Raw genomic sequence first — 57089 nt, 5'->3', positions numbered from 1 at the left:
TGTCGCATCTGCCGCCGATGCTGGCGACCGACCACGGAGACCTGGTCCCGCCGGCCGAGTACGCCGCGTTACGGGCCGAGGGCTGGACCTGCTGTGACCAGGTACTCCCGAGCGGCTTCAGGTTGTACGACGTCCGCCGGAGCACTCCCGCGTCGACCCTCCACCTGTCGTACTCCGACGGGCTCAGCACCGCCTCGGTCTTCCAGCAGCGCGGCAGCTTGGACGCCTCGTCGCTCGACGGGTTCAGCCGGCGCGCTGGCGGCGGCGAGGTGTACGTCCGGTACGGCTTGTCCTCGTACGCGGTCTGGGCGGACAACGGCATGATTTACACCGTTGTCTGCGATACGCCCCAAGGTCTGGATGCGGTGCTCGCGGCTTTTCCGCACAAAGATCCCGGGCGAGCTGGGACCGGTCTTGCACAACGGCTGGACCGCGGGATGTCTCGGATGGTGTCCTGGTTGAATCCCTTCGACTGACGGGTTGCGCAATGGGGCGGCGCCACTTCGGGTGTGACGAGGGAAAGGCTGGGCCGTATGACCGAGCGACGCGAGGGGCCGGAGGCCCGACGGGACGGCACACCAGCTCCGCCGGACGGCGCGGCGTCTCCCTCCGCGCGGCGCATGGTGCCAGGCGCCCCTCATGTACCCAATTCCCAGGTTCACGAACAACCTCCCCTCGGCGTGCGGCATCCACACCACCTTCCTCCGCAACGGATGGTTGGGCGGGGCTTCGGCTACCCGGCTGAGCGCCCCGATTTCGAACCACCGCCGACGTGGGCCCATCCCGCTCCCGGTGCCGGACAGCCGGGACCTCCGAACGTGCCCTTCGGGGTCACGCCGGGTAGCGGTGACCGCGACTCCTCCCGGCGGTTCCCGCGCCGGGGCGTCCTGGTCGCGCTGGGGATCACGCTGGCGCTCGTGGCGGGCGCCCTGGGTGCCAGCGCCGGAGTCCTCGCGACGTTGCGGTTCGGACCCGCACTGATCTCGACCACGCCGGCGCCCATCGATGACGACCTGGGCTCGACCGCGTCAGCGTTCCCCAAACCTCAGGACGTCTCCACGGTGGCGCGGGCCCTCCTCCCGAGCGTGGTCCAGATCAAGGTGACGGCGTCCCAGGGCAACACGGGCGGGTCGGGATTCGTGATCCGCAAGGACGGCTACATCCTCACCAACAACCACGTCGTCGCCCCCGCGGCCAGCGGTGGCTCGATCAAGGTGGGATTCCAGAACGGCCAGGAGGCTCCGGCCACCATCGTGGGACGCAGTCCGACGTACGACCTCGCCGTGATCCGGGTCAGGGGCGTCCTGAACCTCAAGCCGGTGGCGCTCGGCAACTCCGATCAGGTCAAGGTCGGCGAGCCGGTGGTGGCGCTCGGGTCTCCGCTGGGCCTTGCGGGCACCGTCACCACCGGCATCGTGAGTGCCCGCAACCGCCCCGTCACCGCGGGCGGTGGAGAGACCGAGATGTCGTTCATCAACGCCCTTCAGACCGATGCGGCCATCAACCCGGGCAACTCCGGTGGGCCCCTGGTCAACCTGCGCGCGGAGGTGGTCGGCGTCAACTCCGCGATCGCGACGATCGGTACGCAGGGGCCGTTCAGTGAGGACGAGCAGCAGGGGAGCATCGGCCTCGGCTTCTCCATCCCGATGAACCAAGCCAGACGGACCGCTGACCAGCTCATCAGCACGGGCCGCGCCGTCTATCCGGTGATCGGCGCGGTCGTGGATGTCCGCTACAAGGGTCCGGGCGCTCGGCTCGGCGAGATCCAGCCGGGCAGCGCCGCGTCGGGAGCTGGCCTGCGGATGGGCGACCTGGTGACCGTCATCAACGGCCACAAGGTCACTGGCGCCGACGACCTCATCGTGCAGATTCGCAGTCACCTCCCCGGGCAACGGGTCGAGCTTCTGTACCAGCGCGACGGCGAGCAACGTAAGGTCATCGTCACGCTCGGCAAGGAGACCGGCTGATCGACTGAGGAGTTCGCGGCCCGTTGGTTCTGCCGGTGAGTTCTGGCCTCACTCGCTGGTTCCGAAGATCGGACGATCCGGCGACACCTCCTCGTCGTCGAGCACGCCGGTGTTCTGGCAGGCAGTCAGAAGCCACTGCCCGTCCTCCTTGGCCATGACCCACAGCGGAGTGCCCACGTCCGGCCCGTCGGGTGTTTGGTACACCTGGCGCACCTTGACGGCGGCGACGTCGGGGCGAATGAACAGCACATGCTCCAGCTCGAAGGTGACCGTCAGGCCCCGCATCCCACCAGGAAGCACCTGACGGGTGAATGCCGCGATCGCATCGCGGCCGAAGAGGCGCTTGCCACCACCCGTCGTCCAGATGGCGTCGGCCCGAAACAGGCTGAGGAACTCGTCGGGAAGCTCGTTGTTCTGGGCGTGCTCGACGGTAGCGATCACCTGCTTGATCGTGTCGATCTCGGCCGCGCCGGTCGGTGTGTCGAGGTCTGCACTCATGGAGATCACCCTGGGACCTCAACCAAGCTTGAGGTCAAGCCGTTCCGGACCGGCACATCCCTTCGTGCCCCAACGGTGGCGGACGCGAAGCACGTCTTCTTGCACGCAAGCACACGATGAACGCGGAGCGTGACCAGTCGGGCTGGAACCCCACCATCTCGATTCGGCTGAAGCGACAACGCGACATGACCGGCGGAGGACCTGCGAAGGCCGGCCCTCCGCAGAGTGGCGCAAGGGGGGTTACTCTGGGCCCGTGTTCGACATCGGTGTCCCGGAGTTTCTCGTGCTGGCGATTGCCGCACTGTTCATCTTCGGGCCTGACCGGTTACCTGACATCGCGCGGCAGGCCGCCCGCGGACTGCGTCAGGTGCGGTCCATGGCCACCAACGCGCGGCGAGAGCTGACGCGCGAGCTGGGACCGGAGTTCGAGGACCTCGACATCCGCGACCTCAACCCCCGGTCCTTCATCCGCAAGCACGTGCTCGACGGCATCGATGAGGACGACCTGCGCATCGATCGCGACCTCGACCTGCGTGATGACCTCCGCGTCGACCTCGACGGCGACAAGGACTCCACGAAGGCGGTCAACGGCTCAGCCAACGGATCAGCGAACGGGTCCGCCAACGGCACGAGTCAGGTCAACGGTAAGGACGCGACCGCGGACGGCGATGCCGGCGATGCCGGCGAGACCGATCGCGCGCCCGACAAGGTCACATCACCTGAGGACGCCGAGGCGAAGTCCGGCGACGACGACTCGGACGCCGATTCCGCGACGGAGCGCCGCTCTGACCGGCCGCGCTTCGACCTCGAGGCGACCTGACACCGGCCGCTTGCCTATCCGATCGGGTTGTGCCAGGTCTCGCCGCCGGGCAGGAGGCTGTCCGCTTCCGAAGAGCCCCAGCTGCCCGGTTGGTACGCCGAGATCGGAACGACATCGCCGAGGATCGGGTCGATGATCCTCCAGGCGGCTTCCACAGACTCCTCACGGGCGAAGTAGATCTCATCACCCTCGAGGGCGGCACCGATCAGCCGGTCGTAAGGGCGCGGGTCCAGTCCTGGTTGCTGAGCGAAGTTGAGCTCCTCGGTCTGGGATTGGGCGGCAATGCCGGGTTTCTTGCCGGCCAGAGTGAGGGCCACCGCCGTTTCCGGGCGTACACGGAACCGTAGTTCGTTCACTCCGCGGAAGTTCTCGATGCCGCAGACGTTCCGGTCTGGTGGGCGGAATCTGATGGTGACCTCGGTCGCGGTCACCGGCAGGCACTTGCCGGCCCGAACGTAGATGGGTACGCCGGACCATCGCGGCGCGTCGGAGGTCAGTCGAACGCCGACGAACGTCTCCACCGTCGAGTCCGGCGCCACACCATCGACCTGGCGGTAGCCCGCATACTGGCCACGGACCACATCACCCGGTCCTAGTGGCCGTAGCTGCTGCATCGCGCGGGTCCGCTGGTGACGCCAGGTCCGCACGCCGTGGCTCGGCTCGTCGGCGATGACGCTGACCAGCAGTTGGAGCAGGTGGTTCTGTAACACGTCGCGGATCGCGCCGGTCTGATCGTAGAACCGTCCCCGGTCGGATACGCCGAAGTCCTCCGCCATCGTGATCTCGATGCTCTCGACGTACCGGTGGTTGAGTAATGGCTCGAGGATGGCGTTGGCGAAGCGTACGTACAGAATGTTCTCGAGCGATTCGAGCGCGAGCCAGTGGTCGACGCGGAAGATCGCGTCCTCGGGAAACACCTTGTGCATGGTGGCGCTGAGTTCCTGCGCGCTTGCGAGGTCGGTGCCAAACGGCTTCTCCACCATGATCCGCGCATCGCGCTCGCGCCCGACCGCCGCGATCCCGTGAGTGATGCGTTCGAACAGCTGGGCTGGCACCTCCAGGTAGAAAAGGGTGCGCCTGCGGGCGCCGAGCCGGTCCGAGATCGCCTGGTAGGTGCTGTCGTCGTTGAGGTCGCCGCTCACGTAGTCGAGCAGGCTCAGCATCCGCTCGGCCGGTCGGCTCCGCGGATCGATGCCGTTGCGGGTCAGCGACGCCGTGGCGTACTCGCGGAGCTGCTCTGCCTGCCACTCGCGGTGCCCGACCCCGATGATGGGAACGTCCAGGGCGCCCCGCTCGACCAGGCTGACCAGGGCCGGGTAGGTCTCCAGCTTGGCCAGATCTCCGGTCGCGCCGAAGATGACCATCGCGTCAACGCGTTCCTGTCCCATGAACTTCCCCGCCCTTCTGTTGCCCTGCGCCCTTCTCGGCATGGCCGCCGAACTCGCTCCGCATCGCGGACATCACCGCGTCGGCGAAGTGGCCGAGTCCGCGCGACTCGAAGCGTTCGTTGAGGGCAGCCGTGATGGCCGCGGCCGGCACGCTCTCCTCGATCGCGGCGATCACCGTCCACCGGCCTTCGCCGGAGTCGGAAACCTTGCCGCGGAAGCCTTCGAGCTGGGGTGAGCGGGCGAGCGCGTCGGAGACCAGGTCGACGAGCCACGAACCGATGACCGAGCCGCGCCGCCAGACCTCGGCAACCTCGGCGACGTCGATGTCGTACTGATAGGCCTCGGGGTCGCGCAGTGGCGCGGTTTCCGCGTCGACGGGGCGATCCTTCTTACCGATGTTGGCGTGCTGGAGGATGGACAGCCCTTCGGCGATCGACGCCATCATGCCGTACTCCACCCCGTTGTGGACCATCTTGACGAAGTGGCCGGCACCATTGGGGCCGCAGTGCAGGTAGCCCTCGGGGGCGGTTCCGTTCCGGGTGCGTCCGGGGGTGCGAACCGCGCTGCCCGCCCCGGGGGCGATGGTGGCGAAGACCGGATCCAGGCGTTGGACGGCCTGGGAGCTGCCACCGATCATCAGGCAGTAGCCACGCTCGAGGCCCCAGACACCGCCGGAGGTCCCGCAGTCGACGTAGTGGATCTGCTGCTCAGCAAGCTGTTTCGCCCGGGTGATGTCGTCGCGGTAGTAAGAGTTGCCGCCGTCGACCACGATGTCGCCGGGTTCGAGCAGCCCGACCAACTGGTCGAGCATGGACTGCACGACCCCGGCCGGCACCATCAGCCAGATCGCCCGCGGCTTGTCCAGCGCGGCCACGAACTCCTGGAGGGTGGCCGTCCCGACCGCGCCTTCGCTGGCGAGCTCCTGGACGGCGCGCTCGCTGCGGTCATACACGACGCACCGGTGGCCGTCCCGCAGCAGCCGCCGGACCAGGTTGCCGCCCATCCGGCCGAGCCCGATCATGCCGAGTTGCATGGGTGTGTCGGTGGCCATCGTCGTCCTCCCGAAATTCTGGTCCGCTCGGTCCTTTCGGTCAGCAGGAAAGCGCGGCGCGTTGCGCAGAGATCCGCGCCAGGAGGTCGTTCCACGATGCGACGAACCCCTGCGCGCCCTCTCGCTGAAGCCTTTCGGCGAGCGCGACAACATCGACGCCCGCATCGGCGAAGTGACTGAGCATCACGTCGCACGCCCCGCCATCGGCCGGCATCGGCTCGCCCACCTTGCCGTGGTCGTGGAACGCCTCGAGCGTGGTGTCCGGCATCGTGTCGATCGTGAACGGAGCGGCCAACCCATGCACGTAGAGCGTGTCCGACGCCGCCGGGTCCTTGGTACGGGTACTCGCCCACAACAGCCGTTGCGGCCGGGCGCCGTAGTTGTCCAGCCGCTGCATGGCGTCGGAGTCGAGGAACCGCCGGTACGCCCGATAGGTGTCCAGCCCGACCGCCAGGCCGAGCTGGTCTTTCAGGGATGGGGGCGGGGACAGGCGGGCGGAGCCCGCCTGGGGTTGGAGAGGACTCTGAGCGGACACCTGGTCGGCGACCGCCACGTCCCAGCGGGACATGAACACCGACGCCACCGAGCCGACCGCGGGATCGCGGCCCTGCTCGACCCGGCGCTCCACACCGTCGACGTAGGCGCTGGCGGCGGCGCGGTAGTGGTCGGCGGAGAAGAGCAAGGTGACGTTGACAGGGATGCCGGCCGCGACGCACTCGGTGACGGCCCGAAGGCCTTCCTTCGTGCCGGGGATCTTGATGAGCAGGTTGGGCCGGCCGGCCCTGGCGTGCAAGGTCTTCGCGGCCTGGATCGTCGCATCGGTGTCGTACGCGAGTAGTGGCGAGACCTCCAGCGACACCCAGCCGTCCACGCGATCGGTGCGTTCGTGGATGGGCAGGAAGAGATCCGCGGCCCGCCGCAGATCCTCGATCGCCAGCTCGAAGAAGAGATCCTCATGCGTGCGGGTCGGAGTTGCCGCGGCGCGGATCGCGTCGTCGTAGTAGCCGGACTCGATCGCCTTGTCGAAGATCGACGGATTGGACGTGAGTCCGGTGATGGAGTACTCGTTGATGTAGTGCTGGATCTGTCCGGTGTCGAGCATCTGGCGGGTGATGTTGTCCAGCCACAGGCTCTGGCCGCGCTCGTGGAGTTGTCGAGTGGCGGCTGTGGTCATCATGGTCAGCCCCTTCGATCCGCTTGGGCCATTTCCACCACGGCGCGGGCGGTTTCGGTCACCCGGTCGGGGGTGAAGCCGAACTTTCCGAGCAGCTGCTTCAGCGGTGCGGAGGCGCCGAAGGTGTGCATGCCGATGACGGCGCCACCGGGACCGACGTAGCGGTCCCAGCCGAGGTCCGACGCCTGCTCGATCGCGACGCGGGCGGTGACGTCCGGTGGAAGGACGGCATCGCGATACTCGGCCGGCTGCCGGTCGAAGAGCTCCCAGCACGGCATGCTCACCACCCGCGCGGCGATGCCGTCACGGGCGAGCTCCTCCCGTGCCGAGAGGGCGAGTGCCACCTCCGATCCGGTGGCGAGCAACAGTACGTCCGGTTGACCGCCATCCGGTGGATCTGCGAGGACGTACGCACCGCGCGCGAGGCCCTCGGCACTGTGAAACTGCGTACGGTCGAACGTCGGAACGGCCTGCCGAGTCAGCACGAGCGCCGCCGGCTCCCGGCGCAGGGAACCGATCACCCGCCAGGCCTCGACCACCTCGTTGGCGTCGGCCGGCCGGAATACCAGGAGTCCAGGCATCGCGCGCAGCGACGCGAGCTGCTCAACCGGCTGATGGGTCGGACCGTCCTCGCCGACACCGATCGAGTCGTGGGTGAAGATGTGGATGACGGGCACCTCCATCAACGCCGACATCCGGATCGCGGCACGCGCGTAGTCGGAAAAGATCAGGAATCCCGACCAGAACGGCCGGATCTTCGACACCGCCAGGCCGTTCGCGATCGCGGCCGTCGCGTGTTCGCGAACCCCGAAGTGGACGTTGCGCGCGCCACGGTTCTCGGGCGCGAACGCCGCCCCACCGTCGACCTGCAGCCAGGTCTTCGTCGACGGGGTGAGATCAGCCGACCCGCCGACGAGCCACGGCAGGTTCCGGGCGACGGCGTTCAGCACTTCACCGGACGAGGTGCGGGTCGCGACGCCTTTCGGATCAGGAGAGAACACCGGAAGGTCGGCGTCCCAACCCGGCGGCACCTCGCGGCGCTGCATTCGCTCGATCTCGTCGGCCAGCTCGGGGAAGGAGTTCGCGTACTCCTTGAACTTCGCCTCCCAGGCGGCCCGGGCTGTCGCGCCTCGAGCGCCGATGCCGCTCTCGAACCAGTCGTACAGGCCGTCAGGGATGCAGAATTCGACGTCTTCTGGTAGGCCGAGCGTTCGCTTGGTCGCGCGAACTGCCTCCGCGCCCAGGGGTGCGCCATGTGCCTTCGGTGAATCCTCCAACGGCGAGCCGTAGCCGATATGGCTGTGTACGAGAATCAGCGTCGGCCTGCTGTGCTCGGCCCTGAACGATTGCAAGGCACGCGCGACCATCTCGAGATCGTTCGCGTCCGCGACCGTCGTGACGTTCCAGCCGTACGCGAGAAATCGTTCGGCGACATCCTCGGTGAAGGTGATGTCGGTATGGCCCTCGATCGTCACCCGGTTGGAGTCGTAGATCCAACACAGGTTGGACAACCTCTGGTAACCCGCGAGCGATGCGGCTTCAGAGGAGATGCCCTCCATCATGCAGCCGTCGCCGGCGATTGCGTATACGTCGAAGTCGAACAACGAGAACTGCTTGTTGCCCGGGGGACGACCCCCTGACCCCTGAGAAGGGCCGTCTTGGTTGTAGCGGGCGGCGAGCCACTGGCTGGCCATCGCCATCCCGACTGACATGGCAACACCCTGGCCAAGTGGTCCCGTGGTGGCCTCCACGCCGCTGGTCAGCCGATATTCGGGATGGCCGGGGCAATGCGAATCAAGCGAGCGGAACGTCTTGAGATCATTCAGCGTGACGGCGGGAGTGCCGAGTATTTCGTAGTCGGGGTCGACGGCCCGCACTCCGGCCAGGTGCAGAAGTGACCAGAGCAGCGTCGAGGCATGCCCCTCGGAAAGAACGAAACGATCGCGATTCGGCCAGATCGGGTCCCGCGGATCAAATCGCAGGAACCTCTGCCAGAGCGTATAAGCGACAGGTGCGATTCCCATCGGCGTTCCAGGATGTCCGGACTCTGCCCTCTGCACCGCGTCCATACACAGCCCGCGGATGGTGCTGACCGACAGTGCGTCGAAGTCCGTCATCGTTGCCTGGCCCAGTGCCTTGGGTCTCGCTTCCACTTGTCGCCTTATCGCCTGCACAAAACAGCCTGTTACAAAGGGACCGACGAAGGCATGGGTCGCACGTCCCTGATCGGGGAGGGCCTACCTGCCCGGGTCCGGTGTACAACCGTCCGGCGCAACCGCCCAGGCGAGTAGCGTCGAAGTTGTGCTCGGATTAACGAAGGGTATTACCGCCTGCCTGTTCGATCTCGACGGGGTTCTGACAAATACCGCCAAGCTGCATATGGCGGCCTGGAAGGCGACCTTCGATGCTTTTCTCCAAGAGCGTGAAGGGCCGGGATTCGCGCCATTTACTGAGCAGGACTACCTCGACCATGTGGACGGGCGCCCGCGGGCCGACGGGGTTCGGGATTTTCTCGCCTCGCGGCAGATCACGTTGCCGGAAGGAGCCGCCGACGATCCTCCGACGGCGATGACGGTCAATGGCGTCGGCAACCGGAAGAACGCGGCATTGCGTTCCCTCATCGCCGAGCGTGGCGTGCAGCCTTATCCGGGCTCTGTGCGCTATCTGCGGGCGGCCCAGGAGGCCGGGCTGCGGATCGCGGTGGTCACCTCGTCCAACAACGGCGCCGCCGTGCTGGAGGCGACGCATCTCGACCAGTTCGTCCAGGCCAGGATCGACGGGCAGGTGATCACGAAGCGGCACCTGCGCGGCAAACCGGCGCCGGATTCGTACCTGGCCGGTGCCCAGGCACTCGGTGTCGAACCGTCCGCGGCGGCGGTCTTCGAGGACGCGGTCGCGGGAGTGGAGGCGGGCCACGCGGGCGGCTTCGGCCTGGTGGTCGGCGTCGACCGTACCGACCAGGAGCTCCGGGAAGGACCGCACGCCGACGCCCTGCGGGCCCACGGCGCCGACGTCGTGGTGTCCGATCTCGCGGAACTGGTGGCCCAGCCATGACAGCCCACGTGCCTGACCCCGGTGCACCCGGGTACGACGTGATGCCGTGGGGGCTGCGCTGGCATGGCTTGGACACCGACGCGCTCAAGCGCCACGAGTCGACGTTCGCGCTCGCCAACGGCCACATCGGTCTACGCGGTTCCTTGGACGAAGGTGAACCGGTCGGCCTGCCCGGCACGTATCTCAACGGCTTCTTCGAACGCCGGCCACTGCCGTACGCCGAGACCGGATACGGCGACCCGGAGGACGGTCAGACGATCGTCAACGTGACCGACGGCAAGATCATCCGGCTGCTGGTGGAGGACGAGCCGCTCGATATGCGCTATGGCTCCACACTGGCGCATGAACGCACAATCGACTTCCGCGCGGGCACACTACGGCGCCGCACGGACTGGGAGTCGCCGACCGGCAGTCGCGTGCGGATCGAGTCCGAACGGCTGGTGTCGTTCACCCAGCGCGCGATCGCCGCGATCCACTACCAGGTCGAAGCACTGGACGAGCCGTTGCAGCTCGTCGTCCAGTCCGAACTGCTGGCCAACGAACCGACCGAGACGTCCGCGGACCCCCGCGCAGCGGCCGCGCTCGAAGCCCCTCTGGTGCCGGACGCGGCGTCCTCGGTTCACTATCGCGCGGTTCTGGGACATCACACGCGTCGTTCCGGGCTCCGGATGGCCGCCGCGATGGACCACCACGTGCACGCACCGGACAAACTGCGGACCAGAATCGAAGCCGCCGGGGACAGCGCACGGCTCACCATCACCGCCATGGTCCCGGCGGGCCGACGCCTGCGGATCACGAAGTACCTGGCGTACGGCTGGTCGAGCCACCGTTCCACGCCAGCGTTACAGGCGCAGGTTCACGCCGCTCTGGACGGAGCGCTGCAGATCGGCTGGCAGGGGCTCCAGCACGACCAGCGCCACTACCTAGACGACTTCTGGGAAGCCGCCGACATCGAGGTGGCCGGCGACCCAGAACTCCAGCAGGCGTTGCGGTTCGCGCTTTTCCACGTCCTGCAGGCGGGCGCACGCGGGGAGTCCCGGGCGATTCCGGCCAAAGGGCTGACCGGCCCCGGATACGACGGGCACGCCTTCTGGGACACCGAGAGCTTCGTCCTGCCCGTCCTCACGTACACCACGCCGCAGGCCGCGCGCGACGTCCTGCGGTGGCGGCATTCGACGCTGCCGAAGGCACGCGTACGGGCGCGCGAACTCGGCCAGGCCGGCGCTGCTTTTCCGTGGCGGACGATTGACGGTGACGAGTGCTCTGGCTACTGGCCGGCCGGGACCGCGGCGTTCCACATCAACGCCGACGTCGCGGACGCCACCGCCCGCTACCTCGACGCGACCGGCGACACCGCGTTCGAGGTGGACTTCGGAGCAGAACTCCTGGTCGAGACCGCTCGGCTCTGGGCGTCGCTGGGACACCACGACCGGCAAACCGGCTTCCGGATCGACGGCGTCACCGGTCCCGATGAGTACACCGCGGTCAAGAACAACAACGTCTACACCAACCTGATGGCGCGCCGGAATCTGCGGGAGGCGGTCGCGGTGTGCGAGCGGCATCCGGAGGTGGCGAGCAGGCTCGGCGTTGAGGAGTCGGAGATTCGCCGGTGGCGCAAGGCCGCCGACAAGATGGCCATACCGTACGACGAGGCGCTGGGGGTTCATCCGCAGTGCGACGACTTCACCTGTTACGCGGACTGGGACTTCGAAGCTACGCCGGCGGACAGCTATCCCCTGCTGCTGCACTTCCCGTACGTCGATCTCTACCGCAAGCAGGTGGTCAAGCAGGCGGACCTGGTGCTCGCGATGCACCTCGCCGGTGATGCGTTCACGCCGGAGCAGAAGGCTCGCAACTTCGCGTACTACGAGGCGCGGACGGTCCGCGACTCCTCACTCTCGGCCGCGACGCAGGCGGTGCTCGCCGCCGAAGTCGGACACCTTGAACTCGCCTACGACTACCTCGGTGAAGCGGCCTTCGCCGACCTCCACGACGTCCAGCACAACGTCGCGAGCGGCGTCCACATCGCCTCACTCGCCGGCGCCTGGGCGGCCACCGTCGCCGGCCTCGGTGGGATGCGCGACCACCACGGACAACTCAGCTTCGCGCCGCGGCTCCCTCCGCAACTGGCCGGTCTGGCGTTTCGGATGCGCTTCGCGGGAAGGCAGATCAGGGTCAAGATCAGCGCGGACCACGCGACCTACCAGCTGTTCCGCGGCAAGCCGCTGGAGTTCGCCCATCACGGCCAGCCGGTCACCATCGGTCCGGGCGAAGAGATCAGCCTGCCGACTCCGCCGCTACCACGTCGCGAGCCGCCCTCCCAGCCGCCGGGTCGAGCACCCGCCCGCCGGCGCCCCGCCACCACGAGGTAACGCATGGGTGATCGCTGAGGTCGGGACGCCCGGCTCTTGCTGGGCACGGCAGCGGAGCCATTCCCTATGGGGAGACGGCTTCTGTAGTTGCCGGAGCGAAGTTGATCAACGGTCCCGAATTCGGACACCCACGGCAGGGAGTGCCCGTTTTGCGGACCGTTGATCAACTTCGCCGAAGCGCAGCCCCATCTATAAGGCAAATTTCGGCAAGAGTGTGAAGACTTCGGGGGGTTATTGCACCCCAAAGTCTTCACACTCCGAGATGGCCACCTGGGGCTTGGTCGGGTCCGAGGAGCGTCCTGATCGCCTCACAGTCCGAGAGCGGCGGCGGCCTCGTAGTAGGCCTCGTTGTAGGTGGGGAACTGCGCGATCCCGTCCAGCAGCACGTCGATGGGCAGCTGGGCGCGGACGGCGAGGGCGCCGGTGTGGATCCACTCCCCGGCCAGCGGCGAGACGGCCCAGGCGCCGACCAGGATCCTCCGCGACCGGTCGGCGATGAGCCCGAGCGTGCCGCTCGGTTCGGTTTCGTACGTCTCGGGCCGGCGAATCGACCTGGGCAGGTCGATCTGTGCGGTGGCGACGTCGATTCCCTGCCGGCGGGCGGCGTCGGTCGTGAGGCCGACCGCGGCGATCTCGGGTTCGGCGAACACGACGCGGGGTATTCCGGTGTAGTTCGCGACGTGTGGTGTGCCGAGAATGTTGTCCGCGACGACCCGGCCTTGGTACAACGCCATATGGGTGAACAGCGCGACGCCGGTGATGTCGCCGACCGCCCACAGCCCGTCCGCGACCCGACAGTGCTGGTCGATGGGAACCTCGCCGCGGGCTCCAGTACGTACCCCGACAGACTCCAGACCAAGGTCAGTCCTCAGGGCGCGGCCGGAAGCGAGTACGACCACATCGACGCGCACGCTGGTCCCATCGTCGAGCTCGACCACCGTGTCCTGGCCCTCGCGTCGGACCGCGCGCGCCTGACATCGGACACGGACGTCGATGCCGTCCTTGACCAGGCGGGCGGCGACGAGCTCACTGAGTTCGGGGACCTCGCGGCCGAGCAGCCGCGGCCCTCGCTGAACGATCGTGACCCGGCTGCCCATCCGGGACAGGAACGTGCCGAGTTCGACGCCAACCGCGCTGCCGCCGATGAGCAGCGCGCGTTCAGGTATCTCGGTCAGGCTGGTGGCTTCCCGGTTGGTCCACACGGGTACCTGATCCAGTCCCTCGACGGACGGCCAGGCCTGCCTCGACCCGGTGGCGAGAATGATGTTGTCGGCAGTGAGCCGCTCGCCGTTCACCGTGACCTGTCCGGGCCCGGCGAGCCGGCCCTCGCCCTTGATGACGGTCGCTCCGTCCGAGCGGTAGGCATCGACGCGGCTGCTGTCGTCGTGGTAGCCGACAATGATGTCGCGGTAGTTCCGGATCTTTGCCCAGTCAACTGCGGGAGTGCTGATCCCCGCCGCGTGCGAGGCCTCCGCCCGGGCCTCGACCGGCCGAAGCAGAGCCTTGGACGGCATACACGCCCAATAGGGGCATTCACCGCCGATGAGTTCCTTCTCCACCACGGCGACAGATTTCCCCGCCGCCATCAGCCTCTGGGCGACAGTCTCCCCGCCCGGCCCCATCCCGATCACGATCACATCGAAGCGCTTGCTCATGCGCGTCCTCGCTTCGCTGCGGGCGCGCATGAGGCACTTTTGGCGCTGTGTTGGATGGTTCGCTCGCTGCGCTTGCTCATGCGCGTCCTCGCTTCGCTGCGGGCGCGCATGAGGCACTTTTGGCGCTGTGTTGGATGGTTCGCTCGCTGCGCTTGCTCATGCGCGTCCTCGCTTCGCTGCGGGCGCGCATGAGGCATTTATGGCGCTGTGTTGGATGGTTCGCTCGCTACGCTCGCTCATGCCTTGGGCGTTCCCGCTCAGGCACCAGCCATACCGGGCGTCGCCGGATCGCGGTGAGCGCGCCCTACGAGCGCCCGTTGGTGGGGGTGATGCCGAGTGAGCGTCCCACCAGGCTTGGCCGGCGATCGGCGAGTTCCTTCGCCAGTGCGTGAAGAATCTCCGACGCGGGTGCGCCCGGGTCGTCGAGCACCACCGGCAGGCCGGCGTCGCCGCCGGTACGCAGCCGCGGGTCGAGCGGGATCTCGCCGAGGAGGGGTACGTCGTACCCCAGTCGCTCGCTCAGCGTCGCGGCCACCCGGGTGCCTCCACCGGTGCCGAACACATCGATCCGGTGCGTCGACCCACAGTGCGGGCACGGCAGCCACGACATGTTCTCGACCACGCCGGTGACCTTCTGGTGCAGCATCGACGCGATCGTGCCCGCGCGTTCGGCGACCTCGGCGGCCGCCTCCTGGGGCGTCGTCACCACGATCACGTCGGCGTTCGTGAGTTGCTGGCCGACCGAGATCGCCATGTCGCCGGTGCCCGGCGGCAGGTCGAGGAGCAGGACGTCGAGGTCGCCCCAGTAGACGTCGGAGAGCATCTGCCCGAGCGCTCGGTCGAGCATCGGGCCCCGCCAGGCGACCACGTGCTGGCGGCCCGGCTTCAGCATGCCGATGCTCATGACCTTCACGTCGTACGCCGGCACCGGCATGATCATGTCTTCGACCCGGGTCGGGCGCACGTCGGCGATCCCGAGCATCGCGGGCACCGAGTGGCCGTAGACGTCGGCGTCCAGGAGGCCGACCTTCAGGCCCTGGTTCGCCATCGCCACCGCGAGGTTGACCGTCACCGAGGACTTGCCGACACCGCCTTTACCGGAGGCGACGGCGTACACGCGGGTGAGGGAGTCGGGCTTGGTGAAGGGGTTCTCCTTCGCCGGCCCGCCGCCGCGCAGCCGTCCCTGGAGCTCCTGCCGTTGCTCAGCAGACATGACGTCGAGGGTGACGTCGACCGCGGTGACGCCGGGGAGCTCGGTCAGGGCCTTGGTGACGTCGCGCGTGAGGGTCTCCCGCATCGGGCATCCGGCGACCGTGAGGAGCACGGTGACCAGCGCGGTGCCGTCAGGGCGTACCTCGGCCGAGCGGACCATGCCGAGCTCGGTGATCGGCCGGCGGATCTCGGGGTCGAGGACGCCGCCCAGGGCGGCCTGGATCTGCTCCTGCGAGGGAAGCTTCTGCATACCTACGATGCTACGGCCCACCTGGTCCGCGTCTCGCGACGTGGGCGGCGAATGGAAATGATCACGTATACGTGGTCATTGCCTGCCTTGCATGGCATCGACACCATGCGAGGCAGGTAATGACCACGTATACGTGATCATTCCGAGCGCCACAGCTAGTCGGGTGCAGGTTTGGTGGGCTCGGCGGTGTCGACCGGCTTGGTGGGTTTGACGGATCCAGGCGGGTCGTGTTCGTCGGCTGGGACAGGCCCGGGCCTTCCCTGCCGGCTGGGCTCGGCTGGTTGGTTCTGGCGTCCGTCCAACTCCGCGAGCAGCGACCGCAGCTCCGAACGCAGGTAGTCGCGGGTGGCGACGTCGCCCATCGCCAGCCGCAGGGAGGCGACCTCGCGGGCCAGGAACTCCATGTCGGCCCGCGTCCGGACGCTCATGTCCCGGTCCTGGTCGTACTGCACGCGATCCCGGGCCTCCTGGCGGTTCTGGGCCAACAGGATCAGCGGCGCGGCGTAGGACGCCTGTGTCGAGAAGAACAGGTTGAGCAGGATGAACGGGTACGGATCCCACTTGAGGCCGAAGATGCCGATCAGGTTGATCGCGACCCAGATGATCACGAACACCGTCATGTACCCGATGAAGCGCGCCGTCCCCATGAACCGCGCGAATCCCTCCGCGAACCGCCCGAACAGCTCCGGGTCGTACCGCAGCCGCGGGCCACGAGCGGGCGAGCGCGGGATGTCCAGTCGTTGGCGTTCGGCTCTGGGGATGGGCGGCCGTTCGTGCGGCCGGCGCTCGGATCCGTCTCGCTGTGTGTCACGAGCCACGAGTCACCTCCGAGAACCGCTCACGCCAGTCGTCTGGCAGCAGATGGTCGAGTACGTCGTCCACGGACACCGCGCCGAGGAGCCGCCCGGCTTCGTCGACGATCGGCGCCGCGACGAGGTTGTACGTCGCGAGGTAGCTGGTCACCTCCTCGAGGGACGCCTCTGGCCACAGGGGTTCGAGCTCGGTGTCGATGACGCCGGAGACCAGGTCTGACGGGGCTTCGCGCAGGAGCCGCTGGATGTGCCCGACTCCGAGCAGCCGGCCGGTCGGCGTCTCAAGGGGAGGGCGGCAGACGTACACCATGGCGGCGAGTGCCGGCGTGAGCTCGGGGTTGCGGACCCGCGCGAGGGCGTCGGCGACCGTGGCGTCCGGCGGCAGGATGACGGGTTCGGTGGTCATGAGCCCGCCAGCGGTGTGTTCCTCGTACGTCAGCAACCGGCGTACGTCGTCGGCCTCCTTGGGCTCCATCAGCGTGAGGAGATACTCCGCGGTGTCCTGGGGTAGCTCGGCCACGAGGTCAGCCGCGTCGTCGGGCGACATCTCCTCGATGATGTCGGCGGCACGCTCGACGTCGAGTTCGCCGAGGATCTGGACCTGGTCCTCCTCGGGCAGCTCCTCGAGGACGTCGGCCAGCCGCTCGTCCGCGAGGGCGGCGGCCACCTCCGAGCGCCGCTTCGGTGGCAGGTCATGCAGGACACTCGCCAGGTCAGCCGACTTCATGCTCTCCAGGGTGGCGAGCAGGTGCGTCGCGCCCTGGTCCTGCTCGACCAGGCTGAGGCCTGTCACGGCATCCCAGTCGAGTACGGACGTCTGCCCGCGCCGACTGAACCGCTTGCCCCGCTTGAGAACGGCGACCTTGGTGAGGAGCCAGTCGCGGGCCCGGGTCTGATCCATCCCGAGATCGATGACTGTGACCTCTTCGCCGGTCTCGCGCACCGTGACGGTGCGGTCGAGGAGTTCGGCCAGCGTGAGTGTCTCGGTCGGGCGTTGCTGGAACCTTCGCATGTTGACCAGGCCGGTGGTGATCACCTGACCCGCGTCCATGCTGATGACCCGGGTCATGGGCAGAAAGATCCGGCGCCGGCCGGGAACCTCCACGACCAGTCCGAGGACGCGGGCTGGCTGGCTACGTGGCCGGAGCATCACCACGACGTCGCGAACCTTGCCGACCTGGTCGCCACGCGGGTCGTAGACGACCGTCGACGCCAGTCGCGCGACGAACACTCTGGTGGGGGTCCCGCTCACCTGCCTGCGCCCCTTTCGTCGCCACGGTCAGGCTAACTCCGAGTCACACCCGTGGACTGCGGGGCCCGGTGCCGGGCCCCGGTCGGAGTCTTCTCGGCGGGGGAGGCGACAAACCTGCGCGGCGTACGCGGGGCTCGGCGGTCAGAGCAGGCAGGGTCAGGACAGGCGGGGCCTGGTCCGAGGCCGTTTGTGGACGACCCAGGGGAGCCGTCCGGAGGTGAGCGCCGGGGTGTCTGGCGGCGCCGCGGCGCCAGGCTCGGTGGGCATCTGTCCGGGCCCTTCGAGAACCTCGCCGGTGGGGATGAGCCGAACGATCGTGGCGGTGGCGGCCCAGCGCTCCGGTAGTCGCTCGGCGTCGGTGGCGTTGAGGCGTTCGCCCCGCAACGCCTTCAGGGCGTCCTGCCATTCCGGGGTCTCAGGTGTCAGGGCCCGGACCTCCGCTCGCCAGGTGACGATCCGTGCCCGGGTCTCCTTGGACCGGCAGGTCACGGTGGCCGTGCGCGCTGCGGCGAGCCCGGGTAGCCGCTGCTCGGTGGCCCCCTGTGTGCGTCCGCCGTGAGCATTACCGGCGGGTGCGTCGTCGCTGGCGTTCTCCGAGCGTTCGGTGACGACGTATGCCGCACCGTCGTGCCACACGTGCCAGGCCGGCCGCGGACGGTCGAGACCGTCGTAGTCCAGCCAGAGGACGGCGGACTTCCGGGTCGCCTCCTCGACGAGAGCGGCGAGGACCTCGGGAGCGGGAACCGGCTCGGTCATGCCTCGAGGTTCCCACAGCGGGCCGCGCGGTCGCGCGCTGAGCGGCGTACTGTGGCGAGGATCGTGAGCATCTTCTGGTGGTCGCCTGGCGTTCGGAGAAGGTTCACATGGGTGGGACGCGCGCGCTGTCGGCGGCGCTGAGCGGGCTGGTCCTGCTCGTCCTGCCCACCACACCCGCGGTCGCGGCGGGGTGCGGCACCCACGTGGTGAGCGACTTCGACGGCGACGGGCGTTCTGAGCTTGCGGTGGGGGTTCCGGGGGAGGGCACCCCGGCCGGCGCCGGCGCGGGGTCGGTGGTGATCTTCAGTGGCACGGCGCACGGGCTCGCCCCGGTACGAACGATCGCCCAGAGTTCGCCCGGCGTCCCCGGAGCCGCCGGACCTGGAGCGAGGTTCGGCGCCAACCCGGTGACCGGCGACTTCAACGGCGACAACTGCGCCGACCTCGCCGTCCTCGCGCCGAAGGACACCCGCAACCAGGCGCGCGGCCGGGTCCGGGCGGAGGGGACGCTCACCGTTCTGTACGGCAGCGCGGGTGCTGGCCTGTCCACGGCGGGTAGCCAGCTCCTCAATCCCACCAGCCTGGGCCTGGCCGCTCGCTGGAACGCCTGCGCCGAGGGGTGCGACCTGTCGATCGCGCGGCCGGTCGCCGGTGACTTCGACGGCGACGGACACGACGACCTCGCGACCGCTGCGGCGAGCACCACGGAGCGCGGCACGGTGCGGCTCGGGATCGTGGTGGTGCCGGGCGGTCCTCACGGGTTGGAGCCAGCCAGGGCGAAGGTCCTGGAGTTCGGGTCCGCGCCGCTGCCGGTCAACGCCGGGCCTTCCACCGCGGTCGGGTCGCTTGCCATGGGCGATGCCGACGGTGACGGGTTCGCGGATCTCGCGTTCTCCTTCGGGCCGAGCGATCCGCGTACCGATGCCGACCATCCCCGGATCGGCGTCCTCTACGGCGGGCCGGACGGGCTCGGGAGTGGCCGGGCGACGCAGATCTGGGATCGCGACGTTCCCGGCGTTCCAGGTGCGGAGAGCTCCCAGAAACTCAGCACGGTGGCGTTCGGCGACTTCAACGGTGACCTGCGCGACGACCTGGCGTTCTCCCACCCTGAGGACAACGACCGGGCAGGGTCGGTCAGTGTGCTGTACGGCAGCGCGACCGGGCTGACCACGGCCGGCGCGCAGCAGTGGACGCGGAACAACCCGGGAGTCCTCGGCGACAGCAAGTTCGACGATCAGCTGGGCGCCACGCTCGCGGCCGGCGACTTCAACGCCGACGGCGACGACGAACTCGTGATGGGCGCGGCTGGTGACCAGAGCATCTCGGTCCTACCCGGCTCGCGGGCAGGCCTGACCGCCACCGGCAGCGTGCTCTGGTCGCAGGACTCCCCGGCGGTCCCGGGGATGACGGAGGCGGAGGACAGGTGGGGCGCCGGGCTCGCGACCGGATGGTTCGGGCACGGTCTCGGCATGGACCTCGTCGTGGGCGCGCCCGGTGAGAACGCCCGCGCGGGTGCGGTGACGGTGTTCTACGGATCGACGACCGGCGAAGTCGGCCTCGTCAAGGAGAGCGCGCGGGTCTTTACGCAGGGCACCCGCGGCGTCCCGGGAGCGCCGGAGACGGACGACGCGTTCGGCGCCGGGCTCGTTCACTGAGCGGTTGCCGCGACTCCGATCGCGGCGGCGGGCAGAGCGTCGGCTACGCTCACCCGGACGTCGAGCGCCCCATGCACGCGTTCGCGCTGGCCGAAAGGAGGTTGGAGCAGATGTTCAGCACTGTGACGCTCAGCTCCCGGCCCGGACGAGGCGCGGCATAGGTCGTTCCGTCAGGGACCCGGGGGCGTTCACCTCCGGAGAGTTCATGTCCAACCTTGTTGTCCGTCCACTCCAGGACGGCGAATCCCACCTCTTCGACTCCTACGACACCCCGTCCGTCCCTGGTGTCGGCATGCAGGCACGCAGGACGTACGCCGACACGGCGGCTAGGCGCGAGTACCGCCCCGAGTGGACCTGGGTGGCGCTGCGCGGCGACCGCGTGGTCGCCCGGGCCGCCTGGTGGGGAGGGCCCGACGACGCCGACCCCGTTGCGCTCGACTGGTTCGACCCCGGCGCGGAACCCGACCGCATCGAGGTCGGTGCGCGTCTGCTGGCCGCCGCACACGACCAACTGCGTACGTCTGAAGGGGAGCGGCCGGCGTACCACCTGTTCCTGCCGGTCGGCTGGCGGGAGTCTCCCGATGTCAGGGTAGCCGCCGAGGATCGGATTGCCGCGGCGGAACGCGCCGGCCTGTCGTTCTTCGTCGAGCGCCTCAGCTACCGCTGGTCGCGAGCGGACGGGCTGCCGAAGCGCACGGACCGGCTGGTGTTCCGGCCGGTCGAGGACGCGGAGTTCGTCGAGGTGCTGCGCCGTCTCCTCGACGGGACGCTCGACGCGCACAGCCGGCGCGACGTCGAGCGGCACGGACTAGAGCAGGCCGCGCGTATCCAGCTGGAGGACCTGCGCTGGTTCCCGTCGCCGCGGGAGTGGTGGCAGCTTGCCTTCACCCCCGAGGGTGAGCTCGTCGGTCTGATCGTCCCGGCCCGAAACCACGCGCTCCCGGTGATCGGCTACATCGGGGTGGTGCCCGAACAGCGCGGGCGGGGGTACGTCGACGATCTGCTCGCCGAGATGACCTGGCGGCTCGCGGACGCCAGTGGCGCTGAAGAAGAGATCGCGGCCGACACGGATCTCGGCAACACCCCGATGGCGGCGGCCTTCACGCGGGCCGGCTACCGGAACACCGCCGTCCGCATCGTCCTCGGCTGAGGCACCGCTGAGACCAGACGCACGCTAGGTTGGCGGCGTGATCGTCTGGCTCGCTTCCTATCCCCGATCGGGCAACACCTTTCTTCGCATTGTCGTGAACCGCTTGTTCGGGGTGCCGACGTACGTCGTCTACGACGTGGATGGCGTGGCGCAGCGGGTGGGAGGGGACCTCATCGGCTTCCAGGAGCGGCCGGCGGAGCTGCGGCAGATGGCGGAGGCCGGCGAGGTCCACCTCGTCAAGACCCATCGGCAACGCGAGGATGACCACCCGGCGATCTGTCTCGTCCGTGACGGGCGGGACTCGGTGGTGTCATGGGCGCGGCTGAACACTCCGCGGCAACCCGGGGAATCCCCGGAGGAGGTTGACGCGCGGTTCCGGGCGAGCGTGCGCGAGCACATCCTCCGGCCGGGCACGACTGGCACCGGTAACTGGGGCCGGAACGTCCTGAGCTGGCTGGACCCGCCCGCACCCCAGCGGATCCTCCTGCGGTACGAGGATCTGGTCCGCGACCCCGCCACGTACGCCCTGACCGCCATGGCGCGGGTGGCGCCCGACCTGAGGCCGATCGAGGGTGCGGCCATCCCGTCGTTCGCCGAACTCCGGCGGGTCGACGACGGGTTCTTCCGGCGGGGGATGACCGGAAGCCATCGAGACGAGCTGCCGGACGACCTGCACGAACTCTTCTGGGCCCAACCGGAGAACGTGGCCGCGATGGACCGGCTCGGCTACTCCCGATGAGGCGCCCGCAAAGCCCAGGCGGGCCAGCGGATCAGAGCCAGCCGTTGCGCTTGAAGTAGCGGTGCAGGACCACGCAGATCGTCAGGATGAGCAGGAGGACGGCGGGATAGCCGAACCGCCAGTCGGTCTCCGGCATGTGGGTGAAGTTCATGCCGTAGATGCCCGCGATCATCGTGGGTACGGCGAGGATCGCCACCCACGCGGAGATCTTCCGCATGTCTTCGTTCTCGGCCACAGTGAGCTGGGCGAGGCTGGCCTGCAGGATCGAGGTCAGGAGTTCGTCGAATGCCGCCACCTGCTCGCGGACCCGCGTCAGGTGGTCCTCGACGTCGCGGAAATACTCCCGGATCTCCGGCGCGACCATGCGGACCGGACGCTCGGCGAGCTGGCGGAGGGGGACGGCCAGCGGCGCGACGGACCGTTTGAGTTCGAGAACCTGGCGCTTGAGCTGGTAGACCCGCCCGACGTTGCGGGCTCCCCGCGCGGAGAAGACCGAGATCTCCAGCTCGTCGATGTCGTCCTGGAGCCGGTCGACGGCTGTGAGGTAGTCGTCCACGACGCGGTCGGCGACGGCGTGCAGCACCGCGGAGGGCCCGTGTGCGAGCTGCTCGGGATTGTCCTGCAGCTGGCGGCGTACCTGCCCCAGCTCGCTGTGGTCGCCGTGGCGGACGGTCACGACGAACTCCGCCCCCACGAAGACCATGACCTCACCGGTCTCGACGACCTCGCTGGTGGCGGTGAGCTCCTCCTGCGGGCAGTAGCGCACCGTCTTGAACACGGCGAACAGCGAGTCGTCGTACCTCTCCAGCTTGGGGCGCTGGTGGGCGGTGACGGCGTCCTCGACCGCCAACGGGTGCAGGTCGAACTCGTCCGCGATCCCGGCAAGCTGGCTCTCGGTCGGCTCGAACAGCCCGATCCACACGAAGCCGCCACCTCGCCGAGCCCTGCGGACGGCATCGGCGTACGACGTCACGTCCTCCTGGCGCTTGCCCTCGCGGTAGAACGCCCAGTCGACGATCGCCGACTCGGGGGTCGGGGCAACCCGGGGCTCCGGAACCGGTCTCCCCGCCTGGGTGGTGCGGCGCCGGATCGCGCGCATCATCGCGCGGGCGCTCCGGCCAGTCAGGACGGCGTTGCGGGCGGGGCGAACGTGGGTGGTGGGCGCGGCCATGATCGACGACCTCCTGGTCCAGGGCTCGGAACCGATGGTGTCCACCGAAGGTGAACGGTCGGAGGTCCTCCGAGGCCGTACTGGACCAGGCCAGCCGGGTGGAGCCGGATCGCGCGGCTACCGCATCGGGGCCAGACGGCGTCGGAGGACGGGGGTACTCGGTGGATAGCCAGGTTTCACCCAGACCACCTCCTCGGCGCCAGGCCCCACGCAAGGGCGACGTTGGCAGAAAGAAGTCGCATCCATCCCGAAGATGACCAAGCTGGATGTCCAGCACCAAGGGTACGGACGGAGCGACCCCGGCAAGTTTAGCAGCGTCAAATCCGGCTGCCTGGGGCATCCTCGAAGGAGGACGACCGCAACGCCGAGTAACCGAGAACGGCTGACACTCGGTCCACCGAGTGCGGTTCGAGTTTCGAGGAAGGTTGGTCAGCGATGTCCTTGCCACATCCACTTCCCGAGCCACCGACCGGACTGCCGGTGGGCTCCTATCCGAGGTACGTCGAGGCGCAGCGGGCAGTTGACTTCCTGTCTGACAACAACTTCCCGGTCGAGAACGTCACGATCGTTGGTAGCGACCTGAAGCTCGTCGAGCGCGTCACCGGCCGTCTGACGCAGGGGCGGGCGATCGCGATCGGCGCGGGCGGCGGCGCCTGGTGGGGCCTGTTCGTGGGTATCTTGCTGAGCCTGTTCGCCCGCAGCGGAGCGAGCGCGATCTTCCTGGTGATCTTCGGCATCGTGATCGGCGCCTTGTTCGGCGTCATCTTCGGCTGGCTCGCCTACCGCGCGACCGGCGGCCACCGCGACTTCACCTCCCGGACGCAGGTCGTCGCCGGCACCTACGACGTCCTCTGCGAACCCAAGCACGCGGACGAAGCTCGCAACCTGCTCGCCAGGCTCGCACTGCAGACCGGCAACCTGTGAGGCGCTGATGGGGGAGGTGCCGGTGGGGGAGACCAGGCCGCAGCTCTGGATCGCTCGGCACGGCGAGACCGAGTGGAGCAGGTCCGGGCGGCACACGAGCGTGACCGACCTGTCCCTCACCGAGGATGGTGAGCGGGCGGCGTTGGCGCTGGGTGACCGGCTGGCTGGTACGCCGTTCGACCTGGTGCTCACCAGCCCACTGCGGCGCGCGCGGGAGACGGCCCGGCTGGCGGGGTTCGGTGACCGGGCGCAGGTCGAGCCGGCGGCGCACGAGTGGAGGTACGGCGACTACGAAGGGCTGACGACCGCGCAGATCCGGGAGCGGGTTCCGGGCTGGAGCCTGTGGACCGATCCGGTTCCGGGTGGCGAGAAGGCGGCCGAGGTGGCCGCGCGCGCCGACCTCATCATCGAGCGGGTACGCCGGGACGTGCGCAGCCGGGCGCTGCTGTTCGCGCACGGGCACATCCTGCGGGTGCTGGCCGCGCGCTGGATCGGCAAGCCGCCGCGGGACGGGGCCTTTCTGGCGCTGGACGTGGCGACGGTGAGCGTGCTGGGTTGGGAACGCGAGACGCCTGCGCTACGAAAGTGGAACGCCTGACCCGCCGGCCCGCCTTGGGTCCCAGGTTGTCCGGTCCGTGAGCCACCTACCGGCCCAGTGGGTGAGATAGCAGGACCTTTCGCGCCAAGTCCCCACCGGGCAAGGTGAATTCAGCACTCTTCGTGGGGAGTTGCCGCGTGAGATGGCTGTCTCAAATGGCGTACACGCGGCCGTATCAAATAGTGAGAAACCAGGGCTTTGTCTTACATTGCGTACACCCTTGGCGGACCTCACCCGGCAAGTCCCCACCTCACTAGGCAAATTTGCTTTGCCTGGTGGAGAGATGCCCCGCCTCGCACCACAGAAGGTGTACACAATGTGAGACAACGCCCACCTTGTCTCACATCGCGGGCAGACCTGTCGATCTCGCAGCGCGAAACCTTGAGGAGATCGCTTCTGGACCCGGTCGAGCGTTGACGCGCAAGACGCAGCTTGGTGAGGAGTTCAAGGAACGCCTGCAGGCAACCCGCGGGGTCTGAACCAGCGTGCGCCAGCCGGGACGTGAGTGGTCCGTTCAGAGGTTCCAGGCGAGGAATGCCAGCTGGTCCGGCACCATCCGGCGCCAGTACCCACCGGTGTGGGCCCCCGGCTGGAAGCCGCCAGTGGGACGCGGATGGAGCCCTTCGACAAAGGCGCGCGTCGCCGGTGCGAAGGGATCGTCGCGGCCGCAGTCGACGCGAACCCGGATTCCGCGCAGCGCCGCCTGGTCGGCGTAGACGTTGTTGGCCTCGAAGTCCGTCCTGCTGTCGAACGCGCCCGGCCTGACGTCGGCGTACTCCTGCCACAGCGCGGGGCTCACCGCCGCGACCGCGGCCACCCGGTCGGGGCGGCGTTGGGCCAGCAGGAGGGCACCGAAGCCGCCCATCGACCAACCGATCAGCCCGATCTTCTCGGTGCGCAGGCCCCGGTCGGCGAGCCGGGGGAGGAGTTCGGTGAGGATCATGGACTGCGGATCGTCGCCGTTCTTGCGCCGGTGCCAGAAGCTTGCCGCGCCCCCGTCGACCGACACCACCACGAACGGCGTCGGCCATTCCGCGACCGCGGCGGCGACGAACCTGTCGAGCCCGAGGTCGTCGAACGCGAACCGATGATCGGCGTCCCGTCCGTGCAGGGCCAGCACCACCGGCAGTCGGGCGTTGGTCTCGCTTCCCGGTGGATAGGACGCGGACCAGGTGACCTGCTGGCCCTGGCGGGCCGGTGAGGTGAACTTCCGGGTCACCCGGGGTCCGGGTTGGGTGCGGGGAACGCTGCCGTCAGGACCGGTGAGGCCCAGCGCGGTGTGCAGCGTGACCCGTCCGGGCAGCAGGCGGGACTCGACGAGCCCGACCCCTGCGGCGCCGGCCGCGAGGATTCCGGCACCCGCGGTCAGGAACGAACGGCGACTCGAAGGCATGCGGGCAATCGTGGCATGAGTGGGGGTACCAGTGATCAAGGAATCCCGATCATCGTTCGTCTCGCTGGAGCGGTATGACGCCCCAGCCGGTCAGCGCCTCCAGAAGCCCGGGGGTCGTCGGCAGCCGCGGGAGATCCGCAGGCGCGACCCAGCGGGCGTCGGTCGCATCGTCTCCGGCGCGCAGGGTCTCGCCGACCACTGAGCAGACGTAGTCGCGGATGACGTACGTCTCACCCGACGGTCCAGGGCGTTCGACGGTGCCGAGCAGCCGCCCCACCGACACCCATAGCCCGGTTTCCTCGGCCACCTCCCGGGCCACCGCACCAGGATCCGACTCGCCCGCCTCGACCCGTCCGCCCGGCAGGGACCACAGCCCCACTCCGGGTGGTCGGCCCCGCCGGATGAGGAGCAGCCGGCCATCGTCATCCAGGATGACCGCACCCACGCACGGAACCCGCGGACCTGCCATGCCGGCCAGCCTACGAACGCGGGACCGCGAGTGCCGCGTGCGCTCCTCGCACGTAGTGGCCGCGGTCCCGCCTGGCCCTTGACTTCACGCCGGGTGACGGAGGAGCGTCGTACGCATGAGGGGCGACGCGGTTTGCCCGAGATGTAACAGATCGTTGCGGCCTCCCTCGGCGTGGGAGGCCAGTTGGGTCTGTCCGGTCCACGGGCCGGTCCCACCGCTCCATCCGTTCGTCCAACCCTCGCCCGAGCTGGTCCGCTGGCTCGCCGCGCGTACCCACCTGCCGGTGTGGTTGCCCTGGCCCCTCCCGCACGGGTGGGTCATCACCGGTGTCGGTCACGTGGGCAGCGAGGTCGAGGGCGTGCGCGCCACCGTGGTGGCCTGCTCGGGCCCCAACCCGCTGGGCGGTGCGGGCGAGCTGATCCTCGTGGCCGAGGAGATGGGCGTGGGGTTGGGTGCGCGGTACGCCGGGATCGCCGGACCTGACCCCGGCGAGGCGTTCGGCCACGGCACCCCCGTGGCGAAGGTCCAGGCCGACGGGCGTCCCACGTCCCTCTGGCTGGCGGGCGCGCCGTCTGACCGGGCGGTGTACGCCGGTGAGGCCGCGGCGTCGTGGCTGTGGCTGGTGTTCTTTCCTGAGACGGCCGGGGCGCTCGTCGTCGAACCGATCGAACTCGCCGACGTCCGCGCGCTCGGGCACGAGGTCGACCTCCTGCCGTACGGCGCCCTCACACCGCGCCTGCGCACAACCTGAGAGGCGGGTCGCCGCCATGGAACTTCTCGCGCGGGCCACTAAGGTCTCTCTGGCAAAGTTCGCGTCTCGTATGTTCCACGCCGGACGTGCGCCAGCGTCGGTGCGCGTCTGACGGGGTGGAACGCCGCCCTCGTTGGCTGGAGAACTGGTGCGCATCGACCTGCACACGCACTCGAGCTGTTCGGACGGGACCGACTCGCCGGCCGCGTTGGTTCGTGCTGCGGCCGCGGCGGGCCTTGACGTCCTCGGGCTCACCGACCACGACACCTTCGCCGGCTGGGACGAGGCCCGCGCCGAGGCCGAGCAGTGCGGGATCGGGTTCGTACCCGGCGCGGAGGTCTCGTGCCGGCTGGCGGGGACCAGCGTCCACCTGCTGGCGTACCTCCCGGACCCTACCGATGCCGAGCTCAGCTCGATGCTCGAACGCATCCGCGAGGGCCGCAACGCCCGCGTCCCCCACATCCTCGAGCGCCTCAAGTCACTCGGCATCGAACTCACGCCCGAGGACGTCGCCGCGACCTCGCGGGCCGCGACGTCGCTCGGACGTCCGCACGTGGCCGACGCGCTGGTCGCCGCGGGGTACGCGGCCGATCGGCGGGAGGCCTTCGACCGCTGGCTGAGTGAGGGGAAGCCGGCGTACGTCACGAGGTACGCGCCTGAGCCGGCCGAGGTGATGGGACGGGTCGTGGCGGCCGGCGGCGCATCCGTCCTGGCCCATCCCCGTGGCCGCAGGAGCCGATATGTCCTCACCGACAGCGTGATCGGCGAACTCGCCGACGCCGGTCTCGCCGGCCTCGAAGTCGATCACCTCGACCACGACGACGCCGTCCGCCAGGAGCTGCGCGGGCTGGCCCGCGACCTCGACCTGGTGGTCACCGGGTCCAGTGACCACCACGGTGCCGGCAAGAACGATCACGACCTGGGGTGTTGTACGACCGACGAGGGGGAGTTCGCGAGGTTGCTGGAGCGGGCGCGCGCCAACGCCGAGCGGTCCGGGCGAGCGACGCCGGAGCCCTTCCTGCCGTAACCGTGGCGGATGCCCGACCCGGCGGCGAGCCCGTGGGGGTGCGGGTTGGCAGGATGGGCATATGAGTGAGCAGCGCGAGCGAATCATTCAGCACAGCGCACCGCAGCAGCTCGGGTTCGAGGCGATGCCGCGCAGGTTGTTCCGGGCGACGCCGACGAGGTTGCTCGGATGGCTCGACTGCCCGCGTCGCTATCGCTTCACCTACCTCGACCGGCCCTCACTGCCGAAGGGCCCGCCGTGGGCGCACAACAGCGTGGGTGCCGCGGTGCACACGGCGCTGGCCTCGTGGTGGCGCCTCCCCGTCGAACGCCGTACGCCCGAAGCCGCCGGCCAGATCCTCGAGCGGGCCTGGATCAACGAGGGTTTCCGCGACGACGCCCAGAGCGCCCGCTGGCGCACGCACGCCCGGCAACTGGTGGAGTCCTACGTCGAGAGCCTCGATCCGAGCGACGAACCCATCGGCGTGGAGCGCACGGTCGCGCTGACCACACCCCGCCTCGCGCTGTCCGGACGGATCGACCGGATCGACGAGCGGCTCCCCACCCCAGACGACGACGAGGCCGTGGTGCCCGCTCCGGGCTCGACGGGTGCGCAGGTCCCCGCGGTCGAACTCGTCGTTGTCGACTACAAGACGGGCCGGCGCACCCTCACGACTGCCGACGTGCGCACCTCGCTCGCCCTGGCGGTGTACGCCGCCGCCGCTGCCCGCACTCTGCGTCGGCGGTGCCGCCGGGTCGAGTTGCATCACCTGCCCACCGGTGCCGTGGTGTCGTGGGAGCACACCGAGGAGTCACTCGCGCGCCATCTCGAACGCGCCGACCAGCTGGGCGAGGAGGCGGCAGACGCCGAGAACGCCTATGCCGAAGGCCTCTCCCGCACAGACCTGGACCGTGTCTTTCCGCCCCGGCCGGGTCCGCAGTGCCAATGGTGCGACTTCGCGGCGCACTGCCCCGAAGGCCGCTCGGCGTACGCCACCCGGCGACCCTGGGAGGGTCTTGACGCGGCGATCGGCTAGGAGAGCCCCACCGGCAGGTCTCGCTTTCCGCGCGACCTCGCGCGCCGCGATCTTCGGCGCGCCAGGGCTCGCCTGGGCGTGATCCGGCGCCTACGGTAATCACATGGATCTGCTTCGCCTGTTGGGAGAGCCGCGCAAACTTCTCGGCGGCGTGACAGTCATCTTCGCGGTGGCGGCCGGGCTGTGGGCGTTTGGGCAGTCCAACGGCGACCTGCCGCCAAGCCTCATCCTGCTCGTTCCTGTTGTCGTCCTGAGCGTCCTCGGGTGGAAGCACGAGAAGGCTGGCCGGGGCTGGCTCTACCTTCTCGTCGCGTGGGGCCTCGGCTTCATTGCCTACGGCGCGTTGTTTCCGACTGGCTGAGCCTGCCCGCTCACCACCGCGGTCCAGAACTCCTCCAGCAGACGCGCCGTCGCCTCGGGCTGGTCGACGGCCGGCGAGTGTCCGGCCTCCGAGATCACCGCGCGAGGTGCGCCGAGCCGCTCGGCCATTGTCCGCTGCTGGTCGATCGCCCATCCGTCGTCGTTCGCGCCGTACGCCACCAGGGTGGAGACCCCGACCGCGGCGAGCTCATCGACCTGGTCAGGTGCGTCGACCAACTGGCGGGTGATCTCGGTGAGCGAGACCGGGTGGTTGGCGCAGAACCGGCGTTCGAGGAACGCCTCGATCTCGGCCGGCGGGTCGGCGAGGCCGTTCATGCGCTCGAGCTCACGCTTGGCGGCATAGACCGCGGCGAGCCCCTGGCTCGGAATCGCTTCGACCATGAGGCGGAGCAGATCCGCCTGCGGGCCCGGCATGCCCGCCGGTCCGGAGCACAGCAGCGTGGCGGACGTGAAGACCTTCGGATCGGCGAGCACCGCCGCGCGGGCGACCAGGCCGCCGAAGGAATGCCCCACCAGGTGGACCGACCCGGCGTTCAAGGAGCGGGCGAGGGCAACCACGTCCAGGCCGAGTTCCGCCAGCGTGTACGCCGACGCGTCGTCCGGCCCAGGCGTTTCGTACTGTCCCCGCTGGTCGACCGCGACCACCCGGCGCCCCGCCGCGGCGAGCGGGAGCAGGAGGGCGAGGAAGTCCTCCTTGCTCCCCGTCCATCCAGGCAGGAGAAGGACCGCGGAATCGGCATCGGCGGGTTCCCAACCAGGCGGGCTCGCCTCCAGCGTGGCGAACTCCCCCCGGGAGGTCACGAGGCGGCCGTTGTCAACACCGTCCGGTATCTCCAGAGACCTCGGCGTGCTCATGCGCGTCCTCGCTCCGCTCCGGGCGCGCATGAGGCGCCCAAGACGCTGTGTTGAACGATTCGCTCGCTGCGCTCGCTCATGCGCGACACCCCCCATGCGCTTTCACTCATGCGCCTCACGCTAGCGGTGTCGTGGGCTCATCACACGTGAGGCCGAAACTCGGCGGGTCACGGAACCCTTACGATGTTCGGTGACAACCAGCCGGTCACGAATGACGCGGCGCCAGACGACACGTACCAGAAATGGGGCCACTCGATGAGGCACGTCGAGAAGCGGCTTGGTCCGCGTCTACGACGGTGGCGCCTGGTGGCCGCTGGTTCCTCGGCTCTCACCGTGCTCGTAGCGCTGCTCGGGGCTGTCGGCATCCTGCCCGTTCAGACGGTCACCGTGGCCGCGAGCGCGTCCCATTCCAACATCGGCGAGCGCACCAGGACCGTGGCCGACCGTTCCGGACGCGCCGAGCCGACCCCCACCTCCGACGGCGGGGATGCCGGGTCGTCCAAGACTCCCGATCCGGTCCCCGCGCCCACGGAGACCCCCGATGCGACCCCGGGGTCAGGCGCAGACGACACGCTGCCCACTGACCTCGACACCGGGAGTGGCAAGCGCGTCGTCTATGCCTTGAAGGCCAACCGGGTCTGGCTCGTCAACGCCAACGACTCGGTCCAACGCACCTATCTGGTGTCAGGGACGAAGTTCGGCCAACTGGAGGCCGGCTCCTACGACGTGATCCGCACCCGCCGCCACACCACGAGCTACCACGGCACCGAACGAATGCAGTACATGGTGACGTTCACCTTCGGCAAGACGGCCGCCATCGGCTTCCACGACATCCCGATCAGCATCTCGAACGACAAGCCCGTCCAGACGCTTGACCAGCTTGGCCAGTCGCTGTCCGACGGGTGTGTACGCCAGGCTCGCCCAGATGCCAAGGCGCTCTGGGACTTCGCACCACCGGGTACGCCGGTCATCGTCCTGCCGTAACGGCTTACCGTGACCTGAGCGAGCGGTGCGCGACGGGCCCTCGATCGGGGGTCAGCTCTCCGCTGGTCCCGCCGGTGAACCCGCGTGGGTTTCGAGTCCCGCGGCTTGGGCCGCCTGAGCACCTTCCACCTCGTCGGCGCCTCGCCGGCGGCGGGTACGGGTACGCCGACGACGTGCCGGGCGCGCTGCTGTCGCCTCGGCGTCCCCCGACTCGTCCTCGACGGCAGCCGACTCCGGCTCGACGTTCGTGGCCGGACCGTCCGCGGGAGTCGAGTCGTCGGTGTGGGCACCATTCTCGGCGACCACGACACCGCTACGGAGCCGGCGACGTCGACGCTTGTGGGTTGGCTCCGCCGTCGCTTCCTCGTCGCCGTCGTGGTCGCTCGCGCCACCTTCGCTGCCGGACGGGTCCACGCTTGCCCGGTCGGCGGACCGGGAGCGACGCCGGCTCCGGCTCCGGCGGCCTTCGCGTCCCTCGCCCTCGCCCTCGCCCTCGGTTGGCCTGGCGGCGGCCTTCCCTCGAGGTGCACCGACCTGGCCGGTGACGTCCTTCGGGATCCCGATGTCGTGGAACAGGTGGTCAGAGGTGGAGTAGGTCTCGACCGGATCGGGGTAGGGAAGGCCGAGTGTGGTGTTGATGACCTTCCAGCGGGCGACGTCCGGCCAGTCGACGAACGTCACGGCCACACCGGACGCTCCCGCGCGGCCAGTCCGGCCGATCCGGTGCACGTAGGTCTTGTCGTCGTCGGGGCAGGTGTAGTTGACGACGTGGGTGACGCCCTCGACGTCGATGCCACGAGCCGCGACGTCGGTGGCGACGAGGACGTCGGCCTTTCCGGAACGAAAGCGCTCAAGGGCGCGTTCGCGGGCGATCTGGCCGAGATCACCATGGATCGCGGCGGCGGCGAATCCGCGCTCGCCAAGATCGTCAGCGACGCGCTGCGCCATCCGCTTCGTCGTACAGAAGACGATCGCCCGGCCGCGGCTCTCCGCCTGGAGGATCCGGGCGACGACTTCGTTCTTGTCCAGATCGTGGCAGCGATAGACGAACTGCGCGGTCGCCGGCACGACCTGGCTCTCGTCGGCCGCCTCGGCGCGGACGTTGACCGGGTGCCGCATGTGCCGGCGGGCCAACTGGACGACGTCGCCGGGCATGGTCGCCGAGAAGAGCATCGTCTGGCGGAGTTCATGGGTGAGCCTGATCAGGCGCTCGACGTCGGGGAGGAACCCGAGGTCGAGCATCCGGTCGGCCTCGTCGAGGACCAGCACCTTCACATGGGAGAGGTCGAGTGCGGACCGGTCGGCCAGGTCGAGCAGGCGTCCGGGTGTGCCCACGACGACCTCGACGCCCGTCTTGAGCGCGTCGAGCTGGGGTTCGTACGCCACCCCGCCGTAGACCGTGAGCACGCGGACCTCGCGGATCGAACCCGCCTTGGTGAGGTCGTCGGTGACCTGGAGCGCGAGCTCACGGGTAGGTGCGACGACCAGGGCCTGCGGCTTGCCAGGGGCGACCAGGTCGGCGAAGTCCCGATCATGAGGGACGACGATGCGCTGGAGCAGCGGGACACCGAACGCCAGCGTCTTGCCGGTGCCGGTCCGGGCCTGCGCGATCAGGTCGGCACCAGTGAGCGCGATGGGTACCGCCATCTCCTGGATGGGGAACGGCTCGGTGATACCGACCCGTTCGAGCGCGTCGACGATCTCTGGCAGCGCGCCGAGTTCCTTGAATGTCGTCAGAGCTTCTCGCCTCTTGTTCGTACGCCAGACGGCGTTTGTTGATCGGGTCCGCGCCGCGGACGGGCCGGCCAGCGGCCCGTGAGCAACGGCGCCCTGTCCGGATATCGGGACACGTCCCGGCATCGGAGTCTAGCCGTCGATGTCTCCAGCCTCTCACCAGGAGCCTGAGGGGCCGACCTCGCGCCCCCACTTTGGGCACGGCCGCGCGCCGTCCGCACTGACCCTCGGGAGCCGGCGACCTCTAAGCTCAGCCCATGGAGCGCAGCGAGTCGGAAGGCCCTGGCGAGGCGGCGGAGCAGGCACCGGCTGCCGCGGGGCGTCAGGCATCAGAGCAGGCGCCGGGAGTCGCGGCATACGACGATCCGGTCTATCGCCCGGCGGTCATCGATCTGCTCGGCGTCCTCGCGTACGGCGAGCTCACGGCGTTCGAGCGGCTGGCCGACGACGCCACGATGGCGCCGACTCTGGAGGACAAGGCGGCCCTTGCGGCGCTCGCCGTCACGGAATTCCACCATTTCGAACGCCTCCGCGACCGGCTGCACCACCTCGGCGTCGACCCGGTGTCGGCGATGGAGCCGTTCCGGACCGCACTCGACTCGTTCCACCGCCACACCGCGCCGGCGGACTGGCTGGAGGGTCTGGTCAAGGCGTACGTCGGTGACGGGATCGCGACTGACTTCTACCGCGAGGTGGCGGCGTACGTTGACGCCGAGACCCGCGCCCTCGTGCTGGAGGTGCTCGAGAACTCCGGGCATGTCGTCTTTGTCGTCGATCGAGTCCGCCGGGCGATCGCTGAGGATCCGCGGGTGGGTGGGCGTCTTGCGCTCTGGGGCCGCCGCTTGGTGGGCGAGGCGCTCTCGCAGGCGCAGCGGGTGGCGGCCGAACGCGATGCGCTCACCGCCCTCCTCGTCGGGGGCGTCGACCGGCCGGGTATGGACCTGGCGGCGATCGGGCGGATGTTCGCGCGGCTCACCGAGAAGCACGCTCAGCGGATGGCGACCCTGGGCCTGCAGGCCTGATCGCAAGACGTACTGGGTCGGGGGCACCCTTGTACGGCTATGTTGGACGGGGGTGCCCCCGACCCAATCGGACGAGGCGCCCCGGTCCAGTTGGACGGGGGCGCTCCCGCCCCAGAATGGTAGAAACCTCCGCCCAGGCGGGCGGAGGTACTTCACATGGCGCCGAAACCGACGCGGCGTTCAGCCTGCGGGCCGATCTCGATGTAGGCGAGCCGGTCAACGGGCACGAGGATGCGGCGGCCCCGCTCGTCGGCCAGGGTGAGCAGGCGGTCCTCGCTCTGGAGGGCCTTGCTGACGGCTGCCTCGACGTCATCGGGCCGGTCGCTGCACTCGAGCACGATCTCCCGAGGAGCGTGCTGGACGCCGATCTTGACCTCCACCGGTTACCCCTCTTCCTGTTCTTCCTGCCCGTGCGGGTGGGTGCCCGGCGGTCAGGAACCTGATGTCAGGCTGTTTTTGCGTGGAAACCGCTCGACGGAGAGACCGGGCTTGCGTGCCCGTCTCATGGCGGTGTTGTCGAGGCTAGCCGAGAGGATCCACCCGCGCTGCGGTGGCCTCGATATGGCTGGGCCGTGGCGTCAGTCCGCCCGAGGGAACCCGCGGATCCCGCGCCAGGCCAGCGTCGACATCAGGCGTTCGGCTTCTCCTCGGGGAATGGTGCCGCCGCTCGACACCCACCAGCGCGCGGTGACCTGGGCGAGCCCGGCGAGCCCGGCGGCGAGCAGCATCGCCTCCTCACGGGGGAGGCCGGTGTCTTCCTGGATGACGTCGGCGATCGCGTCGGCGCACTCACGACTCACCCGCTCGACCCGGTCGCGGACCGCCTGCTCACCGGTGAGGTCGGACTCGAACACCAGGCGGAACGTCCCGCCCTCATCGCCCACGAAGTCGAGGTAGGCGTCCATGGTGGCCGCGACCCGCTGCTGGTTGTCGGTAGTCGACGCGAGGGCGGAACGGACGGCTTCGACCAGCGCGTCGCAGGAGGCGTCGAGGAGGGCGAGGTAGAGCTCCAGCTTGCCCGGAAAGTGTTGGTAGAGGACCGGCTTGCTGACGCCCGCGCGTTCGGCGATGTCGTCCATCGCGGCGGCGTGGTAGCCGGTGGCCACGAACACCTGGCGGGCGGCGTCGAGGAGCTGCGCGCGACGGGCCTGCCGGGGCAGCCGTCCACCCCGGGGGCGTACGTCGGACATCGTCACTTCGACTCCTCGTGACGGGGACTGGGGGGTTCTGAGCACTGTGGGGTTCTGGGGGCCGAGATCTTACCGATGCGCGGGCACGCCGGCACGGGTTCTGCACTGTGAGGAGTGGCCGCGGGTGCCGTGAAGGCGGGTCGGACGGCTAGTAGTCCTCTTCGTCGAGCTCGACCTCGACGTGCTGGTCGGCCGTGTCGGCCTCGGGAGCTTCGATGTCGAGTTCCTCGTCCTCGTTCTCCAGAACCTCCTCGGGCTCGATCGTGTCTTCGATCGGTACTTCGATGTCCGACATGGTGCTTGCCTCCTCTCCTCGGCCACGGCGTTCGACTGGCATCCGGTCGATTGCAGCCTGGCCGGATGGGATGGGCATGCTCGAGCCTGGTCTGGGGCCACGGCCTAGCGACGACACTAACTCTGATCTGGGGTTCGTGGTATGCCAAGACGCACGATTCGAGCCAGACTTCCACGACTGTCGGCTTCGCGCGCCCCTAGCCCAACCAGGCGGCGATCGCGACGATGGCGACCGCCGCGGCGATGGTCGACAGCATCACCGAGTCCCGCGCCAGTGACTCCGCTCGGCGGTAACGCGTCGCGAAGACGAAGACGTTCTGGGCCGTCGGCAGCGCCGAGGTCACCACCGCGGCGAGCAGCGCCTGGCCCTCCAGACCAAGCGCGTACCTCCCGATCAGGTAGGCGAACGCCGGCTGGACAAGCACCTTGAGGAACACCGCGAGGTACCGGTCGGGTGCGTCGGGTCCAGGGCGTAGCGGTCGGCTTCCCGGCAGCGACATGCCGAACGCCAGAAGCGCCGCTGGCACCGCCGCGGCCCCGAGCAGGGTGAACGGCTGGAGTACCGCCTCGGGCGGATGCCATCCGGTGGCGGCGACGCCGATCCCCGCGACGGACGCCAGCATCACCGGGTTGCGGGCGGGCAGCATGGCCAGCTGCCGCACCGAGGGGCGGCCCTGCCCGGTCGCCACGTCCAGCACCGCGAGCGCGGTCGGCGCGGCCAGCATCATCTGGAAGAGGAGGATCGGCGCGACCACCGAGACGTCGCCCAGCACGTAGGCGGCGATCGGCAGGCCGAGGTTGCCGGCGTTGACGTACGACGCGGCGAGCGCCCCGATCGTGGTTTCGCCGAGCGTCCGCCGCCACACGAGTCGGGACAGGAGGATGTGGATGGCGGCGACGGCGAGCGTGCTCAACACGAACGCCGCCAGCGCCCGCGTCAGCAGGTCCCGCAGCGTCGAGGTGGCGAGCGTGGCGAAGAGCAGCGCCGGTGTGGCCACGAAGAACACGAGTCGGGCCAGGACGCCGGGCGCCCCGGAGCCGAGGACTCCGTGCCGGCTGATCAGGTAACCCACCGCGGCGATGACCCAGATGACGGCGAAGCCGGTGATGACGCCGCGCACTGCGGCCTCCTCCGAGGAACCCGTTGGCTTGGAGCCCGCTCGTGAACGGGCTCATAGGGGACCGGCGCCGCCATTGGCATTCCCCACGACGGGAACCAGCATCGCCGCTGACGCGCGCTCAGGGGAGTCGGCGTTCGGGTGTCGTCGGTCACATTGGTGGTAGTCGCTGGCGGGTCGAGCCCAGCTCCTCGAACAGGTCACCCAGACGTTCGACGCGGTCGAGGACCTCGTCGGGGCCGAACGTCAGATCCGCCGGCGTGCGACATCCCTCGACCTCCTCCCAGGTCACCGGGGTGGAGACCGTGGGCTGGTCGACGCCACGCAGGGAGTACGGCGCGATCGTCGTCTTGGCGGGGTTGTTCTGGCTCCAGTCGAGGAACACCCGGCCCGGCCGGATCGCGCGGGTCATCTGCGCCACCACCAGGTCGGGATGCTGCCGGGCCAGCTTCCCCGCGAGGCTTTTCGCGTACGCCGTCGTCGCGTCCCCGGAGGTTTCCGCCAACGGTAGGTAGAGCTGCATGCCCTTGGCTCCGGAGGTCTTGGCCCACGCCTGGAGGCCGTCCGCGTCCAGGAGGTCGCGGAGAAGGAGGGCGACCTCGCAGCAGGAGGCGAGGTCCGCGGGAGGTCCTGGGTCGAGGTCGATGACGAGCAGGTCGGGCTGGCGGACCCCACCCCACGGGCCGACCCGCCACTGGGGAACGTGCAACTCCAGGGCCGCGAGGTTGGCCAGCCAGACGAGGGTGGCCAACCGGTCAGCGATGACGTACTCCACCTCTTCGGTCCCACGCGAGCTACCGGGCGAGGCGATGGTGACCGTGCGGACCCACGGCGGCGTGCCCCGAGGGGCGTTCTTCTCGAAGAACGGCGGCCGGTCGACGCCGTTCGGCCAGCGCTTGCGGGTCAGTGGCCGGTCGGCGAGATGCGGGAGGAGTACGCCGGAGATCCGCGTGTAGTAGTCGATCACCTCGCCCTTGGTGAACCCGGTCTCGGGATACAGCACCTTGTCGAGGTTGGACAGCGCGAGGACCTGCTCGTCGACTCGGACGCGTACTGACCTGTCGCTGCCGGGCGCCATGGGGCCATCCTGCCATTCCCGCTGCCGGGCAATGATCACGTATACGTGGTCATTACCCGCTTCGCATGGTGTCGATGCCGTGTGAGGCAGGCAATGACCACGTAAACGTGATCATTTGGGGCTCGGCGTGGGGGAAACTCGGGTCGCTTCCGGATGTGCTGAGGGCCACCCTGATCAAAACAGCTCGGATCAGGGTGGCCCTCATCTCATTGCCTGCTAGCGGGCCGGCTGGACGACGACCGTCAACTGCCGCTTGTCAGCGGACTGCTTCGTCACGCCGATCTTGACGCCGTACCCCGCCACCTTGACGCTGTTGTTCGGGTTCGCGGCGTTCCAGTAGGCGTTCGGCTTGGAGTCGTCGAAGACGGGGATCGCCTTCTGTGCGGGCACGTCGGCCATGATGACCTGGACCTGCTTACCCTTCCGGGCCTCGCGGCTGAGCGTGATCGCGTCGGTCCGCTCCAGGCCGAAGGTCGCGTCGAACGCGTGCGCCCGCAGGTTGGCCAGCGTGCCGTTGTCGTAGCGGATCACACCTGGCCGGGCGTCGACCGGCAGGATCAGGCCCTCACCGGGGTGCCGGGAGGTGTTGTTGTTCTCCTGCTTCTCGTTCCAGTACGTAACCAGCAGGCCGTTCTGGTAGGGGTAGTGCTGCACCCAGTCAGGCTTGGTGATCGGCCGGTTGAAGTTGTACGGCCCCGTCTGGAGGGTGCTGTCGTACCCGACGTACTGCCGGTTCTCGGCGAGGTAGTAGGTGCCTTTGTACTCCATGCTCGTGCCGCCGAACCTCGTCCAGCCGCTGGTGGTCCAGCCGTTCGTGCCGCCCTCCACGTCGTCGAAGAAGATCGACGCGCCGTCGGCGGCGACCCCGATGTCGTCGAGCATCGGCCCGGCGAGGTGGAGCCCGCCGTCAGTGGCGTACCTGAAGCGGAAGACGATCTTCTGGCCGGCGTACGCCGACAGGTCGTAGCTCAGGTCGGTCCACTTGCCGCCGGAGGAGCCGGTGAGCGGCGTGCCGATCGAGGTCCAGCGGACCCCGCCGTCGGTGGAGACCTCCGCGTGGAGGAAGTCGTAGCCCTCCTCGATGTCGTACCACACCTTGCTCGTGAGCGCGGCGCTCGTCTTGCCGGTGAGGTCGATAGTGCGCTTCAGCATCGTGTTGAGGCCGTCGGCGCTGCCGCCCCACCATTCGTACGCACCGGAGTACGGCGTGTTGTACTCCGTGACGACCTGCTCCTTGGGCAGCGGCACCACGAGGGCCTGCGGGTTGGCGGTCGACTCCGCCGCCGGGCCGAGGACGGTCGTGGACCTCCGGTCGGGCGAGACCACCTCGTAGTCGAGCCAGCCAAGCTGCAGCTTCTCCCAGGCGCCCATGAAGCCGGGTGTGGTGCCGATGCTGTCGTCGCCATGGCCGAGCCACGAACCCGACGACATCAGCGTCCAGAAGCCGGTGCCGTTCTCGCCGCCGGCGGTGTCGTAGAGGTCGGGGAGTCCGAGGTCGTGGCCGTACTCGTGGGCGAAGACACCGAGTCCGCCGTTCTCCGGCTCGGTGGTGTAGTCGCCGACCCACAGGCCCGTGTCGCCGATCGGGACGCCGCCGCGCGGGTTGACGTCCGGGCCGCCCTTGGCGTCGGGGAAGGCGTACCACCGGTGCGACCAGATCGCGTCGGCGCCCTGCGCGCCGCCGCCCGCCTCCTCGCCCTCACCGGCGTGGACGGCCTGGAAGTGGTCGATGTAGCCGTCCGGCTCGTCGAAGTTGCCGTCGCCGTCGTAGTCGTACCTGTCCCAGGTGTCGAACTGCGCGAGGTACGCCTTGATCTGCTCGGTGGTCTTGCCCTGGGCCTTCTGGTCGGCGTACCAGGCCTCCGTCGTGTCCTTGACGTAGTTCCAGTAGCCGTCGTCGTCGGCGATGTTGTTGCTGCCGTACCTCGCCTCGTTGAACGGCACCGTCACCCACTCGCTCACGTCCCCGGCGACGGTGTAGCGGCCCTGGGACTGCGCGCGGTAGAAGGTCGACATCGACTCGCCGTCCTGGCCGAAGAAGAGGTCGAGGTAATGCTGGCGGTCGAAGTTGTCGGTCCAGTACGTCGTGTTGTCGCGCTGCCGGTTGGGCTCGGCGATCTGGTTGCGGACCGGGCCGGGTGCGCCGCCGGTGCGGGGGTCGGTCTGGTCACCGAACTCCGTGAGAATGGTGAAGATCTTGTCGGTCTTCTCCATGCTGAGCTGGGCGAACTCGTTCTTGCCGACGCGTACGACGTCGGACTTGCCACGGCGCTCGACCTTGGCCTCGCCGCGCAGCACCTTCTCCAGAGCGGCCTTACGGGTTTCCCGCAACTTGTCGCCGTGTCGGTTGGGGAGGTCGTCTGGCGCGTGGGTCCGGGCCGGGGGGACGTCGCCCGCGGGCGGTGCTGCCGATGCGGGGATCCCGGCCGCGGTGGCGGCCAGGGCGGCAATGGCCGCTACCGTGACCGCGGTCGCGGTGGCTTTGCGAAGTCTCACTGCGCTCCTTCTTCCGGGTGGTACGCGCCGGGGTGTCCGGCGGTAGGCCGCTGCTCGACGGCGAGCCGGCGTCCCCGTCTGCTCCGGGCCACCTGTGGGCTCAGTCAGCCGCCGGCTCGGTCACGAAAAGGTGATCCACAAGGTGGCACAAGATGTCGCAGATGTCCCACGTTTCGAATGAATCCTCCGTTAAGGCCCGTCCCAAGCGTTGGCGGTGGCCGCACTCCCTCGCCGGACTGCTCGCAGGCTCCCTTGACGTCTCGGCGAGTGAGTGCGGCCACCGCCGGCGCGATCCTGGCCGGCTGACGCGTTCCTGGGCGCCGTAGGCTCGGGCTTATGCGCTATCGATCACTGGGACAGTCCGGCCTGCGGGTCTCTGTGGTAGGCCTTGGCTGCAACAACTTCGGCGGCCGATTGGACCTCGCGCGTACCCGCGAGGTCGTCGACGCCGCCCTCGACGCTGGGATCACGTTCTTCGACACCGCCGACATCTACGGCGGGCAGGGTGGATCGGAGGAACTCCTCGGCGAGGTACTCAGCGGCCGGCGTGACAAGGTCGTGCTGGCGACGAAGTTCGCCGGCGACATGGGCTACGGCCCGGCGGCGGGCGCGTCTGGTGGCCGCGCGTACATCCGGCGGGCAATCGAGGCGTCGTTGCGCCGGCTCCGTACCGACTACATCGACCTCTACCAGATCCACTTCCCCGACCCGCTGACACCGATCGGCGAGACCCTCGCGGCGCTCGACGAGCTCGTCAAGGAAGGGAAGGTCCGCTACGTCGGGCACTCGAACTTCGCCGGCTGGCAGATCGCCGAGGCGGCCCACCTCGCTCGCGAACTCGGCACGACGCCGTTCGTCTCGGCCCAGAACCACTGGTCGCTGCTCGAACGCGCCGCCGAGGAGGAGGTCCTCCCGGCCGCCCAGCATTACGGCGTTGGTGTCCTGCCGTACTTCCCGCTGGCGAACGGCCTGCTCACCGGCAAGGTACGCCGCGGCCAACCGATCCCGGCGAACTCCCGGCTGGCTGGCCGGGAAGGGTACGTCACGGAGGAGAAGCTCGACCGGGTCGAGGCGCTCATCGCCTGGGCTGAGAAGCACAGCAGGTCGATCCTCGAGATCGCGATCGGCGCGCTCGCGGCGCAGCCGGGCTGTGGTTCGGTGATCGCGGGTGCCACCTCGGCGGAGCAGGTCAAGGCGAACGCCGCCGCGGCCGAGTGGGAGCCGACGCCGGAAGAACTCGCCGAGATCGACGCGCTCGTCCCGCGGTCCTAAGAACCGCGCGCGGGGGCTTACGGGCGGGTTCTCCGCGTGGAGGCGGCCTACGTCGCCATGGCGGTGGTGGGTTCACCAGGTGCAGGAGCCTGGTGAACCCACCGGCAGCTTCGTGATGGACAGTCCGCCCTCGCCCCTCGAGCCGTCCACATTTTGGATGGCTTACCGGACGGCTGGCGCCGGTTCATGATCAACTTGTAGAAATCGCCCACGATTCGCGCGAATGGTGGGCGATTTCTGCAAGTTGATCATGGTCTGCCCTGAAGGCCGCTCACTATGCGAGATCGGCCACCGGCGTCACCCGGACTCTGCAGAGGAGTCTCCGTAAAGAAGCCGACACGCCTCGGGAATATGCCCCGCCTCGCACTGGAGAAGGTGTACACACTGGCAGACGCCACGCGCGGCACGCCCGACCTGCTGTGGGTCACGCTTCCGGAGGGACCGCTGGGCGGGTACGCCGCCAGAACTGCCGCTTCTTGTCGTCCCGCACCACCAGGCCGAGCCGGATGAGTTCGGTACGCAGCTGGGCGATGTCGTCCTTGTCGCCCTTCTCCAGCGCACGGGCTCGGGCCCTGAACAACGCCTCGGCGCCGGCCGGCAGGCCAGGTGTGTCTTCCACCCACCGTTGATAGTCGTTCTTGTACGGATCGCCGTCGGCACGCCACGGATATCCGTGCGCCCGGAAGGCTTCCGCGAGCCGGCTGGCGTCCGGCATGTCCCCGCCCTGTCGGGCGAGTTCCTCGGTCGCGTGGCCGAGCAGCACGAGGTGCTTGTCGTCGACGAACACCACCCCGACGTCCGAGCGCCGCGCAGTCTGCGTGGACTGCCCGCGGGTGATGGTGACGGCGGCGTCGTCGACCGAGACCGTGGCGTACTCGAGCCTGGCGATATAGGCGACCACCAGACCCGCGACGATCCCGAGGCCGAGGCCCCCGAACGCGGCCGGCCCCTCCGGAAGGGATGCGATCAGCTCGATGGGGCCCCTGCGGGGGATCCACTGAAAGGATGCCGCCCACTCCGCGATGGATCGGAGGAACCAGCCGAGACCCGCGCCGAGCAGGGGAAACCCGCCCCACACCAGGGCCCGCTCCAGCGCCGGCTGCCCGACCACGGTTTCGGCGGACGCGGGCTCAGGCGAACGCGCCGACTCGGCCGAACGTACTGACTCGGTCGAACGCGCCGACTCGGCCGAACGTACTGACTCGGTCGAACGCGCCGACTCGGCCGAACGTACTGGCTCGGTCGAACGCACTGACTCGGTCGAACGCAGACGGTCGTCCGACCGCGCGGGGTGCTCCGACCGCAGAGGTTCATCCGATGTCACGTGTCACTCCCCGCTGATGCGCCACTTCCCGCTGATGCGCCGCTTCCGGCCGACGCGCCCGCGCCATCCTCGCGGGTCGAGGCGGCAGTTCGTTTCGTCACGTCTGCGGGAGCAGGGTACGCGGCCCCCGTTCGGGTCGCCCGGCCGTACACCTGGCGCCGGAGCACGACCTCGGCCGGTCCGCTGCGGCCCCGGCGTTCCAGGACGTACGCGCCCGCGACGGTCAGCAGCCAGATGCCGACCGCGAACGCCGCCATGCTCGCGCTGCTCATGGCCGCGCCGAGGCCGAGCCCCCACGCCGCCAGCAGCGGCGAGAAGAGCAGCGCGTGGGTGAGGTACGCCGACAGCGACCGCTTGCCGGTCGCGGCAAGCGCGACGATGGCGGGGCTTCGGCTGGCCCGGGCCGACAGGTGGTGCGCGAGCAGGCCGAACACCGCGACGTACCCCAGACCAGCGGCGATTCCGGTGCCCTGCTGGAGCGGCTGGAGCGGGCCGGTTTCGGAGCCGGCGACCGCCGGGACGTCCCATAGCCCCAGGTGTGTGAGCGCCGCCGGAAGTCCGCCAAGCCAGCCGATCGTGATCCCGAGGACCGCGGTCCACCGCAGGGAGCTCAGGTGGCGGTGGGGTTCCTCGAGGATCCGCCGTCGCGCGGCCCAGAACCCGAGCAGCATCATCGCGTACCCCGGGAACGACAGGAGTCCGCCGCCCAGCGTGACGAACAACCAGGTCGCGAGGCGCGTCCCAGCCGCGGCCAGCGGGTTCTCCTCACCGGAGGCGTAGTAGACCGTCGTGGCTTCGGACGGGGTGCCGAGCCCGTCGAACTGCCAGGTGATCAGGGCCCAGAGGCCAGACGCCATGCTCATCACGACGAGGGCCACGGCCACACCGGTCCACACCAGGAGCGTGCGAGAGCGCCGCCGGAGAAAGAAGAAGCCGAGCAGCAGGCTCATCACGCCGTACGCGCCGAGGATGTCGCCGGCCATGAGGAGCGCGGCGTGCACGAACCCGAAGACGACCAGCCACAGGCTGCGCCTGCGTAGGAGCGCCACCGCCGCCCGCTCGGATGTCCCGGCCGCGGTCTGGCGCAGGAAGACCTGCATCATCCCGTAGCCGAACAGAAACGCGAACAACGGATAGGCCCGCAGGTCGAGCGTGACGATCATCAGGAACTGCACGGCGCGGTCGAGCGCGTTCCCCTCGACCGGGTGCCATCCGGACGGACCGTGCTTCGCCGCCCACAGATAGAACGCGGTGTTGGACGAGACGATCAGCAGCAGCATGAAGCCGCGGGCGAGATCAGGGGCGAGCGCGCGTTCGCTCAGCTGGACCGCACCGCGCGCGAGCGGATGCCGCGTGGCGGGCGCGCCGATGTCTTGCGCCTGGAGGGATCTACGCACTGCTCGAACGGTAGGACCGGGACGACGCCGCCACCATCGGTCATCGAGGCAGAGCGGGTCGACCAAGGTGCCCGACCGTGCGGGGTTCGTCAGCCGAAAGTACCGCGCCGGCGGAACCTTGGTCGCTGATCGGAGGCGGCGGCCCGGACAACAGGGCGTGGGACGGTAGCTTCGTCGATCGTGGAGGCTTCGGTGAGCACGCCGACCAGCTCGCGCACCCGGCGCGACTGGTTCGTCGACGCCTGCGTGTTCCTGTCCGCGCTGGTGATGGGTCTCTTCATGTACCTGGACCGCCTCGATGACCCGACCGTGCCGGGTTGGCTGCTCGTGGTCGACCAGATCACCGGCGCCCTGGGGTGCGTGGCGCTGTGGTGGCGCCGCCGGTGGCCGGTCGCGCTCTCCCTGGCGTTCATCCCCGTCTCGGCGTACTCCGAACTCGTGGCCGGCGCGCAGGCGGCGGCGCTCTTCACCGTCGCGATCTACCGACCGGTCAGGGTGACCCTCGCGATCGGGTTGCTGAGCCTGGTCAGCGTGCCGGTGTACACGCTCGTGCGTCCCGACCCCGGCGTACCCCCCTTCTTCGTGGTACTTCTCGGGCTGGTCGTCACCATCGCGGTGGTTGGCTGGGGTCTCTTCATCCGCCACCGTCGGCAGCTGGTGCTGTCCCTGCGGGAACGCGCCGTGCGCGCCGAGACCGAGGCTCGCCTGCGCGCCGAGCACGCGCAGCACCTGGCCCGGGAGGAGATCGCCCGCGAGATGCACGACGTTCTCGGGCATCGGCTGTCCTTGCTGAGCGTCCACGCCGGGGCGCTGGAGTACCGCCCCGACGCGCCGGCTGAGGAGATCGCGCGCGCGGCGAAGGTGATCCGGGAGAGCGCGCATCAGGCGCTCCAGGACCTGCGTGAGGTCATCGGTGTCCTGCGGGCGCCGGTCGGCGAGCTTCCCCAACCCACCCTCGCGGACGTGCATGACCTCGTCACCGAATCCGTACGTGCCGGAACGCCGGTGACGCTGGACGTCGCCCGGGCGGACGGCGTTCCCGCCAACGCGGGGCGTACCGCCTATCGGATCGTCCAGGAGGGATTGACGAACGCCCGCAAGCATGCGGTCGGAGCCGAGGTCGCCGTGGCGGTGCGAGGGGCCCCCGGGGAGGGGGTGACCGTGGAGATCCGTAACGCTGCCCCCGTGACGATGACGGATCGTGCCACCACACCCCACGGGTCAGGGCAGGGACTCATCGGTCTGGCCGAACGCGTCTCGCTGTCCGGCGGGCGCCTCGAGCACCACCCCACCACCGACGGCGGCTTCGTCCTGTCGGCCTGGCTACCGTGGCCGGCATGACCGGATCGCAGACCATGGCCGTCCGAGTTCTCATCGTCGACGACGATCCGCTTCTGCGTGCCGGCCTGGCGATGATGCTGGGCGGCGCCGACGACATCGCGGTGGTGGGGGAGGCCGGCGACGGCACCGAGGTCCTGCCACTGGTGGAGCAGCAGGTGCCCGACGTCGTCCTCATGGACATCCGCATGCCGGCGATGGACGGCCTCGCGGCGACCGAGGTCCTGCGCGCGCGGCCTGATGCGCCGGAGGTGCTCATCCTGACCACCTTCGACGCCGATGACCACGTACTGCGCGCCCTGCGGGCGGGTGCGGCCGGCTTCGTACTCAAGGACACGCCGCCGGCCGAGATCGTCGAGGCGGTACGCCGGGTGGCACAGGGGCATCCGGTGCTGTCCTCCGCGGTGACCCGCCGGCTCATCGCCCGGGTAGCCGATCCGGAGGACGAGCGGCGGCGGACCCGGGCCCGAAGCCGGCTGGCCCAGCTCAACGACCGTGAACGCGAGATCGCCGTCGCCGTCGGCCAGGGCCGATCCAACGCCGAGATCGGTGCGGCCCTCCACCTCAGCGTCTCCACGGTCAAGACGCACGTGTCGCGCATCCTCGCCAAGCTCGACCTCAACAACCGGGTCCAGATCGCACTGCTCGCCCACGACGCCGGGCTCCTCGACGAGTAGCTGCTCCCCGTCGAGGTCCGAGAGCGGCCGGGCGCCCGCGTGCCTGGGTCAGGTGCGGTTGGCGGGTCTCCGCATGGCCTCCGCGACCTGCTTCGGCGTCAGGGGTGGGACCTTGATCGGATGTGCGGCGTCCGCCCGAAGTCCGTCCAGAAAGAACGCCAGGCAGCGCTGCCAGGCCTGCGGTGCCACCGTCATCGATCCCCGGATCACCTGCGACATCGCCCAGACCAGGGTCGCGAGGTCCTGCGGATCGAAGTCTTCGCGCAGCTGCCCACTCTTCTTGGCTCGGGTGATGATCTGGTCCGCCTGCTGGAAGCCGCGATGACAGGCGTCGTTGAGCTGGGTGGCCGCGGGGAACCGCTGGGCCAGTGCGTCGTTGAGCCCGAGATCCTCAGCCTGTAACGCGAAGAGCCCTTCGAGGAATCCGACGAACCCGTCCCACGCGTCAGGCTCGGCCAGCGCCGCTTCCGTGATCCGGTCAAGGGCAGTCAGTCGCTCGGGAAAGATCGCGTCGAAGAACGCCTCCCGGCTTTTCGTACGCAGGAAGGCGCCGCCATGTCCACATCGACTTCCAAGACAGCCGTCGTCATCGGGGTTGGCCCGGGGCTCGGCATGTCCATCGCGCATCGCTTCGGCCGCGAGGGCTACGCCGTGGCGCTGGTGTCCCGCAGTGACACCCGGCATGCCGGCTACCTCGCTTCGCTCGCCGAGGCGGGCGCAGAGGCGAGCGCATTCGTCGCCGACGTCCGCGACCGTGAGCGCCTGCTCGCGGTCCTGGGCGACATCACCGAGCGGCACGGAGGTATTGACCTCGTCTACTACGGACCGGGCGTCATGGATCTGGACGCCCGGCCGCGGTCGATCACCGAGACTGACGCGGCGGGCGTCCAGGAGGCGATGAGCTGGGTCTACCCGGCCATCGACGTGGTCGGCCACGTGCTGCCCGGCATGACCGAACGCGGTGGTGGCGGGTTCCTGTTCGCTGGCGGCCTCAGCGCCGTTCTGCCGATGCCCGCCCTCGGCGGACTGGCGATCTCCTCGGCGGCCCTGCGCAACTACGCCCTGACCCTGCACGCGGCGCTGGCTGATCAGGGGATGTACGCCGGCGCCCTGATCATCGGTGGGCTCGTCGAGCGCGGCGACATCTACCAGCTGGTGAAGTCCCAGCCGGCGGCGTTCGGCGACGCCGGAGACCGCACCCTCAACCCCGACGACCTCGCCGACGCCGCCTGGGAGCTGTACTCCAAGCGCGACCGCGCGGAAGCCACGTTCAGCGCGTTCGGCTGACGCCGGGGCCGCGATCCGTCAGCTGGCGGCCGCGGTGGGTTCACAACGCTTTGAGCAGCATCGGGAGGGACCTGGTCAGCTCGTCTTTCCAGTACGCCGGGCTGTGGGTGCCGCGGGTGAAGTGCGTGGTGACGGGTACCCCGGCCTGCTTGAGCTGTACGCCACCGCGCGCGACTCGTCGCCCATGATCGCCTCGGTCAGCGAGATCACCTCGGGCGGGTAGAGCTCGCTGAGGTGCTCCAGGCCCGGGATCACCTCGTCGGGTTCGACGTCTGGCGGGTCGAGCGGGCCCTTGGTGCCGTCCCCGGCGGAGATGTAGACGGGGATGCCCTTGAGGTTGTCGGCGAGATAGTAGGGATCGTTCGCGGCCCAGATGTGGCGCTGCTTCACCGGGTCGCCCCAGATCCGCTTCGCTGTAGAAGCCGAAGAACGGCATGTTCGGCATCACGACGAGGGTGTCTCGCAGCCTGGGGTTGTCCTGCACGTGGTAGTCCCGGGTGAAGGTCAGGTGGTCGCCGTCACCGCCGGCCAGGAGGTACAACACCGGCCAACGCTGGCCGGGCCGCCGCCGGTCCCAGCCATCGGGCGTGAGCAGGCGGACCTCGCCCTTCCCGCCCAGCGCGGGCGACTGGATCGTCAGGTCCACCAGTCGCCGGCCGACCCGCTTCTCCTCGACCACCGTCGCCTTTTCCCTGGCCACCGTCGCCGCCCGGGTTCCCCGCTGGGGCACCTCCGCCTCCGCCTCCGTCTTTGCGATCGCGGGTGCCACCGAGCCGGCGCCCGCCAGGACCGCTGCCGACATCGCCGTGGTCATCAGGGTCCGCCGGCGGATCGTGTGCGGTGTTCGCGACATTCGTTCCTCCCTGTCGTGTCTGCTCTGATGCGTTCCATCGTCATCCGCGGCAGGTGTCGGCTGAATCCGGAAAGTCCCTTGAAGGGTCCGTAGTACGCCGGGGCCACAGGAGAGGCGCCGGTGTCATACCCAGGTACGGCGCGACCAGGGACGTGTGAGGAGTGCGAGCTCGACCTCGCGGCACTCCAGAAGGCGGACGCCGGAGAGTGACCGGGCCGGCGCCGTTCCCGCACTGACCCTGCCCGTCCGTGGGCGGGGCCGGTGCGGGAACATGAGGGCCTCACCGCTGGTTGGTGCCAGAGAGGATCCCGACCACCCGAGGAGATTCGCCGTGTCCGTGCCGCCGATTGTCGAGCCAGCTCCCGATCTCAGCGTTGATGAGGTACGCCGTTACTCGCGGCACATCATCATTCCCGAGGTCGGGATGGACGGCCAGAAGCGCCTGAAGAACGCCAAGGTCCTCGTCATCGGGGCCGGTGGGCTCGGTAGCCCCGCGTTGCTCTACCTCGCCGCGGCCGGCGTCGGCACGCTCGGCATCGTCGACTTCGACGTCGTGGACGAGTCCAACCTCCAGCGCCAGGTCATCCACGGCCAAAGCGACGTCGGCAAGCCGAAGGCGATCTCCGCCAAGGAGTCGATCGCGGAGATCAACCCCTACGTCAAGGTCAACCTGCACGAGGAGCGGCTCGACTCCTCCAACGCGCTGACGATCTTCGCCGACTACGACCTGATCCTCGACGGCACCGACAACTTCGCGACGCGTTACCTCGTCAACGACGCCGCCGTCATCCTCGGCAAGCCCTACGTCTGGGGCTCGATCTTCCGCTTCGAGGGCCAGGTCAGCGTGTTCTGGGCCGAGCACGGTCCGCACTACCGCGACCTCTACCCCGAGCCCCCGCCGCCCGGCATGGTTCCGTCCTGCGCCGAGGGTGGTGTGCTCGGTGTCCTGTGCGCCTCGATCGGCTCGGTGATGGTCAACGAGGCGATCAAGCTGATCACCGGCATCGGCGATCCCCTCATCGGCCGGCTGCTGATCTTCGACGCGCTGGAGATGAGCTGGCGTGAGCTGAAGGTCAACAAGGACCCCGACACCGCGCCCGTCACCGAACTCATCGACTATGAGGCGTTCTGCGGTGTGATCTCAGACGAAGCGGCGGAGGCTGTGGTGGATTCGACGATTGACGTACGCACGCTGAAGGACTGGCTCGACGCCCGGGAGCGAGGCGAGCGCGACTTCGTGCTGGTCGACGTTCGGGAGCGCAACGAGTACGAAATCGTCAGCATCCCCGGCTCGGTGCTGATCCCCAAGGGCGAGTTCCTGACGGGTGAGGCGTTCGAGAAGCTGCCCAAGGACAAGCAGGTCGTGCTGCACTGCAAGGTCGGCGGTCGCTCGGCCGAGGCGCTGGCCGCCGCGAAGGGTGCCGGCTTCGGTGACGCGGTGCACGTGGCCGGCGGAGTGCTCGCCTGGGTCAACCAGATTGAGCCCGACAAGCCGTCGTACTGAGATCCCGCACCCGCCGATGCCCTCGGAGGAGTACGTCGAGCGGGTCCTCTCCGTTGTGGAGCGCATCCCGCCCGGATCGGTGATGGCGTACGGCGACATCGCCGAGTACCTCGGCTTCGGCGGGCCGCGCCAGGTCGGCTGGGTGATGTCGCACTACGGCGGGGGAGTGCCGTGGTGGCGCGTGGTGCGCGCAGACGGGCGTCCCGCGGACTGCCATGCGGGCGAGGCGATCCGCCGGTTGCGTTCGGAAGGTACGCCGTTTCGCGAGCCGGCAGGCGATCGCATCGACATGTCGCGCGCCCGGTGGGACTGCCAACCTGACTGAGCCTCGAGGGGTCCGCGACGTTTGACTGACGCCGATCGCGTTCGGCCACCCCGACTGGAGTGGCCGAATGCGATCGGCGTTCGGTCGTCACCAGGGTTCGACGTCAGCTCTCGTAGCGGCGATCCACAGCGAACGGAACGCGGATTTCGCGCGACCGTTGAAATCGTCGTCAGGCAGCGCCGGTATCAGGCTCAGAACCGCGCTGAGGTGATTGCACATGGCGGCCTGTTGGATGAGGAGTTCGGTCGGGTGTTCCCGCTTGGCCCGCGGAGTTTTCTGGAGTGTTGCGTACTCGTCGGTGAGGCCGGCGACATCCGCCTCCGTCGGCCTGGACGCGCGGCCCAGTGCTGCGTTCCTCTCCGCTTTCTCGAGGAGTTCTTCCCACGCGTACCTGTCGCCGTAGATCTGTGCCCATTCGCGAACCAGGTCCGGACGCCCGAGGCTGGTGAACACCTCGACCGCTTCCCAACCGTCGAACCACCCCTCCTCCAGGTGCCCTAGTGGTTCTTCCTCGCCGTCGTTCCAGGTGACGTACTCCATTCCCGACTTCGTCCTGAGTGGCAGGATCTCCCGCACGAGGTCGTCCCGGCCGCTGCGCACCAGGTAAGCCAGGAGAGGAGCGCTGTAGAAGGTCGACGGTGTTGTGGTCACTTCTCGCCAAACAGCACGGGCCTCGTCGACGCGGCCGCACTCGACCAGCGCCCACGCGACCGCCAGACGGTTTTCGCCCTCATTGGTCTCGGGCTCGATTCCGGCACGTGCACGGTCGAACCACACGTCGGCACGAGCGGTATCGCCGAGTGCCGCGCAGGCACCACCGACCGACGACGCGCCCAACGCGATGTTGTAGTCGTCCAGCACCTCTTTGACGTCGGCATCGGTGAGGGTGAAGATCTCGCGCGCCTCAGCGGTTCGTCCGGCCATTGCGAGGATCATCGCGACATCGGCCGTACCCCGAAGCCGCTCGCTCTCGGTCGGGATCGCGTCCAGCAGCTCCGTGGCACCCGGCACCTCGCCACGGCGCGCCCGCAGCCGAGCAGCATGACGAAGGTTCTCGCTGACGTGGGTGTCCCATCCCTCGTGGAGCGGGAGGACGGATTCGAGCGCGACCTGAAAGAGGTCGTCCAGGGTGGCCGGGTTGGGCGGCGGCCACGCCTCGGCGGCGGGTGGCGGCCCGGTCCGACCACGAAACTCTTCGAGATACTCGTCCAGCGGTGAGCCGAGGCGTTCTGCGGCCGCGAGGGCATCGGGAACGACGTCGAGTCCGCCCCAGCGGATCGGCCAGGCGAAGCGTCGATCGACGGTCCAGGCGAGGAGCGCGTCGAGGTCGTCTCGCCGATCCTCAGGAGCGATGACCAATCCTTGGCCGAACGCAGCCGCCCAGGTCTCGTCATCGAGCACGAATGTCGGATCCCCGAACCCATCCGCCCGCAGATCCTCGCCGACATCCTCGCCGTCGAGTTCCAACGGCCGCGGCCCGGATGGTTCCCGCAGGAACGTGAAGTCCCCGAGAACCTCACCGTCGCTGGCCCGGACAAACCGAAGCGTGTTGTTGACTTCCTCGATCGGCACGTGCATACCCACCGCGACCACTACGTCGTCCGCGCCCCACAGCAGGCCGAAGACGCCCTCCGGAGCGTCGAAGGTCCGCAGCCACTTCGGTTTGTCAGCGAGCGACCAGATCTCGATACCGTCATAGGTGAGACAGGCGGCCCGCTCGCCATCCGGCGCCCACGCCCAAGGAGTGGCATCCCACAGGTTCCAATCACCGCTGTCCATCACCATCACGTCGACGTCGTAGCGATGTCTGCCATCGTCGTAGATGGCCACGCCACTTCTCGACGTTTTCGACCGTCCCCAACGACGGAACCATTTCCTGCCGTGTTCGTCGTCGTCAGCCGAGAGCGCGACGGCCAACCTCGCGACATTTCCGCGAGCACCCCACGAAAGGCCGAGTGCCCCGGGACAGTCAGGCAACTCGGCAACTGGCCGTCCGGTCTCGGCGTCGGAAATCACCACCTGGCCGCCGAGCACGGTGGCGAACAGACGCTCGTCCCGGCTCCACACCGGGGCCTCCGCCTTGTCCCCGACTTTGGTGATCCAGGAGACCTGCCGGCTCACGACATCGATCGAGCACGCCCAGCCGGCCCGGCCGTATCCGTAAATCCGAGCCCCGTCGCGGGACCAGAAAACTCGATCGAAGGAGACCTTCGTGTCCCCGAGGATGTCCTTGACCGCCTCGGGGAGAGGCCTGTCCAACCACTGCGGGACCTGTTCCTCGTGATACGAGTTGTAGTAGAAGCTTCCTTCAGAAAGCGGGGCGATACAGCCCAGCACGTCATATGGCGACCACGTCGCTATGTAGGCGTGCGTCCCCTCTGGCGCGACCGCGAACTCGGGCGGACGGGAATTTCCATCGGTGACGTCAGCGGTGCCGATCGGCTCGACATCCTCCCCGAACGGATTCCACAATCCCACGATGTTGGTGTTGAACGCCACGGCGAGCCGGTCGCCATTGGCCGACCATTGAATCGTCCGCGCATAATTCGGCCAGCCGATGCCACCGTGGATACCGTCGAGAACGTTGACGCATCGCCCCGTGGCCAACTCCCAAACCTGCAGCGCACCGCCACGCTCATAGTCGTCACCGCACCAGGAGCCAACCGCGAGGTAACGGCCGCATGGACTCAGTGCCAGAGCATCGATCTCGACCGGATGGCTGTGAGGGTGGCGGAGTACCGCACCAGCCTTCTCGATCTGTCCGGTTGCGAACCAGTGAGCGTCCGTCACACCATGTGTCTGTTCGAGCTCGGTAAGTGAGGTGCGAAGTCTGGAAAGGTCGCGGGAGGGTGTGAACGTCGACCAATCCGCGTTCTGCAGCGTCGTCAGGTACGCCTCGGGGCCAGCAGCCGGGACAGGGAGCTCCACGAACTCGGCCCCGCCGGGGCGTTGGGAATGGCCTTCATCGTTGGAATGGTCATCGTTGATCTTTTCCACCGCGGAAGAATACCCATCCGTACGGAATGACCTGTCTTGGGTGGAATTGTTGACCGGTGGCGGGTGCCTGCTTCACACGGCGGGTGCGTGCTTCACGCGGCGGGTACCTGCTTCGCGCGGCGGGTACCTGCTTCACACGGTGTCGGCACCATGCGAGGCCCGAAATGACCACGTAAACGTGATCATTTCGGGGCGTCGTGGCGGTCGCTCAGGATGCCTCGCCCGTGCGGGCCCTCGTCGCCCGCCACTTGTCGAGCAGCTGAACCACCTCTTTGTTGACGAAGAGGAAGTAGTCGCGCATCTCGCCCATCCGCTGGCCGCCCGGGCTGTCAGTGCCGCCGAGCGCCTTGACGGCGTCGTCGGCCAGGTCGGCGAAACCCTTGTACAACCCGGTCTTGGTGAGGCTGCTCTCGTACCACACGTCGTCGGGCAGGCGGTAGCGGTCACGGCGCGAGCCGGGGACGGGTTCGCGGACGATGATCCCGAGGTGCGTCAGGTAGCGCACGGCGCCCGAGATCGCGGCCGCGCTCACGCCGAGCCGTTCGGACAGCTCGCCGGCCGTCAGGGAGTCCTCGTCGGCGGCCATCAGTGTCAGGAGGACCCGCGCCGGCATGCGGGGGAAGCCCCAGGTCGCGAAGGTCATCGCCATGTGCTCGACGACCCGGCGTACCTCCTCGTCGTCGCGACGGGCCAGGGTGCTCATGTCTGTGTCTCCTCCTCATTGGCGTCCTCCGACCCCCGACGGATGACGTCTTAACGCTTTCTTGATGCTTAACACATTCAGTTAGATTCACAAAGTTGTGAAAACACATTAGCGTCTGTCGCGTGGAAAACATCATCGTTGCGGCGGCTCTCACCAAGAGCTTCGGCCCGACACAGGCCCTGGACGGACTTGACCTGACCGTCCGGGCCGGCGAAGTACATGGCTTCCTGGGGCCCAACGGCGCTGGGAAGTCGACCACGATCCGGATCCTGCTCGGCCTGTTGCAAGCCGACGCGGGCCATGTCGAGATGCTCGGCGGCGATCCCTGGCGGGACGCGACCACGCTCCACCGCCGGCTCGCGTACGTACCCGGTGACGTCACCCTCTGGCCCAACCTGTCAGGAGGGGAGGTCATCGACCTGCTCGGCCGGCTCCGTGGCGGCCTCGATCCGAAGCGCAAGGCGGACCTGCTCGAGCGCTTCGACCTCGACCCGAGGAAGAAGGGCCGGACCTACTCCAAGGGCAACCGGCAGAAGGTCGCCCTCGTTGCGGCGCTGTCGTCCGACGTGGAGTTGCTCCTGCTGGACGAGCCCACCTCCGGCCTCGACCCGCTGATGGAGGAGGTCTTCACCACCTGCATTGAGGAGGAACGCCAGCGGGGCCGGACCGTCCTGCTGTCGAGTCACATCCTCGCCGAGGTGGAGCGGCTGTGCGACCGGGTGACGATCATCCGGAACGGCGCCTCCGTGGAGACGGGTACGCTCGCCGAGCTGCGCCACCTCACGCGTACCTCCATCAGCGCTGAACTGGCCAGCCCACCGAACGGCCTCGCCCAGCTCGGCGGCGTTCACGACCTGCGCGTCGACGGCACCCGGGTGAGGTTCGAGGTGGACTCCAACCAGCTCGGCCCGGTGCTGCGGCAGCTCACCACCCTGGGCGTACGCAGCCTGACCAGCCAACCGCCGACCCTGGAGGAGCTCTTCCTCCGCCACTACCAGGACGAACTCACCGGCTCCCAGCCGCAGGGGGCGTCCCGATGAACGCACTCGTGGGCACCGGCGGGTTGATCCGGCTGATCCTGCGACGGGACCGGTTCATCCTGCCGGCCTGGATCGTCCTGCTGGCGGTCATCCCGGTGTCGTACGTCTCCGGCATCGAGGAGCTCTATCCGACGGCGGCGGGGCGGGCGCAGTACGCCGCCACAAGCGGCACCAACCCCACCTTCCTTGCGCTCTACGGCCCGCTCCACTCCACCAGCGTGGGTGGCCTGGTCGCCCAGCGGGCCGGCTTCCTTCCCCTGATCGTGGGCCTGATCGCCCTGCTCACCGTCATCCGCCACACCCGCGGTGAGGAGGAGGCGGGACGGCGCGAGCTGCTGGGCTCGACGGTCGTGGGCCGGCACGCTGGCTTGGCCGCGGCGCTCATCGTGACGATGACCGCCACGCTGGTCCTCGGGCTGTTGAGTGGGCTGGTCCTGACGAGCGGAGGCCTGCCGGCATCCGGTGCGTTCACGCTCACCCTCAGCTGGACCTTCGCCGGATGGGTGTTCGCCGCGGTCGCCGGCGTCGCCGCCCAGCTGACCGAGGGGGCCGGTGCGGCACGAGGTATCGCGCTCGGCGTTCTCGGTCTGGCGTTCGTGCTGCGGGTCGCCGGTGACGTGGGTGGTACCGGAAACGAGCTGTCCTGGCTGTCGTGGCTGTCCCCGATCGGGTGGGCGCACGGGATCCAGGCGTTCGGGGGCGAACGCTGGTGGGTGCTCGTCCTCAGCGCCGCCCTCGCCGCGGTCCTGATCGCCGTCGCCACCGCCGTGTCCGCGCGCCGCGACGTCGGCGCCGGCATCCTGGCCGCGCGGCTCGGCCCGGCGGACGCCGCACCGGGCCTTCGCAGCCCATTTGCCCTGGCCTGGCGGCTGCACCGTGGCCTGCTCATGAGCTGGACTGCCGGGTTCGTGGCGCTCGGGCTGATCTTCGGGGGTGTCGCCGACGGCGTAGGCGACATGGTCGAGGACAACCCTCAGCTGCAGGAGATCTTCGCCCGGATGGGCGGGCGGGGTGGGCTCATCGACCTCTACCTCGCCGGGATCATGGGCATCCTCGGCCTGATCGCGTCGGCGTACGCGATCCAGGCGGCGCTGCGCCTGCGCTCGGAGGAAGCGAACCTGCGGGCCGAACCCCTCCTCGCCACCGCGGTCGGTCGGCTGCGGTGGGCGGGTAGCCACCTGGTGTTCTCGGTCCTCGGACCGGTGGTGGCGCTGCTAGCTGCCGGTGCGACGGCTGGTTTGGTGCACGGCCTGAACGCCGGCGACGTGGGTGAGCAGCTGCCGCGCGCGCTGGGGGCTGCGCTCGTACAGCTACCCGCCGTCTGGGTCCTGACCGGGATCGCCGTCGCGTTGTTCGGCTTGCTGCCCCGCGTTGCGGCGGCGAGCTGGGGGGCGTTCGCGCTGTTCCTGTTCCTCGGCCAGGTCGGTGCGGTGCTCGGGTTGGACCAGTGGATGCTGGACGTCTCGCCGTTCACGCACATTCCGAAGGTGCCTGGTGGGGCGGTCACGGCGGAGCCGCTGCTGTGGTTGCTGGCGGTCACGCTCGTCCTCATGCTCGCCGGGTTGGTCGGCTTCCGCCGCCGCGACGCCGCGGTCGGCTGAGCGGCTGAGCGGCCGGGTGGCTGAGCGGGCCGAGTGGCTGAGCGGCTGAGGTCTTGGGTCGGGGCACCCTTGTACGGCTCTCGTGGCCGAGGGTGCCCCGACCCAAACCGAGCTCGCACCCCTTTCGGTGCCCGCGCCGTAATGCAGGCCCGCACCCCATTCGATGGGCGGTGTGGTTCCGGGCACCGTTTTGGCGCGGTGGCGCGCTGCTGCTCCTGGTCTGTCAGGTTCGGAGTCGGTTGTTGCGGATGGGGTTGCGGTTGGGGTCGATCCATTCGGGTGGGGTGAATTCGGGTGCGCCGTCGGCGGCTATCTGGATTTGCCAGGTGTCTTGGTGGATGAGGCGGTGGTGGTAGCCGCAGAGCAGTGCCCCGTTGGCGAGGGTGGTGGGTCCGCCGTTGAGCCAGGAACGAATGTGGTGGCCGTGGCACCAGGCGGGTGGGCGGTCGCAGCCGGGGAACGCGCA

At 69.0% G+C, this 57089-nt stretch carries 52 protein-coding genes and 1 pseudogene (1 of these 53 running past the window's edge); 25 read left to right on the top strand and 28 right to left on the bottom strand.

Annotation, left to right across the window (positions count from 1 at the left end; genetic code table 11):
• Window positions 1-476: the final stretch of a sigma-E factor regulatory protein RseB domain-containing protein gene (locus tag B141_RS44900; protein WP_157181582.1), read on the top strand. The gene continues 658 nt to the left of window position 1, outside the view; only the last 476 of its 1134 coding nucleotides appear in the window; its start codon lies off the left edge, out of view; the stop codon is at window positions 474-476.
• Between the two features lie 342 nt (window positions 477-818).
• Complete coding sequence (locus tag B141_RS0137110; RefSeq protein WP_020580232.1) at window positions 819-1967, top strand: S1C family serine protease; 1149 nt, start codon at window positions 819-821, stop codon at window positions 1965-1967.
• Between the two features lie 48 nt (window positions 1968-2015).
• Here the strand turns inward: B141_RS0137110 and B141_RS0137105 are convergent, their stop codons facing one another.
• Window positions 2016-2465 carry an SgcJ/EcaC family oxidoreductase gene (locus B141_RS0137105; RefSeq protein ID WP_040423333.1) on the bottom strand — a complete coding sequence of 150 codons (450 nt, stop codon included), beginning with the start codon at window positions 2463-2465 and terminating at the stop codon, window positions 2016-2018.
• A gap of 253 nt (window positions 2466-2718) precedes the next feature.
• Between B141_RS0137105 and B141_RS46655 the strand changes: the two genes are divergently transcribed.
• The gene (locus B141_RS46655) at window positions 2719-3285 is read left to right on the top strand and encodes a sec-independent translocase (RefSeq protein ID WP_020580230.1); all 567 of its coding nucleotides are present in this window, start codon (window positions 2719-2721) and stop codon (window positions 3283-3285) included.
• 14 nt (window positions 3286-3299) lie between these two features.
• On the opposite strand, the gene B141_RS0137095 is transcribed toward B141_RS46655, so the two are convergent.
• From B141_RS0137095 to tkt, 4 genes are read right to left on the bottom strand one after another with little or no spacing between them, the layout of a single operon-like run.
• A complete protein-coding gene (locus tag B141_RS0137095) occupies window positions 3300-4673 on the bottom strand; it encodes a hypothetical protein (protein ID WP_020580229.1) in 1374 nt (457 codons plus the stop codon).
• Window positions 4654-5724 (bottom strand): phosphogluconate dehydrogenase (NAD(+)-dependent, decarboxylating), encoded by a 1071-nt coding sequence (gnd, locus tag B141_RS0137090; protein WP_020580228.1) that lies wholly within the window; start codon window positions 5722-5724, stop codon window positions 4654-4656. The genes B141_RS0137095 and gnd overlap by 20 nt, the downstream gene beginning before the upstream one ends.
• A gap of 40 nt (window positions 5725-5764) precedes the next feature.
• Entirely contained in the window at window positions 5765-6901 is a 1137-nt protein-coding gene (tal, locus tag B141_RS0137085) for a transaldolase (RefSeq protein WP_020580227.1), read from the bottom strand.
• Window positions 6902-6903: 2 nt separating this feature from the next.
• Window positions 6904-9051, bottom strand: coding sequence for a transketolase (gene tkt, locus B141_RS0137080; protein WP_237742908.1), 2148 nt, complete (start codon window positions 9049-9051; stop codon window positions 6904-6906).
• 148 nt (window positions 9052-9199) lie between these two features.
• On the opposite strand from tkt, the gene B141_RS0137075 reads away from it, so the two are divergent.
• Together B141_RS0137075 and B141_RS0137070 are read left to right on the top strand one after the other, a co-directional pair.
• Window positions 9200-9952, top strand: a complete 753-nt coding sequence (locus B141_RS0137075) for an HAD family hydrolase (protein WP_026257929.1) — start codon at window positions 9200-9202, stop codon at window positions 9950-9952.
• Window positions 9949-12324, top strand: a complete 2376-nt coding sequence (locus tag B141_RS0137070) for a glycoside hydrolase family 65 protein (RefSeq protein WP_020580224.1) — start codon at window positions 9949-9951, stop codon at window positions 12322-12324. The genes B141_RS0137075 and B141_RS0137070 overlap by 4 nt, the downstream gene beginning before the upstream one ends.
• Before the next feature lie 308 nt (window positions 12325-12632).
• On the opposite strand, the gene B141_RS0137065 is transcribed toward B141_RS0137070, so the two are convergent.
• The 5 genes and pseudogenes from B141_RS0137065 to B141_RS0137045 form a co-directional block, all read right to left on the bottom strand.
• Window positions 12633-13979, bottom strand: a complete 1347-nt coding sequence (locus B141_RS0137065) for a dihydrolipoyl dehydrogenase family protein (RefSeq protein WP_020580223.1) — start codon at window positions 13977-13979, stop codon at window positions 12633-12635.
• Between the two features lie 304 nt (window positions 13980-14283).
• Window positions 14284-15441 carry an Mrp/NBP35 family ATP-binding protein gene (locus tag B141_RS0137060; RefSeq protein WP_020580222.1) on the bottom strand — a complete coding sequence of 386 codons (1158 nt, stop codon included), beginning with the start codon at window positions 15439-15441 and terminating at the stop codon, window positions 14284-14286.
• Window positions 15442-15737: 296 nt separating this feature from the next.
• Window positions 15738-16202: pseudogene (locus B141_RS0137055) on the bottom strand (DUF1003 domain-containing protein); the annotation flags it as partial.
• 46 nt (window positions 16203-16248) lie between these two features.
• Window positions 16249-17505, bottom strand: coding sequence for a magnesium transporter MgtE N-terminal domain-containing protein (locus B141_RS0137050; RefSeq protein ID WP_026257927.1), 1257 nt, complete (start codon window positions 17503-17505; stop codon window positions 16249-16251).
• 156 nt (window positions 17506-17661) lie between these two features.
• The gene (locus tag B141_RS0137045) at window positions 17662-18261 is read right to left on the bottom strand and encodes a hypothetical protein (RefSeq protein ID WP_020580219.1); all 600 of its coding nucleotides are present in this window, start codon (window positions 18259-18261) and stop codon (window positions 17662-17664) included.
• 107 nt (window positions 18262-18368) lie between these two features.
• On the opposite strand from B141_RS0137045, the gene B141_RS0137040 reads away from it, so the two are divergent.
• The 3 genes from B141_RS0137040 to B141_RS0137030 all read left to right on the top strand — a co-directional run bounded on the left by B141_RS0137040 (window position 18369) and on the right by B141_RS0137030 (window position 21805).
• Window positions 18369-19916, top strand: coding sequence for a VCBS repeat-containing protein (locus B141_RS0137040; RefSeq protein WP_157181580.1), 1548 nt, complete (start codon window positions 18369-18371; stop codon window positions 19914-19916).
• 205 nt (window positions 19917-20121) lie between these two features.
• Window positions 20122-21066, top strand: coding sequence for a GNAT family N-acetyltransferase (locus B141_RS0137035; protein WP_020580217.1), 945 nt, complete (start codon window positions 20122-20124; stop codon window positions 21064-21066).
• 37 nt (window positions 21067-21103) lie between these two features.
• Complete coding sequence (locus B141_RS0137030) at window positions 21104-21805, top strand: sulfotransferase domain-containing protein (protein ID WP_020580216.1); 702 nt, start codon at window positions 21104-21106, stop codon at window positions 21803-21805.
• Between the two features lie 31 nt (window positions 21806-21836).
• Here the strand turns inward: B141_RS0137030 and B141_RS0137025 are convergent, their stop codons facing one another.
• Entirely contained in the window at window positions 21837-22976 is a 1140-nt protein-coding gene (locus tag B141_RS0137025) for a magnesium and cobalt transport protein CorA (protein WP_020580215.1), read from the bottom strand.
• A gap of 435 nt (window positions 22977-23411) precedes the next feature.
• Between B141_RS0137025 and B141_RS0137015 the strand changes: the two genes are divergently transcribed.
• Both B141_RS0137015 and B141_RS0137010 read left to right on the top strand, forming a co-directional pair.
• Window positions 23412-23900 (top strand): YflT domain-containing protein, encoded by a 489-nt coding sequence (locus B141_RS0137015; protein ID WP_020580213.1) that lies wholly within the window; start codon window positions 23412-23414, stop codon window positions 23898-23900.
• Window positions 23901-23922: 22 nt separating this feature from the next.
• Window positions 23923-24498, top strand: a complete 576-nt coding sequence (locus B141_RS0137010) for a histidine phosphatase family protein (protein ID WP_020580212.1) — start codon at window positions 23923-23925, stop codon at window positions 24496-24498.
• Window positions 24499-25012: 514 nt separating this feature from the next.
• On the opposite strand, the gene B141_RS0137005 is transcribed toward B141_RS0137010, so the two are convergent.
• Entirely contained in the window at window positions 25013-25891 is an 879-nt protein-coding gene (locus B141_RS0137005; protein WP_020580211.1) for an alpha/beta hydrolase, read from the bottom strand.
• A 49-nt stretch (window positions 25892-25940) separates the two neighbouring features.
• The gene (locus B141_RS0137000) at window positions 25941-26360 is read right to left on the bottom strand and encodes an NUDIX hydrolase (RefSeq protein WP_026257923.1); all 420 of its coding nucleotides are present in this window, start codon (window positions 26358-26360) and stop codon (window positions 25941-25943) included.
• A gap of 115 nt (window positions 26361-26475) precedes the next feature.
• Between B141_RS0137000 and B141_RS0136995 the strand changes: the two genes are divergently transcribed.
• From B141_RS0136995 to B141_RS0136980, 4 genes are all read left to right on the top strand, one after another.
• The gene (locus B141_RS0136995; RefSeq protein WP_026257922.1) at window positions 26476-27111 is read left to right on the top strand and encodes a DUF6758 family protein; all 636 of its coding nucleotides are present in this window, start codon (window positions 26476-26478) and stop codon (window positions 27109-27111) included.
• A 148-nt stretch (window positions 27112-27259) separates the two neighbouring features.
• Complete coding sequence (locus B141_RS0136990; protein ID WP_020580208.1) at window positions 27260-28138, top strand: PHP domain-containing protein; 879 nt, start codon at window positions 27260-27262, stop codon at window positions 28136-28138.
• A gap of 61 nt (window positions 28139-28199) precedes the next feature.
• A complete protein-coding gene (locus tag B141_RS0136985; RefSeq protein WP_020580207.1) occupies window positions 28200-29153 on the top strand; it encodes a RecB family exonuclease in 954 nt (317 codons plus the stop codon).
• 103 nt (window positions 29154-29256) lie between these two features.
• Window positions 29257-29514: a hypothetical protein gene (locus B141_RS0136980; protein ID WP_020580206.1), complete on the top strand. Its 258-nt coding sequence runs from the start codon at window positions 29257-29259 to the stop codon at window positions 29512-29514.
• Here the strand turns inward: B141_RS0136980 and B141_RS0136975 are convergent.
• Window positions 29487-30389: an alpha/beta fold hydrolase gene (locus B141_RS0136975; RefSeq protein WP_020580205.1), complete on the bottom strand. Its 903-nt coding sequence runs from the start codon at window positions 30387-30389 to the stop codon at window positions 29487-29489. The genes B141_RS0136980 and B141_RS0136975 overlap by 28 nt on opposite strands.
• A 183-nt stretch (window positions 30390-30572) precedes the next feature.
• On the opposite strand from B141_RS0136975, the gene B141_RS0136970 reads away from it, so the two are divergent.
• Window positions 30573-31373, top strand: coding sequence for a L,D-transpeptidase (locus B141_RS0136970; RefSeq protein ID WP_020580204.1), 801 nt, complete (start codon window positions 30573-30575; stop codon window positions 31371-31373).
• Window positions 31374-31424: 51 nt separating this feature from the next.
• Here the strand turns inward: B141_RS0136970 and B141_RS44890 are convergent, their stop codons facing one another.
• Window positions 31425-33233, bottom strand: coding sequence for a DEAD/DEAH box helicase (locus B141_RS44890; RefSeq protein ID WP_020580203.1), 1809 nt, complete (start codon window positions 33231-33233; stop codon window positions 31425-31427).
• A 131-nt stretch (window positions 33234-33364) separates the two neighbouring features.
• Between B141_RS44890 and B141_RS0136960 the strand changes: the two genes are divergently transcribed.
• Complete coding sequence (locus tag B141_RS0136960; RefSeq protein ID WP_020580202.1) at window positions 33365-34129, top strand: ferritin-like fold-containing protein; 765 nt, start codon at window positions 33365-33367, stop codon at window positions 34127-34129.
• 152 nt (window positions 34130-34281) lie between these two features.
• Here the strand turns inward: B141_RS0136960 and B141_RS0136955 are convergent, their stop codons facing one another.
• From B141_RS0136955 to B141_RS0136925, 6 genes are all read right to left on the bottom strand, one after another.
• Entirely contained in the window at window positions 34282-34509 is a 228-nt protein-coding gene (locus B141_RS0136955) for a DUF3107 domain-containing protein (protein WP_020580201.1), read from the bottom strand.
• A gap of 198 nt (window positions 34510-34707) precedes the next feature.
• Window positions 34708-35319, bottom strand: a complete 612-nt coding sequence (locus B141_RS0136950; protein WP_040423327.1) for a TetR/AcrR family transcriptional regulator — start codon at window positions 35317-35319, stop codon at window positions 34708-34710.
• Between the two features lie 148 nt (window positions 35320-35467).
• Window positions 35468-35614, bottom strand: coding sequence for a hypothetical protein (locus tag B141_RS50145; RefSeq protein WP_020580199.1), 147 nt, complete (start codon window positions 35612-35614; stop codon window positions 35468-35470).
• A 196-nt stretch (window positions 35615-35810) separates the two neighbouring features.
• Window positions 35811-36734, bottom strand: coding sequence for an AEC family transporter (locus B141_RS0136940; RefSeq protein WP_020580198.1), 924 nt, complete (start codon window positions 36732-36734; stop codon window positions 35811-35813).
• A gap of 148 nt (window positions 36735-36882) precedes the next feature.
• Window positions 36883-37809: a non-homologous end-joining DNA ligase gene (gene ligD / locus B141_RS0136935; protein WP_020580197.1), complete on the bottom strand. Its 927-nt coding sequence runs from the start codon at window positions 37807-37809 to the stop codon at window positions 36883-36885.
• Window positions 37810-38025: 216 nt separating this feature from the next.
• The gene (locus B141_RS0136925; protein WP_020580195.1) at window positions 38026-40305 is read right to left on the bottom strand and encodes an immune inhibitor A domain-containing protein; all 2280 of its coding nucleotides are present in this window, start codon (window positions 40303-40305) and stop codon (window positions 38026-38028) included.
• Window positions 40306-40641: 336 nt separating this feature from the next.
• Here B141_RS0136925 and B141_RS0136920 point away from each other — a divergent pair, with 336 nt between their 5' ends.
• Window positions 40642-41577 (top strand): aldo/keto reductase, encoded by a 936-nt coding sequence (locus tag B141_RS0136920; RefSeq protein ID WP_026257921.1) that lies wholly within the window; start codon window positions 40642-40644, stop codon window positions 41575-41577.
• 424 nt (window positions 41578-42001) lie between these two features.
• On the opposite strand, the gene B141_RS44885 is transcribed toward B141_RS0136920, so the two are convergent.
• Both B141_RS44885 and B141_RS0136910 read right to left on the bottom strand, forming a co-directional pair.
• Window positions 42002-42901, bottom strand: coding sequence for a YqeB family protein (locus tag B141_RS44885; protein ID WP_020580193.1), 900 nt, complete (start codon window positions 42899-42901; stop codon window positions 42002-42004).
• Window positions 42898-44298 carry a DUF418 domain-containing protein gene (locus tag B141_RS0136910; protein ID WP_020580192.1) on the bottom strand — a complete coding sequence of 467 codons (1401 nt, stop codon included), beginning with the start codon at window positions 44296-44298 and terminating at the stop codon, window positions 42898-42900. The genes B141_RS44885 and B141_RS0136910 overlap by 4 nt, the downstream gene beginning before the upstream one ends.
• Before the next feature lie 192 nt (window positions 44299-44490).
• On the opposite strand from B141_RS0136910, the gene B141_RS0136905 reads away from it, so the two are divergent.
• Entirely contained in the window at window positions 44491-45639 is a 1149-nt protein-coding gene (locus B141_RS0136905; RefSeq protein WP_020580191.1) for a sensor histidine kinase, read from the top strand.
• The gene (locus tag B141_RS0136900; protein ID WP_026257919.1) at window positions 45636-46313 is read left to right on the top strand and encodes a response regulator; all 678 of its coding nucleotides are present in this window, start codon (window positions 45636-45638) and stop codon (window positions 46311-46313) included. Before B141_RS0136905 ends, B141_RS0136900 begins: the two co-directional genes overlap by 4 nt.
• Window positions 46314-46361: 48 nt before the next feature.
• Here B141_RS0136900 and B141_RS44880 read toward each other — a convergent pair whose 3' ends face one another.
• Window positions 46362-46940 carry an SbtR family transcriptional regulator gene (locus tag B141_RS44880; protein WP_020580189.1) on the bottom strand — a complete coding sequence of 193 codons (579 nt, stop codon included), beginning with the start codon at window positions 46938-46940 and terminating at the stop codon, window positions 46362-46364.
• On the opposite strand from B141_RS44880, the gene B141_RS0136890 reads away from it, so the two are divergent.
• Window positions 46926-47600, top strand: a complete 675-nt coding sequence (locus B141_RS0136890; RefSeq protein WP_237742907.1) for an SDR family NAD(P)-dependent oxidoreductase — start codon at window positions 46926-46928, stop codon at window positions 47598-47600. The two genes, B141_RS44880 and B141_RS0136890, sit on opposite strands and share 15 nt — an antisense overlap.
• 75 nt (window positions 47601-47675) lie before the next feature.
• Here the strand turns inward: B141_RS0136890 and B141_RS51115 are convergent, their stop codons facing one another.
• Entirely contained in the window at window positions 47676-47990 is a 315-nt protein-coding gene (locus B141_RS51115) for a hypothetical protein (protein ID WP_026257917.1), read from the bottom strand.
• Window positions 47991-48187: 197 nt separating this feature from the next.
• Here B141_RS51115 and B141_RS52495 point away from each other — a divergent pair, with 197 nt between their 5' ends.
• From B141_RS52495 to B141_RS0136870, 3 genes are all read left to right on the top strand, one after another.
• A complete protein-coding gene (locus tag B141_RS52495) occupies window positions 48188-48481 on the top strand; it encodes a hypothetical protein (protein ID WP_202806054.1) in 294 nt (97 codons plus the stop codon).
• Window positions 48482-48784: 303 nt separating this feature from the next.
• Window positions 48785-49957: an adenylyltransferase/sulfurtransferase MoeZ gene (gene moeZ, locus B141_RS0136875; RefSeq protein WP_020580186.1), complete on the top strand. Its 1173-nt coding sequence runs from the start codon at window positions 48785-48787 to the stop codon at window positions 49955-49957.
• 16 nt (window positions 49958-49973) lie between these two features.
• Window positions 49974-50282, top strand: coding sequence for an MGMT family protein (locus B141_RS0136870; protein ID WP_020580185.1), 309 nt, complete (start codon window positions 49974-49976; stop codon window positions 50280-50282).
• A gap of 87 nt (window positions 50283-50369) precedes the next feature.
• Here the strand turns inward: B141_RS0136870 and B141_RS0136865 are convergent, their stop codons facing one another.
• Both B141_RS0136865 and B141_RS0136860 read right to left on the bottom strand, forming a co-directional pair.
• Complete coding sequence (locus B141_RS0136865) at window positions 50370-53279, bottom strand: WD40 repeat domain-containing protein (RefSeq protein ID WP_020580184.1); 2910 nt, start codon at window positions 53277-53279, stop codon at window positions 50370-50372.
• A 208-nt stretch (window positions 53280-53487) separates the two neighbouring features.
• Complete coding sequence (locus B141_RS0136860; protein ID WP_020580183.1) at window positions 53488-53982, bottom strand: GbsR/MarR family transcriptional regulator; 495 nt, start codon at window positions 53980-53982, stop codon at window positions 53488-53490.
• Window positions 53983-54104: 122 nt separating this feature from the next.
• On the opposite strand from B141_RS0136860, the gene B141_RS0136855 reads away from it, so the two are divergent.
• Both B141_RS0136855 and B141_RS0136850 read left to right on the top strand, forming a co-directional pair.
• Window positions 54105-55022, top strand: coding sequence for an ABC transporter ATP-binding protein (locus B141_RS0136855; protein ID WP_020580182.1), 918 nt, complete (start codon window positions 54105-54107; stop codon window positions 55020-55022).
• Complete coding sequence (locus B141_RS0136850) at window positions 55019-56623, top strand: ABC transporter permease (protein WP_020580181.1); 1605 nt, start codon at window positions 55019-55021, stop codon at window positions 56621-56623. The genes B141_RS0136855 and B141_RS0136850 overlap by 4 nt, the downstream gene beginning before the upstream one ends.
• Before the next feature lie 223 nt (window positions 56624-56846).
• Here the strand turns inward: B141_RS0136850 and B141_RS44870 are convergent.
• The coding region (locus B141_RS44870) for an HNH endonuclease signature motif containing protein (RefSeq protein ID WP_040423323.1) at window positions 56847-57089 on the bottom strand (243 nt) is incomplete at its 5' end.

This window comes from Actinopolymorpha alba DSM 45243 (assembly GCF_000373925.1).
Taxonomy (GTDB): domain Bacteria; phylum Actinomycetota; class Actinomycetes; order Propionibacteriales; family Actinopolymorphaceae; genus Actinopolymorpha; species Actinopolymorpha alba.
The sequence above is the reverse complement of the archived record's forward strand: the minus strand, read 5'-3'. Positions and strand labels throughout refer to the sequence as shown.

Excerpts from the sequence above, each read along its gene's own strand:
- B141_RS0137105 (WP_040423333.1), bottom strand. The coding sequence starts at position 2,465 with ATGAGTGCAGACCTCGACACACCGACCGGCGCGGCCGAGATCGACACG.
- B141_RS0137095 (WP_020580229.1), bottom strand. The coding sequence starts at position 4,673 with ATGGGACAGGAACGCGTTGACGCGATGGTCATCTTCGGCGCGACCGGA.
- gnd (WP_020580228.1), bottom strand. The coding sequence starts at position 5,724 with ATGGCCACCGACACACCCATGCAACTCGGCATGATCGGGCTCGGCCGG.
- tal (WP_020580227.1), bottom strand. The coding sequence starts at position 6,901 with ATGATGACCACAGCCGCCACTCGACAACTCCACGAGCGCGGCCAGAGC.
- B141_RS0137070 (WP_020580224.1), top strand. The coding sequence starts at position 9,949 with ATGACAGCCCACGTGCCTGACCCCGGTGCACCCGGGTACGACGTGATG.
- B141_RS0137065 (WP_020580223.1), bottom strand. The coding sequence starts at position 13,979 with ATGAGCAAGCGCTTCGATGTGATCGTGATCGGGATGGGGCCGGGCGGG.
- B141_RS0137060 (WP_020580222.1), bottom strand. The coding sequence starts at position 15,441 with ATGCAGAAGCTTCCCTCGCAGGAGCAGATCCAGGCCGCCCTGGGCGGC.
- B141_RS0137045 (WP_020580219.1), bottom strand. The coding sequence starts at position 18,261 with ATGACCGAGCCGGTTCCCGCTCCCGAGGTCCTCGCCGCTCTCGTCGAG.
- B141_RS0137040 (WP_157181580.1), top strand. The coding sequence starts at position 18,369 with ATGGGTGGGACGCGCGCGCTGTCGGCGGCGCTGAGCGGGCTGGTCCTG.
- B141_RS0137035 (WP_020580217.1), top strand. The coding sequence starts at position 20,122 with ATGTCCAACCTTGTTGTCCGTCCACTCCAGGACGGCGAATCCCACCTC.
- B141_RS0137025 (WP_020580215.1), bottom strand. The coding sequence starts at position 22,976 with ATGGCCGCGCCCACCACCCACGTTCGCCCCGCCCGCAACGCCGTCCTG.
- B141_RS0137015 (WP_020580213.1), top strand. The coding sequence starts at position 23,412 with ATGTCCTTGCCACATCCACTTCCCGAGCCACCGACCGGACTGCCGGTG.
- B141_RS0137005 (WP_020580211.1), bottom strand. The coding sequence starts at position 25,891 with ATGCCTTCGAGTCGCCGTTCGTTCCTGACCGCGGGTGCCGGAATCCTC.
- B141_RS0137000 (WP_026257923.1), bottom strand. The coding sequence starts at position 26,360 with ATGGCAGGTCCGCGGGTTCCGTGCGTGGGTGCGGTCATCCTGGATGAC.
- B141_RS0136995 (WP_026257922.1), top strand. The coding sequence starts at position 26,476 with ATGAGGGGCGACGCGGTTTGCCCGAGATGTAACAGATCGTTGCGGCCT.
- B141_RS0136985 (WP_020580207.1), top strand. The coding sequence starts at position 28,200 with ATGAGTGAGCAGCGCGAGCGAATCATTCAGCACAGCGCACCGCAGCAG.
- B141_RS0136980 (WP_020580206.1), top strand. The coding sequence starts at position 29,257 with ATGGATCTGCTTCGCCTGTTGGGAGAGCCGCGCAAACTTCTCGGCGGC.
- B141_RS0136975 (WP_020580205.1), bottom strand. The coding sequence starts at position 30,389 with ATGAGCACGCCGAGGTCTCTGGAGATACCGGACGGTGTTGACAACGGC.
- B141_RS0136970 (WP_020580204.1), top strand. The coding sequence starts at position 30,573 with ATGTTCGGTGACAACCAGCCGGTCACGAATGACGCGGCGCCAGACGAC.
- B141_RS44890 (WP_020580203.1), bottom strand. The coding sequence starts at position 33,233 with ATGCCGGGACGTGTCCCGATATCCGGACAGGGCGCCGTTGCTCACGGG.
- B141_RS0136960 (WP_020580202.1), top strand. The coding sequence starts at position 33,365 with ATGGAGCGCAGCGAGTCGGAAGGCCCTGGCGAGGCGGCGGAGCAGGCA.
- B141_RS0136950 (WP_040423327.1), bottom strand. The coding sequence starts at position 35,319 with ATGTCCGACGTACGCCCCCGGGGTGGACGGCTGCCCCGGCAGGCCCGT.
- B141_RS50145 (WP_020580199.1), bottom strand. The coding sequence starts at position 35,614 with ATGTCGGACATCGAAGTACCGATCGAAGACACGATCGAGCCCGAGGAG.
- ligD (WP_020580197.1), bottom strand. The coding sequence starts at position 37,809 with ATGGCGCCCGGCAGCGACAGGTCAGTACGCGTCCGAGTCGACGAGCAG.
- B141_RS0136920 (WP_026257921.1), top strand. The coding sequence starts at position 40,642 with ATGCGCTATCGATCACTGGGACAGTCCGGCCTGCGGGTCTCTGTGGTA.
- B141_RS0136900 (WP_026257919.1), top strand. The coding sequence starts at position 45,636 with ATGACCGGATCGCAGACCATGGCCGTCCGAGTTCTCATCGTCGACGAC.
- B141_RS0136890 (WP_237742907.1), top strand. The coding sequence starts at position 46,926 with ATGTCCATCGCGCATCGCTTCGGCCGCGAGGGCTACGCCGTGGCGCTG.
- B141_RS44880 (WP_020580189.1), bottom strand. The coding sequence starts at position 46,940 with ATGCGCGATGGACATGCCGAGCCCCGGGCCAACCCCGATGACGACGGC.
- B141_RS0136870 (WP_020580185.1), top strand. The coding sequence starts at position 49,974 with ATGCCCTCGGAGGAGTACGTCGAGCGGGTCCTCTCCGTTGTGGAGCGC.
- B141_RS0136860 (WP_020580183.1), bottom strand. The coding sequence starts at position 53,982 with ATGAGCACCCTGGCCCGTCGCGACGACGAGGAGGTACGCCGGGTCGTC.
- B141_RS0136850 (WP_020580181.1), top strand. The coding sequence starts at position 55,019 with ATGAACGCACTCGTGGGCACCGGCGGGTTGATCCGGCTGATCCTGCGA.